Below are 57,671 nucleotides of genomic sequence, written 5' to 3'. Positions count from 1 at the left end.
TTTTTGCCAAGCCTGTGTTCCTATTGGTTGCAAAGCCCCTGAGCCTGCCAGCCGGGTTTCCCGTTCCGAAACAGATACTGCAGATAGAATTTCATGAACGCAGTCTAAGCCGCTTGATAATCTGGTCCCCCAGAACCGGGTCGCTGCGCCTTCCCTGCCGCCCTGGCGAAGGCCAGCAAAGCCAGTCGTATCAGGCCCGGACAGGCTGCGCAGCGAACAGAGCCTGCCCTCGGGGCAGCATCACCTCGCGGCGAGCAACGCGCCACCCGCAAGAGCGCGCAAGCTGGTGCACATCCTCTGCAAGAATGTGAAAAGGCGCGCGATTATGATGCGTCACAACACCATCGGCCTGCCGATATGGTGTCATCAGCGCAACGGGATTGGGCGCAAGGAACACCGTAAAAAGGAAGCAGTCCAACCGTTCGAACCGACGCAGATTGGTCAGTGCAAGTTTCAACTGCGCCAAGGGCAAATGCGGAAACACTGCAAAGGCAATCGCATGGGTGATCTGGTCCGGAATGCCGGGAAATTCAAACCGGGCATCTTCGATCAGTTGAACAGGGTCCAGTCGCGCCGGGTCCGCCAGTTCCGCGCGCCATCCTGCCAGCATGATCGCGCGCGAAGCGTCAGTGGCCCAGTAATGGCCCGGTGCCAAATATGGAACAGCTTTGCACCCCAACCGCAGCGCCCCGGCCCCGATATCGAGAAGGTGATGATGCGGCAAAAGCCCCACCTCTCGAAGGATGCTCATCTCGATCCGCCCAGTTTCTTCCCAGCGCCCACCGACAATGGCTCGGTGCCGCCCGGCAGCGATCGCCGCGTCATAGAAGCCGACCTTTTCATAAGGGTTCGTTGACAAGAGCGGCGCTTTTTTTTGGTGGGTTGCAGGACATGTGACCGACTGTCCTTGATCGCTGACCTGACCCAGAGTCAAGGTCGATTATCACTTTCCTATGCGACTGGCTGTGCCCCAAGACGCGCGCAGAGTCAGCGGCATGCCACGGAAAAAGTCATGAAGGCGGCCAAGGTGCCGGGTGTTTTCGGCATCCGGCTTGTCGCTTCATTATATACCACATTGAATCATATTTTGTTTTCTGGTTTTCTCCGCTGGCCCTGCGCAAGGATTACTGGTGGACAGCCCCTTTTCAACCGCACTCAACCTGATCGCTACCGGCGACGCAGTCCTGATGCAGATCATCGGGCTGTCGCTGCGCGTAACGTTAAGCGCAGTGCTGATTGCCTGCCTTGTCGGCCTGCCGCTTGGGGCAGCGCTTGCACTTTCACGCTTTCCCGGGCGCGGGGTGGTGATTGTGACCTTCAACGCGCTTATGGGCTTGCCGCCTGTGGTGGCGGGGCTGATCGTCTATCTGATGCTGTCGCGCTCTGGGCCATTGGGGGCGCTTGCGCTGCTGTTCACGCCCACAGCCATGATCATAGCACAGACGCTGCTGATCCTGCCCATAGTCGTGTCACTGACACGTTCCGTAGTCGAGGATCTGTGGGACGAGTATCGGGATCAGCTTCGCAGCCTTGGGGCGGGGCGGCTTCGATCTGTGCCCACGCTTCTGTGGGATGGTCGGGTCAGTTTGCTGACTGGCGTGCTGGCAGGCTTTGGTCGCGCCAGCGCCGAGGTCGGGGCGGTCTTGATCGTAGGGGGAAATATTGCCGGCCATACGCGCACCATGACCACGGCCATCACGCTGGAAACCAGCCGGGGCAATCTGGGGCTGGCAGTGGCGTTGGGGATCATCTTGCTGTCACTCACACTGGCGCTGAACGCGGCCGCATGGGGGGCTGGACAATGGGCGCGGGGGCGGCTGGGATGATTGCCGCGCGAACACCGCCCGCGTCGATCCTGCCGCTGAAACTGGATCAGGTTGGCTATGCCGTCGCAGGCAAACCGCTGCTGGCCGATCTGTCGCTGCATATCGAAGCCGGGCGCAGGTTGATCGTCATGGGGGCAAACGGCGCGGGCAAAAGCCTGTTTCTGCGCCTGTGTCACGGGCTGCTCGACCCGACCTCGGGGCGCAGGCTTTGGGCGGATGGGTCATTGCGGGCAGGCGCGCAGGCAATGGTGTTCCAGCGCCCGGTCCTGCTGCGCCGGTCGGTGGCAGCTAATATGGACTACCCGCTGGCGCTGAAGGGCATGGCCAGCTCTGAACGTCGTGAAAAAGTGGCGCATACCCTGGACCGCTTTGGTCTGCGCGCGCTGGCCGACCGCCCCGCGCGTTTGCTGTCAGGCGGCGAGCAACAGCGCCTGGCCTTGGCCCGCGCCTGGGCGATGGACACGCAAGTTCTGTTTCTGGACGAACCGACCTCAGCGCTTGATCCATCAGCCACACGCATCATCGAAGATATGATCGCGCAATTCTCGGAAGACGGAATTACCATCGTCATGTCAACGCATGACCTTGGACAAGCACGCCGCCTTGCGCAGGATGTGGCCTTCCTTCACCGTGGACGGCTGATCGAACATCGGAGCGCGCTCGAATTTTTCGCCGGGCCTGCCGCGCCTGAGGCGCGCGCCTTTCTTGCGGGCGATCTGATTTGGTAATCATCCGGCGGCGCGAAACGGAACATATCTACAGCGTAACACTGTCTATTGCTTAGGGGCTTGCCCTGTCGGGTGCGCTGCCCACCAGCGGGCAGGGTTTCATCCCTATCGCCTCGGCCACCTCTACCCGGACTTCGCGATCTTTCGGGCATATTTTGCCAATCATCACCGCTAAGACCGGCACAACGGTGCGTGTGCCACTTCAGCGCACCAGCCAGAACCACGCTATTCGATTGGCCGGTCATGCAAGAGTATCTCAAGGCGCTGCCGGACCACAGCGATATACAAGCGTATAGCCCAGATCCGCGCCTGACCCTGCGCGGAATACCTCATCACATGGACCGAATGCCGTGCTCAACGGCTCCAAACTCTCTGGAACGATCTGCAATTCATCGTCGTAGACAGACGAATAAATCACCCAAATCCTGTCACCCGTGGCCGCGCTTTGCGCCTGTGTGGACAGGCCCTCGGGGACAAGCGTCATCTTTGCCAAAAATTCCGGGGCAACGAAGGGCAAAGTGATCCCGGTCGCCACTGACATCAGGACAAGCGCTTCATTTCCTCTGGTTTCAGTCTCTATCATGGCGGTTGCACGCCGCAGATGACTTTTTTCCTGAGAAAGGGCCGCATGTAGCGCGCTATATCCCATGCCGGCAACAAGCAGCGTTGCAAGGCCGACCCTGATCGTGTCAGCGCCCGGCCTGCCAAGGGCTGCGCGCATGAAAAAGCTGCCAAGCACGGCCAATCCCGCAGCGATCACAATGCCCAAGACGGGCTGAACAAAGGCAAAATTCTGTGTGTAGATAATGGGATAAAGGCCCAGCGCACTAAGCCCAGCAATCCCGCCCAGAAATGCCGCGCAAGACCATGCGACGAAGGGTATCCGGCGCGCGCTTGCCACAAACCCGATTGCCAGCAAAATGGTACAAATAACCGCGACGATGCGTTGCGCGTGATACCCGCTCGATAGACGGTACCACGGATCAAACATACCGAACATGATCGACATGAAACCAAGCGGGCCGATCCCCTCACCATGCCGAAGGAAAGGCAGTGCAAGGTAAGCACTGGACTCTTGCGCCGCCCAAGCCGAGACATTTCCGGTGGTCAGGAATGAGGTAACAGTGAAATGCCACAGCAGCGCAAGAAGCGTCAAACCCAGCATCACAAACACCGGAGAGTGACCGACGACTGTTAGCGGCCTTTTCCATCGGGCTGCGGCAGCAAGGCCCGCAGTCATACCGGCAATCAGCAAGGGCGCACTGAATGAGAACAGGATCGCAAAACCACCTGCACCCGCAAGCAGTGCAAGATCTGGACGCCGCCCCCCGCGTTGCGCGGCGCGGATCGTTGCATAGAGCAACAGGCTTGTCGCCATGAGATCGTATGAATGCTGCTTGATCTCTAGTCCATAGCGCACCCCGAATGGCGACAGAAACACCAGCGCCAGCGCAATTGGCGCAAGCGTGGCAGCATTCAATCGCAACAGCGCCAGAAGCATGAAAACCATAGCCCCAAGGCTTCCTGCGATGCTTAGCAAACGCAGACCATGATATTGTTGCTCCCCGAAAAGCCTCGATATAGCGCTTGCTGCAAGCAGGTATCCCGGTGGCGCCGCCTGTGCATGTTCCGGCAAGGGCCTGAAGGCATCGGATAAGCAGTCCAATGGCAAGTTCGCCATCAGCATCGCCTCGTCCAGCCAGATTTCCGGGTCATGCAAAAACGCAATGACACGCGATGCCACGATCAGTGCGACCACACTACCAAGGAGCCAGACAGAATGCAGCGACGGTTTTAACGTCGGCACTACGATAGTATCTGTCGACACGCGGCGACTCCTGAAAAAATGCTGCCTCTGTGTCAAACAATCAGCGCGTCAGGGCATTTGTTCCCAAAGTCCCGACGAAGTTTGACGATTGCCCCAGCCCCAAGACCAGATAGCTGACACCCTGCGCTCATTCACAAAGGGCAAAGTGCACCGGCTGACACAAGATGCTTGGCTAGGGCTTCGAGGGTGTTGCGGTCGATGGGGATACGGAGCAAGCGCGGACCTCAGCCCGCCGAAAGGTGTTCAAGTCCACAGTCTGCATTCCGTTCCGACAGTGCTGCGGGCGGCAGCTTATTGCGCGCGGCCCATCCCAGCTTTGGCACGCGGCGCATCCATGCGCCCTTCGCCTGTGCTGCTGCGAATTTCCAGAACGGGTTCCAGCAATATCTGATCAGCGGTCGGAAGGTTTTCGATCCGCGCCAGAAGCATGCGCGCAGCCGCTTCGCCAATCTCTCGCCGTGGGGGAACAACTGTGGACAGGTCCGCCACATTTTCAGATGTGAAATCCAGCCCCCCGAAACCAATCATCCTGATCTGATCCGGCACTTTGATGCCACGCCGACCCGCCTCCATGAAGACGCCCAGCGCAAGAATGTCATTTGAAAACACGATCCCATCCAGCGCGGGCCGTTTGCGCAACAACTCAGCAAAGGCAGCCACCGCCGCGGAAGCGGTCTGCGCGTCGCATAGGGCAATTTCTGGCGGCTGGAGGCCAGAGTGAGAGTTCAGCACATCACAATAGCCCTGAGCACGCTGGGCAGCGCGCGAATCTTTGTCCAGTCGTGCACCAATAAAGGCAATATCGCGGCATCCCCGGTCTATCAGATGGCGGGCCTGCGCCCGGCCCACGTCACTATGCGAAAACCCAACCATCATATCGATGGGTTGCGGCCCGATTTCCCACATCTCGACCACCGGAATGCTGGACGCCTCCAGCATCTGGCGTGTCGCGCGGTTATGGCCAAGGCCGGTCAGGACAATCGCAGATGGCGACCACGACAAAAAGGTGCGCACCAGTTCCTCTTCGCGCGCGGTGTCGTAATTCGTGTGGCCGATCAGCAACTGATAGCCCTTGAGCATAAGTGCGGATTCAAGCGCGCTGACAGTTTCGGCAAAAAAGGAATTGACCAGCGATGGCACAATGACACCAACCACATGCGTCCGAGCTGCGGCCAGTGACCCCGCCATCCGGTTGGGCACATAGCGCAAGCTGTCGATCGTACGCTGAATCCGGCCGCGCAATTCGGGGGAAACGGCATCTGGCGTGCGCAGATACAGCGAAACGGTCGAGGGCGACACCTCTGCAACGCGCGCCACATCTGTCATGGTTGTCCGTCGGGTGTTACGGCGCTGCCGCTGGATCGTCATGGCCGCGCATCCTTTTCTGATATGATCGCATCAACGAATGTCGACCGTTTGAACATGCACATCCCGCTATTCATTTTGCAACCTCTTGACAAAAAGCCCCCACGGCTCCCTTTTCGTTGCGCCTCAAATAACATCTGCAAACCAAGAACTTCTATCAGCTGTTCTTTTTTCAGTGAAAGAGGGCGCGATCAATGCCCTGACTGATCGCGCCCCAAAGTGTCTTCATGCGGCAGTCAGATCACTGCATGGCAGAGGCGCGGTCACTTTCCACTATCTCTTCAGACCGGGCGACAGCGGCCTCGAACGCTTCGAGGAATTCCTGACCGGCATCACCGAACCGCTCCAGATACCACTCGCGGATCGGCTCTGCATGGCTGCGGAACTGCTCCATGGCTTCCTCTGTCGGCGCGATGATCTCATTGCCCGCTTCCAGCCATTTGGCATAAGCATCAAGCTCTTTGCGGGGCTGGATCCCGAACTGGATCGTGGACATCAGCGCGCCGCCATCAAGCACGACCTGCTGCTGTTCCGGCGTCAGCGACCGGAAAGTTGCGTTATCAATAAACCACATCGACGCCATATAGGCATGACCGTCGAGTGTGATGTAGTTCAACTGCTCCTGAAAGTTCATATTGGCGATGTCACTGATTGAGTTCTTGGTGCCATCGACAACCCCGGTCTGAAGCGCCGTGTAAACTTCAAGCCACGGAATAGGCGTCGGAGAGCCACCCATGGAGCGGACAAGGCGCTGCTGAATCTCCGACTCGATGGTGCGGAAACGGACACCGGCCACATCGTCAGGAGTGTGGATCGGCTTGTCACGCGTCGCAAAATTGCGCCAGCCGCCGGTCTGGGTCATAGCCAGAAGCATGATGTCATTGTTTGACGAGTCCAGAATCTGACGGCGCATGAAATTCGTGAATTCCTGATCTTGCAGCGTCAGCTGTGCAACCCGGTCCGAACTCAGCGCATAGGGAATATCCATGCCCTGCACCGCCGGATAGATTGCCGAAGCGCCCCCTGCAGTTGCAGTATACATATTCACCACACCGGCCCGCATGGATTCAAAACACTCATTTGCCGAACCACAAAGCTGTGCACCGACAAAAATGTTCACGGTCACTTCGCCCCCCGTGCGGGCCTCGACGAAATTCTTGAACACCAACGCAGCATCATATTCCTGATCATCTTCATTGGCCAGGAACACAAGGTTAAGTTCCGTCGCGTCCAGCGCCTGCGGGGCAAATGCCCCCGCCAGTGCAACTGCACCTGCCAACAGCGCCGTGCGCGTGCCGGTCAGGGCTTTGTTCAGGTCCAACATATCAGTCTCCTCCCTTTCTGGATTGGTTCGTCAGACATACCCAAGCTGGCGTGGCAACCACATGACCAGTTCGGGAAACAACACGAGCGCCACGACCACCGCGACCTCGAACAGGAAATAAGGGATCAGGTCCCAGGAAATGCGCTCGATCCGCTCGCCCGAAATGCCAGACACCACGAACAGCACCAGCCCAAGCGGCGGCGTAATCAACCCGATGATCAGGGTGATGCACATGACGACAGCGAAATGGATCGGATGGATGCCCACGCCGATCAGCACAGGCGCAAGAATCGGCGCAAGGATCAGGATGGCTGGCCCTGCATCCATGATGGTGCCTATGGCCAAGAGGAAGAGCACCACCACCAGAAACAGCATCAGCGGGTCTGTTGTGATGTTCAGGATGAAACCAGACACAAGCTGCGGCGTGCCCTTCAGGCTGACAAGCGAGGCAAAGGACACCGCCGCGCCGACCAGCAACAAGATGATCGCGGATTTCAGCGCAGCTTTGCTGAACACCTCGAACAGTTGCGGCAGGCTGATTTCACGGGTGATGAACACCCCAAGAATCAGCGCATAGAACGCCGCAACAGCCGCGCCCTCGGTTGGGGTGAAAATACCGCCGACAATCCCGCCAATCAGGATGATAGGTGTAAGCAGCGGCAGAAAGGCTGACTTGCCAGTCTTCCATGTCTCGGACCAGTCCGCGCGCGGGGCCGGGTCAGGGAAACTGCGGAAACGCGCGACCACCGCCACAACAACCATCAGGCCAAAGCCGATAATCAGGCCGGGAATGATGCTGGCCGCGAACATAGCCGCGACCGATACATTCATGATGAATGCATAAAGGATCATCAGCCCCGACGGCGGGATGATCGACGCAAGAACAGCCGAAGCCGCCGTGATCGCAGCCGAAAAAGACTTTGTGTATCCGGCCTGATGCATCCCCGGAATCATGACGCCACCCAGCGCCGAAGCATCGGCCACAGCAGAGCCCGACCCACCCGCCAGCATGATCGAAGATGACACCGACACCTGCCCCAGCCCTGCCTTACGATGAGCCACGAAAGTTTCTGCAAATTTCACGATCCGGCTGGTGACACCGCCCGCGGTCATCAACTCGCCCGCCAGAATGAAAAACGGCAGCGCCATCAGCGGGAAACTGTCCATGCCCGCAAACAGGCGCTGCACCAGCAAGTTCAGAAAGCGCGTGTTATCCTCAATGATCAGCGTCAGGCCGGGGGCCAGTAACATGACAAACACAATCGGCGTGCCGATAATCAGAAGGCCAAGGAAAATCCAGATATACAGAAATGCCATGACCTTAGCCCCCCGCCGCTGTGGACGAACCAAAGACATTTACCTTGTACCGGCCCGGGTAGAAGATATTGGCGACCAACCGCAACAGGCGCTCGAATGACACCAGCGCCACGAGCGCAAAGCCCACGGGCATGATCGCGTAGACATATCCAAGCGGCAATTGCAGCGCGAGGGTGAAGCTGGAAGATGCGCGCGACATCAACCCCCAGCCAAGCCAGATCGCGCCGCACAGCATCACAAAAACCGCTAGCTCTATCAGCAACCCGAAATAGCGCATGATCGGATGATCCTGAATTGCAGCTATGAAGATATCGAGGCTGACATTCATCCCGTAGCGATGCGCAGTCGGGAAATACAGAAAGGCCATCCAGACCATCATCGTGCGCGACAATTCCTCGGTCCAGCCGAAGCTGTCATTCAGCACATAGCGATAGAAAACATGGACGATCACCACGCCAAGCATCGCAAACAGCAACCCCGTGGCGAGGTATCCCGCAATCCGTGTCGTCGTCCTGTTCACGACATCCATAAACCGGATCAATGCATCCATGCAGCCCACCCCCCACATATCGCCACGGCATTGCCTCCTACAATTTCGTAGCGCTACGATTATGGGTAACATCTGCCCTGATTCCTGTCAACAATCTCATAAATCTAGTTTTTTTATATATTTATCAGTTTATTATCATTACTTTGGATCAAAATACCTCTCGTAAAAACATGGAATATCGAAACTCCCTTGCAGCGCTTTTATTTAAATGACACAGTAAGGAGAGGAGAGTTTGCAACACAGATGTCACGCATCACCACATCAGGGAGGGGCCAGTGACCAGACGCGATATTTCGCAACTTCGCAGCCAGCGCTGGTATGCGTCGGGCGATATGCGCGGCTTCGCGCACCGACAGCGCACGCAGCAAATGGGCATGCGGCGCGAAGAATTCATGGGCAAGCCTGTCATTGGCATCCTGAACACATGGTCCGACATGAGCCCCTGCCACGCCCATCTGCGCGACCGCGCCGAGGCGGTGAAGCGCGCTGTCTGGGCGTCTGGCGGCTATCCGGTGGAACTGCCAGCCCTGTCGCTGGGCGAGGTGATGGTCAAGCCAACCACCATGCTTTACCGCAATTTTCTGGCGATGGAGGCAGAGGAGCTTTTGCGCTCGCACCCCATTGACGGCGCGGTTCTGATGGGCGGCTGTGACAAGACAACCCCCGGCCTGCTGATGGGCGCAATCTCGATGAATATCCCGGCGATTTTCTGCCCCGCTGGCCCCATGCTAAACGGGCGCTGGAAAGGCAAGACGTTGGGCGCGGGCACACATACACGCGCCTATTGGGACAAGCTGCGTTCGGGCGAAATAAGTCAGGATGACTGGGTCGATCTTGAAAGCCGCATGACGCGGTCATTCGGCACCTGCAACACGATGGGGACCGCTTCGACCATGACCTCGATCGTGGATGCGATGGGGCTTACCCTGCCCGGCGCATCTTCGATTCCGGCGGCGGATTCGGGCCATACACGCATGGCATCGGCCTGTGGCAGCCGAATCGTCGAGATGGTCTGGGAGAATCTGCGCCCGTCCGATGTGCTGAACCACGCCTCGTTCACGAATGCCGCGCGGGTATTCATGGCGCTTGGCGGGTCAACCAATGCCGCTGTGCATCTGGTGGCACTGGCACGGCGCGCGGGCATTGAGTTTGGACTGCCCGATCTGGATCGCGCCGCCGACGAAGTGCCCGTTCTGGTCAATATCTTCCCCGCCGGTGACCGGCTGATGGAGGATTTTTTCTTTGCCGGTGGCCTGCCTGCATTGGTGCTGCGCCTCTCTGGTCATCTGGACATGACAGCACGCACGGTCACAGGCACGCTGGCGCAGATGATCGAGGGGGTGGAATGCCACGATGACGATGTTATTCGCCCGCTAGACAATCCGGTTGCAAAGGCCGCCGCGCTTGCAGTGCTGAAGGGCAATCTTGCGCCCAGCGGCGCAGTGATCAAACCCAGCGCGGCCAGCGCAGGGCTGATGCGCCACAAGGGGCGCGCCGTGGTGTTTGATACCCATGCAGACCTTGTGGCCCGCATCGACGACCCAGCGCTGGGGATCACGGCGGATTCGGTGCTGGTGCTGCGCAATGCTGGCCCCAAGGGCGCGCCGGGAATGCCCGAATGGGGCGCGTTGCCCATCCCGAAATACCTGCTGGAACAGGGTGTCCGCGATATGCTGCGCATCTCTGACGCGCGGATGAGCGGCACGCATTACGGCACCTGTGTTTTGCATGTCGCACCTGAAAGCGCAGTGGGCGGCCCCTTGGCGCTGGTGCGTGACGGTGACGAAATAGAACTGGATGTCGCGGCAAAACGGCTGGAATTGCTGGTCCCCGAAACAGAGCTTGAGGCCCGCCGCGCCGCATGGTCCCCACCCGCGCCGCGCAGCCTGCGCGGCTATACTGCCCTGTTCTGCGAACATGTAACCCAGGCAGATCAGGGCTGCGACTTCGAGATCCTGCTCGGTGGCCCGGACGAGCCAGAGCCGGAAATCTTCTGAGCAACAAGGAAAAGACGCGATGCAAACCGAAGAGAACCGCTTCAAGGCATGGATGCAGTCCAAGGGCGCAACCCCGCCGCTGGGAAGCTGGATCATGTCTGCCAGCCCCATTATTGCCGAGGCAATGGGCCATGCCGGGTATGACTGGCTGCTGGTCGATATGGAACATTCGCCCATTGATCTGTCGCAGGCCACCGCGATCATGCAGGCCCTGTCCGGCGCCCCGTCCGAAGTGGTGCTGCGCGTGCCGTGGAACGACCCGGTCATGGTCAAGCGGGTGATGGATGCGGGCGCGCGTTCGATCATGTTCCCTTTCATCCAGTCGGTGGACGAAGCGCGCGCCGCTGTGGCCGCAACGCGCTACCCGCCACAAGGCACGCGCGGGGTGGCCGCCATGCACCGCGCCAGCCGATTTGGAACTGCACCCGATTATCTGGCCCGCGCCAACGATCAGATCGCCGTCATCTTGCAACTGGAAACCCCCGAAGCTGTAGCCCTGATGCCAGAGATTGCAGAACTTGACGGCGTGGATGCGGTCTTTATCGGGCCGGGCGATCTGTCTGGCGGCATGGGCCTGCTGGGGCAGATCGGACATACCGACGTGCAGGCCGCCTTGCGCAGTGCTGCACAGGCCGCAAAAACGGCAGGGCTGGCTTGCGGCATTGTCGGTGCCGATCCGGCCAGCGTGCGCAGTTATATCGACATGGGCTTCAGCTATGTGGCCATTGCCTCGGACCTTGGTTTGCTGATGGGGGCTGCGAAATCCGCAGCGTCAGCAGTACGCGGGCAGGGTGAAAAGCAAAACTCCGGCGGCGTGTATTAAGGGGGCGATATGAGCTTCGAAACTGTATTTCCTGCACAGGCGGCCCTTGGCGAATGCCCGCTATGGTGCGGGCAGACCCAACGCTTGTGGTGGGTCGATATCGAGGCGCCCGCCATCCATTGCCTTGACCCGGCGACCGGGCAGAATGACACAATCCCGATGGATGAGAATGTCGGATGCATCGCCTTGCGCGCGGGGGGCGGTTTTATTGCTGGTCTGCGTTCAGGTCTGTGGCTGCTTGACGCTGACGGGCGCAAGGAAAAACTGATCGCAAATCCGCAAACCGACACATCCATCAGCCGGTTCAACGATGGGCGCGCTGACCCTTGGGGGCGGTTCTGGGCAGGCACGATATACGAGCCGCGCGACCGCCCGGACGCGGCCCTGTACCGGGTTGGCCCTGATCTGGACTGCGCCCGCATGGCCGGTGACATCAAGGTGTCCAACGGCGTCGCCTTCTCACCCGACCGGCGCTGGATGTATCATTCCGACACACCTGCGCATGTCATCTATCGCTACCCGCTGGACCCCGACACAGGGCAGATTGGCCCGCGCGAGATCTTCCATCAATTCCCCTTTGGACATGGCCGCCCCGATGGTGCGGCGGTGGATCGTGACGGTTTTTACTGGTCGGCGCTGTATGAAGGGGGGCGCGTGGTGCGCCTGTCTCCAGATGGAGACATTGTCGCAGAATACCCGGTGCCTGCACGCTGCCCGACCATGTGCGCCTTCGGCGGGCCGGACCTGCGCACGCTTTTCGTGACAACAGCACGGCATGGGCGCAGCAAACAGGAACTGAAAGACTGGCCCCAATCCGGTAATCTGTTTGCAATGCAAGTTGAAGCGACAGGCCAGCCTGAGCCTAGATTTGCGGGGTGATCCATGAGCCAAGCGCAATCCGCCATTTACCCTTCGCTCAATGGCGCCAGCGTCCTGATTACAGGCGGCGCAACCGGCCTTGGCGCGGATTTCGTGCGCGCTTTCGCAGCGCAGGGCGCGCGCGTGGGTTTTGTCGATATCGACGCACAGGCAGGCGCGGCGCTGGCGTCTGAATTGGGACCGCAGACAGCATTTGTGGCGGCGGACCTACGCGATCTGGACAGCCTACCCCAAACCATCGCTACCTTGGCCGAACGCCTTGGCCCTTTCACCGTGCTGGTCAATAATGCCGCCCGTGATGAGCGCCATGACTTCGCCACCCTGACCCCTGATTACTGGCGCGACTGTCTGGCCACGAACCTGTCGCATCATGTCTTTGCCGCGCAGGCTGTGGCCGATGGCATGGCGCAGGCCGGTGGCGGCAGCATTATCAATATGGGGTCAATCAGCTGGATGCGCGGTCGGCCCGGGATGCTGGGCTACACCACATCAAAAGGGGCGATCAACGGGATGACACGCTCGCTGGCCGCCGAACTGGGGCCGCAGGGCATTCGGGTCAATTCAGTCGTGCCCGGTGCGATCCTGACCGAGCGGCAGGCGCGGCTTTGGCTGACGCCCGAAAAAAACGCAGAGTTTTTGGAACAGCAGGCCCTCAAGTTCCGACTGGAACCGCATCATGTGACGCCTATGGTGCTGTTCCTCGCCTCTGAGGCCAGCATAGGCTGTACGGGGCAGAATTTCATTGTCGATGCCGGGCTGACGCTGAACTGACCCGGCAAAAACCGAAAGGACGAGATAGGATGGAACCCATCCGATACGGAATCATCGGCTCTGGCATGATGGGCCAGGAACATATGCGCAATATCGCCCTGCTGGAGGGGACGACCATCACCGCCATCAGCGACCCTGACGCAGGTATGCGCGCGCAAGCCCTTGCGCTTGCAGGGCCGGATACACAGGCTTTCACCGATCATCGCGCACTATTGGCGGCGGATATATGCGACGCCTATGTGCTGGCAGCGCCAAACGACCTGCATGCCGGACTGATGCGCGACCTTCTGGCCACGGACAAACCCATCTTGTGCGAAAAACCACTGGCCACGACATCGGCCGACTGCCGCGCTCTGATGCAGGCCGCAGAAGGGCGCCGCAGCCCTGTCTGGGTTGCGATGGAATATCGCTATATGCCCCCGGTCGAAAGGTTGCGTGCGGCCTTGGTCGAAGGGGCCGCAGGCACCCCGCGCATGGTCTCGATTCGTGAACACCGCTTTCCCTTTCTGGAAAAAGTCGGCGACTGGAACCGCTTTAACGCCCGCACAGGTGGCACGATGGTCGAGAAATGTTGCCATTTCTTTGACCTGATGCGCCTGCTGCTAGGGTCTGACCCGATCCGCGTCTATGCCAGCGGGGGGGCCGATGTGAACCATCGCAATGAACGTTATGAGGGGCGCATGCCGGATATTGTTGATAACGGTTTTGTCACGGTTGATTTCGCCAATGGCAGCCGCGCGATGCTGGAACTGTGCATGTTCGCCGAAGGGTCGCACTGGCAAGAGGTCGTCTCGGTCACAGGTGACAAGGCGCGGCTGGATGCCTGTGTACCCGGCCCCGCGCGGTTCGCGCCTGACGGCAAGGAACGTCATTCCGAATTCGTCATCTCTGACCGTGCCACCAAGCGCGAGCACCGCGAAGTTGTCGAAGTGGACGAACGCATCCTGCGCGCAGGCGATCATCATGGGTCAACCTATTATCAGCACGCGCGGTTTCTGGACCTGATCCGCAGCGGCACGGGCCAGCCAGAAGTCAGCCTTGAAGATGGCTACTGGTCCGTACTTGTGGGCGAGGCGGCAGAGCATTCGATCCGCACGCATCAGGTGATTGATCTGCGCGATTTCGGCAGCGCCGCCGTTTCCGCCGCGTGAAAGGGGCAGAGATGACAGATATCGTGATCCCGGAATTCATGGACGCACCCGCTACGGACGGGGTGCACCGAGATTTCAGCGTCACCTGTGACCCTTTGCTGGTGGACCATGCCACCCGCTTGCGCTGAGGCGGACGCCTGTGTGGCGGGTGAATGGACGGGGCGCGAGGGATCGCATCACGGACTCAACAACTATCTGCCTATGCGTGTGACCGGGCCATATGTAGCCAAGTTCAGCCACCTGATGAGGCGAAGCAATGCCTGAGATATTCGGACATCTGCCAGACGGGCGGGCAGTGGAACGCGTGACGCTGCAAAATGGCGTCCTTCGTCTCAATCTGCTGACACTTGGGGCCATTGTGCAGGACATGCGGCTGCACGGGGTGGACCATCCACTGGTGTTGGGGGCCGATAGCTTGGCCCCTTATCTGGGTTCAATGCAGTATTTCGGCGCAATGGTCGGGCGCTATGCCAACCGGATTGCTCAAGGCGTCTTTGCGCTTGATGGCCAGAAATATCACCTGTCCAGAAACGCATTGGGCCGCCATTGCCTGCATGGCGGCCAGCAAGGCAGCGCGGCACGTCTCTGGTCGATTGCAGACCTTCAAGCCGACCGTGCTGTGTTCAAGCTGACACTGCCAGATGGCGAGATGGGCTTTCCCGGCACCTTGAACGTACTGCTTTGCATTGCTTTGCGCGCCTCTGCGCTGGAATTTGATATCCGCGCGACCTGTGACCGGGACACGGTCTGCAACTTCTCGCATCATGGATTCTTTATCCTAGATGACAGCGGTTCGCTGGCGCACCACCGTTTGCAGATAGATGCAAACTCCTACCTGCCGGTCGATGATGACCAGATCCCGACCGGCGAAATCGCACCGGTCGCAGGCAGCAGGCTTGACTTCCGCGCCCCGCGAAATCTTGACGGAGCAGCGCTCGATCACAATTTCTGCCTGTCAAACACCCGCACGGCGATGCGACCTGTTGCCAGACTGGACTCTGCCCTGTCGGGGCTTGGCTTGCAGATGGAAACGACAGAACCGGGCTTACAGGTCTACACGGCAAACCATCTGCCGAAGCCAGATGCGCGCGGATTGGGCGGGCGTCATTATGGGCGTCACGCGGGCATTGCTCTGGAGGCGCAGGTCTGGCCGGACGCGCCAAATCAGCCAAGCTTCCCGTCACCCGTCTTGCGGCCCGGGGACACTTATCACCAAAAGACACGATATGTCTTTTCCCGCCCCTGAGGGTGTTTTGCGCGTATCGCTTTTGCGCATCCCAGACCCCGTTCCGGCTGCATCCTCAATGGCCCGCGACATGGCGGTCTGACAAAGCGGCCAGATGCAAGTCGCAGGACAGGAATTACCAGTTGGGGCAGACAGCGTCCGACATGTCGTCGCGCCATTCACAGCCGATATATTCGCAATCTGTCCCCCTGACGAACTCGCGGATGCGCGCATCTTGATGGGGCGGCCCCCTATGACCGCAAGCGGCGACCTGAACATGGCCGATCTGGTCCTTGTAGCGCAGATATGTCGCGCTAAGGTCAGTTTCAGTCGCGTCGATGTGAAAGCTGTCAAACATGATCTTGACGTTATCCGCCCCAACCTGTGACACGACCTGCGCAGCGTCATGGATCGTGCCAAGCGCATAACCTGCGACCGCCACGGGGGCCAGCGGCTCGATCAGCAATAGCCTGTCTGTCTGGTCAGAAAACCGCTTCAGCGCCCGCGCCAGCACATCAAGCCGGTCGGGGGCATCTGTCCGTCCGGACAAGACATGTATAGCACGCGCATTCAGGCGTTCAGCGACAGCAAGTGCGGCCTCAAAATCAGCCTGCGCGGTGGCTTCCTGCCCCGGAATCGCAGCGCAACCCATCGTCTGCGCCATGCGCGTGTTCAGCCCCAGCAACAGCAATCCGGTTTGCACCAGTCGGTCCTCGATCAAGCCAAGATCGTTTCTCAGGGCTTCATCATGAAACTCGATCGCACCAAACCCTTGACACGCGGCCTGCAAAATCCGTTCGGGAAAAGGTAAAGCGGGCCATAGAAAGCCGGTATTTGCGCTAAAAACTTTCACCTGCCCTGCCCCCTCAAACGCCACGCGCCCAAAGCCGCCGCAGACATCCGGCTAAAACGATGGGGCCCAGCAATCCATGCACCGCAACTGGCGGAATTTCAATCCAACCGCCGGAATAGGCGGCACAATGGGCAGGTGCCATGGCTATCGGCAAGATGTGAGGATGGCTGCGCTTGTTCCGACCTGTAGGTATTGTTATGAAAATACTCATGCGAGCGGATTGCAAAAATGAGCCCTATATTCTGACCCAAGACAGGCTTCCCCCCAAACACCATGCCGCAAACCGGGCGTTGTCAGGGGATGGTGCGTGTAAAAGCGACCTCATGCACCGTGTAACACCCTCCCGGCACAGGCAAAACTGGACAAATGGCAGTGCGGCCGTATCTGGGGATATATCGCTTTCAGCCGTTGCGGAGTGTAGATGAGACGCGAATTCCCTGCATTGCGCCCTCTGATCAAATGGTTGCCCCGCCCCACATTACCGGCGCTCATTCTGGCAACCTTGTTCTTTGTCGTGTCGCTGACACCCGGTCTGGTGCCACGGGATACACCAGCGCAAGCCATCCTGAGCGGCGTCAGTCTGGCCGTTGGTCACGCAATCGGGCTGATCCTGTCAGCAATCTGGCGCAAGCTTGAATTCCCCCCTTTGCCCAAACATGTGCAGATGCGGCTGCGTGTCGGGGTTGGGATAGTGTGCCTGCTGGTCATTTCATTCGCGCTTTGGCAGGCGTCAGAGTGGCAGAACGGTTTGCGCGCATTGATGGAGATGCCGCCGGTCGATACCGTGCGCCCATTGTCCATAGCCGCAGGCGCTGGCGCATTGTTCGTTTTTCTGGTCTGGCTTGCACGTCTGTCCTGGTTCGTCGTGCGCAAGACCTCCGACGCGCTGGCCCGCGTGTTGCCTGGGCCACAGGCTTTTCTGGTGGCATTGACCCTGACCGCACTTTTGTTCTGGAATATCGGCAATGGCGTGCTTGTACGGGCTGTATTCACCACAATCGACCGCGTCTATGCCGGGCTGGACGGTGCCTTTGAAGAGGCAAGCCCCCGCCCTGAGGACCCGCTGAAAACCGGGGCACCCGGTTCCTTGCTGGAATGGGAAGACCTTGGCCGCACAGGGCGCGCCATGATCGCCGCCAGCCCCGACCGCTCCCAGATCGCGGCCGCGACGGGTCGTCCCGCCCTTGAACCCCTGCGCGTCTATGTCGGCCTGAACTCTGCTGCGACGCCAGAGGCACGCGCCACGCTGGCGCTGGCCGAACTCAAACGCATCGGGGCGTTTTCCCGCAGCACGCTTGTCATCGCGACGCCAACAGGGACAGGCACAGTGAATACATTCGGCCAACAAGCGCTGGAATATGTCACACAAGGCGATGTAGCGACGGTGTCAGTGCAATATTCCTATGTGGCAAGCTGGCTGGCCCTGTTGACCGACCCTGAATACGGGGTCGAGACGGCCCGCGCCGTATTTGCCGAAGTCTATGACCATTGGCGCTCGCTCCCGAGAGAGGCGCGGCCCGCGCTTTACCTCAATGGCCTCAGCCTTGGTGCGCTGAACTCTGAGTTAAGCCATGACCTGCATCAGGTTGTCGGTGACCCATATGATGGCGCCCTCTGGGTTGGGCCGCCGTTCAACAGCCCGACCTGGTCCGAGGTAACGCGCGCCCGCAACCCCGATACACCCGCCTGGTTGCCCACCTATCGTGATGGCAGGGCAGTGCGCTTCATGAACCAGTCGGGGCGCACCTCTGCCACGACGGCAGCATGGGGGAACTACCGGGTGCTGTATCTGCAATATCCGAGTGATGCGGTCACGTTTTTTGACCCGCGCGCCGCGTGGCGGCGCCCTGACTGGATGGCCGGACCGCGCGCACCAGACGTGTCGCCCGACCTGCGATGGCTGCCAGCTGTTTCGTTCCTGCAACTTTCAGTTGATATGATGACCGCGATCAAACCCCCTCGGGGTTATGGTCACAGATACAGTTTTGACAGCTATGTGCGCGCTTGGGCGATGTTGCTTGACCGGCCCGAATGGTCAGATGATGCCATCGACGCCCTGATCACGCGGGTCACACAATCAGGTTAACCCAGACCCTGTAATCCCGGGATGCCCCGCACAGAAAATGTCACAAATCACGCATTTTAAGGGGTTTTTGGCAAAAAATGGCTCATTCCGCCCCATAGGACAGCCCAAAACTGGTCAATTTTTGTTCACTTGCTAAGTTACCTGCCTCGTGAAGGGATTTATCGCATGTCGCTGAACACCCTTCGAAACACGGGGCTGCCGGGGGGTAGAGATATGAGCGCGTCACATTCGCACCGAGGCGAGAGAGATACCCGCATCGACGCGGTGCGGGCGGTAATCCTGACAGTTGTCATCATCATGAACATGATGACGCTATCGGGCCTTGCCTATCTCAGCCCTGACGCACGCGCAGAACTGCTTGCGCCGGTGGATCAATGGGCATGGGATTTTCTGGCAATCTTCCTTGATGGCAAGGCGCTTGCTGCGTTTTCTTTCATGTTCGGGCTAAGCTTCAGCATGATCCTGTCACGTGCCGGGCCAGAAAACGGGGCCTCTTCCGCGCAGATCATCCGCAGGTTTCTGGTCCTTGGGGCAATCGGGTTGTTCAACGCGGTGTTTCTGTTCTGGGCAGATATTCTGATGACCTATGCCGCGTTGGGCCTGTTGCTGCCGCTGGCGGCGCGCCTTCCGCAGCGCATCATCATCGGCGCGGGGACAGCCCTGATCCTTGCGGGGCCCGTCGCGCTGGCGCTTAGCGGCATTGACCCGCCTGCTCCCGTGCCCGAAGGGCGCGACGACAGTCTGCAAGCCTTCGCCTCCTCCAACTATGCAGATACGATCACGCAAAACCTGAACATGGTGACCGGGGCCGCAGACACCGTGAAGGGCACATTGGTTTTGCGCTTCTTCATGTTGTCGGGCTTGTTCTTGCTGGGCCTTGCCGTTGGGCGCAGCACACTTACCGCGCGCTTCGAGGGGCTGCGCGCACCCATGTTCAAGTTGGGCGCATTATCTGTGGTTATTGGCCTTGCGGCCGGGGCGACGCTGCGCCTGACAGAGTCGCCTGAAGGGGTCTGGTTTCTGCTCTATCTTGAAACTCCCGTTATGGCGTTGGGATACCTGATGCTTCTGACAGCGGCCCTGCATGGCAAAAGAGAGGGAAAGCTGCACAGCCTTCTTGCGCCTTTGGGACGCATGAGCCTGACAGGGTATCTTGGTGCCTCGATCCTTGGGCAACTTCTGTTTTACGGGTGGGGTTTTCAGTTGATCGGGCAGGCTGGCACCATTTCCGTGATGGCGATCGCGCTTGCAGTGACTGCAGCGCTTGTCGGTTTCGCGCATCTGTGGTTTCGCCATTTTGTATATGGGCCTTGGGAATGGCTGTGGCGCAGCCTGACACATCTGTCGCCGCAGCCGATTGTCGGGCGTGGGGCCGCAAGCTGACGGGCCAATGCCCGCCAGTTGCCAGCAGTCAATGCGGCGCAAATCCCGCCACCCAATGAACAAGAAGGCGTGCAGCGTCGGGCAACGGACCGGCTATACGCGTCGGCCTGCGGCCTTTGCTCCGCGCGGGCGCTCGTTGAACGACAGAAAAGTCCCGCACTGCTGAGCTTGCTCACTCATGGCGGGACTTTGCATCAGGCGCGCAGCACTAGCTTTTCAACACCCTGTAAATCGCCGGGATCACCAGAACCGTAAGCAATGTCGATGTCAGCAAGCCGAACAGAAGCGACAGTGCAAGGCCCTGAAAGATCGGATCAGGCAGAATGATGGCGGCCCCGAACATCGCGGCAAGGGCTGTCAACAGGATCGGTTTGAACCGCACTGCGCCTGCTTCCAGCAATATCTCGACCTGAGTTTTGCCTTCTGTATCGGCGTGGCGGATGAAATCCACCAGCAGGATCGAATTGCGCACAATAATACCCGCAAGGGCAATAAAGCCGATCATCGACGTTGCCGAGAATGGCGCGCCCCATAACCAATGCCCGCCCATAATGCCCAGAAAGGTCAGAGGCACAGGTGTCAGCACGACCAGAGGCAGCCGGAAAGACCCGAATTGCGCCACCACAAGAACGTATATCCCCAGCAGCGCAACACCAAAGGCCGCGCCCATGTCGCGGAACGTGACCCAAGTCACTTCCCACTCGCCATCCCACAGGATCGTGGGGCGGCTTTCATCAGTGGGTTGCCCGTTCAGACGGATGTCGGGCGGAACGCCCTCACCCCAGTCCATTGCATCAAGGGCATTTCCCACAGCCAGAATACCGTAAAGCGGTGCCTCGAATTCGCCGGCCAGTTCCGCCATCACCATCTCTGCCGCGCGCCCGTTGCGCCGGTAGATCATGGGTGAGGCGGTTTCCTCTTCCAGCCGGACGACATCGCCCAACTCGACCACCCCGCGCGCGCCGGGCAGCAGGTTCGCAGGGACCGGAGTGCTCAGGAACCGTTCGTCCAGCACGAGGTCACTGCGGTCGCGGGCCAATGCAATCGGTAGGGGCTGGCGGCTATTGCCACGGTGCGAATACCCAACCACGGTAGAGCCATTCAGCGTGGCAATCGTGTCGAAAACATCTGTCTCGGTCACACCGAAGAACTCCAGATCATCGGGTGAAATGACAAGCCGCATGCGCCGTGCAGGTTCGGGGAAAGTGTCATCGACATCCACAATATAAGGCACGCTTTCAAAAGCTTCGCGTACTTTCTCGGCAGTGGCGCGGCGGGTTTCGGCATCCGGGCCATAGATTTCGGCCAGCAGCGTGGCCATGACCGGCGGGCCGGGGGGCGGCTCTACTGTGCGGATGCGAGTCCCTTGCGGCAGATCAAGACCATCCAGCCGCTCGCGCAACTCCAGCGCGATGTCATGGCTGGCACGGCTGCGCGCACCAAGATTGATCTGCACATCGCCCATATGCGGCTCTGCCCGCAGGAAGTAATGCCGCACCAGCCCGTTGAAGTTGAACGGCGCGGCAGTGCCTGCATAGGTCTGGACCGTCTCAACCTCTGGCAAGTCCAGCGCAACACGTGCCACGGCCTGCGCGACAGCGTCGGTTTCCTCCAACGATGCGCCGGGGGGCAGGTCAAACACCACTGCCAGTTCTGCCTTGTCGTCAAATGGCAGCAGTTTCACGGTCACATGGCCTGTATAAAGCAGGCCAAGAGAGCCGAAAGACACAATCGTTGCCACGATCAGGAACAGGCCCGACCGCGCCTTGGTTTTCAGGACCGGGCGCGCGACCGCCGTAAAGGCGCGGCCCAGCAGGCCACCCGTTTCCGCATGATCCCCGGCATGAAGCGGCGCATTGCCTGCAATCTTGATCATCAGCCACGGCGTAACCATGACCGCGATAAAGAAAGACAGGATCATCGCCGCCGAGGCCACGACCGGAATCGGACTCATGTAAGGGCCCATCATGCCGGACACGAACAGCATGGGCAGAAGTGCGGCCACCACAGTCAGGGTGGCGATGATGGTCGGGTTGCCCACTTCGGCCACACCGTCAATCGCCCGCTGAATGCGGCTGCGCCCCTCGCCCTTGTCCTTCATACCCCAGTGGCGGGCGATATTCTCGATCACGACAATGGCATCGTCCACCAGAATCCCGATGGAAAAGATCAACGCAAACAGCGACACGCGGTTCAGGGTATAGCCCATGATCCAGGCTGCAAACAGCGTCAGCAGGATCGTGACGGGAATCACAATCGCCACCACAAGGCTTTCGCGCCAGCCAATGGCCAACAGCACCAGCAGGATGATTGACAGGGTTGCCAGAAACAGCTTGATCAGCAGCGTATTTGCCTTGTCCTGTGCAGTCGCGCCATAATCACGCGTGATTTCATAGGCAACACTGTCAGGGATCAGGCTGCCATCCAGCGCGGCCGCGCGGTCCAGCAGGGCATCGGCCACAGTCACGGCATTTGCCCCGCCGCGCTTGGCGAAAGCCAGTGTGACAGCGGGCACGCGCTCAACACTGCCATCCTCGGCACGGCTGACATGGCCGACAAGGCGTTCGGACGTATCTTCGACAAAACCGACATCCGCCACATCGGCAACATAAACGGGCCGCTCATCCCGGGTTGTCAGCAACAGGCCCGCAATTTCCGCAGGCGCCGTCAGGCTTTGACCCGCGACCAGTTCGACCTGCGCGCCGTTATCGCGTAGCAAACCTGCATTCAGCGTCCTGTTCGCACCCTGTATCTTGTGGGTGAGTTGTTGCAATGTGACGCCATACAGCGCCAGCCGTTCCGGGTCCGGCGCGATGCGCAGCGCCTCTGACGCTTCACCCACGATATAGGACAGGCCGACATCCGGCACCTTGGCCATCTCGGCGCGCAACTCCCTTGCGATCCGGGCAAGCGCATTTGCACTCACATCCTGCCCCGGCTTGCCTGTCAGGGTCAGCGTGACAATCGCAACATCATCAATCCCGCGCCCGATAATCAGCGGTTCCGGAATACCCACCGGGATGCGGTCCATATTGGCCCGCACCTTGTCATGCACCCGCAGGATGGCAGCATCCGTTGAGGTGCCCACTTCAAACCGCGCAGTGACCATCGCGCGGTCATCCATTGTCTGGGAATAGACATGCTCGACATCATCAATGGCGCGCACAATGCCTTCCATCGGCTCTGTCACCAGCTTGATGGCGTCTTCTGCCTTCAGGCCCGGAGCCTGCAACAGGATATTGACCATCGGCACCGAGATTTGCGGCTCTTCCTCGCGCGGGACAAGGGCCAGCGCGATCAGCCCCATCGCCAGCGCAGCCAGCATGATCAGCGGGGTCAGCGGAGAGGTGATGAAACTGCGAGTCAGTTGACCGGCAATTCCAAGGCGTTGCGACTCGGCACTCATGGCAGCACCACAGCTTCACCGGCACGCAACCCGCTGAGGATTTCGATATAGCCGGACCCGTCCACCACGTGGCGTTGCCCCGGAACGACCACACGTTCTGCACTGTCCACTGTCACAAAATCCAGCCCGAAACGCTGGGCAAGTGCTGCTTCCGGCACGGCAATAACGTCGCGCGTGTCAATTGGCAGGCGCACAAGAACGCGCGCATCAACAAAGGCATCATCCAGTGCGGGCACCTCAACATCGGCAATGACACGGCCATTCTCGATCTGCGGGTAAAGCTTGGCCAATCGCCCCTCTACTTCGCCCTGCGCCGCGTCGATACGAATTGTGTCGCCTTCGGACATCAGGCCAGCATGACGTTCCGGCACTGCCAGACGCAAGAAGAAACCGCCGCCGCCAATAGTAGCAACCGCCTCACCCGGCATGACAACTGCACCAGTGGCCACCGGAACCGTCAGCACCCGGCCCGAGATCGGCGCAAGCACACGGCCTTCGGTCGCCTGTTGCTCAACCAGCCTGCGTTCGGCTTGAGTGGCGGCAATCTGATTGCGCAGAACTTCTGCCTGTGTGCGCAAGGCATCCAACCGCTGCGCGGTCGTCACCCCGCGCGCGAGCAATTCCTCGCCGCGGACCAACTCGCTCTCGGCATTTCCAAGCTGCGACCCTGTTGCCTGAAGCTGGGCGTCAAGCGCGCTGATCTGGAAATCCAGCTTTTCATCGACAATCTCGCCCAAGATCTGCCCAGCCGTGACCAGATCGCCCTCGCTGACAGACAGGCTGACAAGTGTGCCGCCGATACGCGCGCGGGCCGGTATGAGGTTTTGTGCCTCGACACGCCCATAAATCGCCTTCCATTCGGTGACGGGCACCGGGGCAACATCATATAGGGTTTGTGCGGCAAGCGGTGCTGTAAAAAAGAAGAAAATCGCAGCTATCCATCGGGTCATCTTCTGGGCCTCCTTGGCCGCTTTTCAATACGCATTCAATATAATGAATGTTTTGTCGAATAAAAGAGGCAAATTGTGCCGCATGTTCCATCTCTGACGAATAACACACACTGCGCCCGGCCTTTTCGCCATGACAGGACCACGCGCAAGATGCATCTTTTTCAGAAGAATACTCGAAACATATGAGCATTTTGCTGAGAACCTTGCTATATTGACAGCCCAGAGCAAACGGGGGGACATGATGAAACATCTATCTTGGTTACTGGTGTGCAGTGTTTGCCTGCCAACCCTGGCTTTCAGCGATACCGACCAACAGCGGATGGGGGGGCATGGTCTGGCATTGCCAGCCACATTCAGCGGAACGCTGCCATGCGCAGATTGCCCCGGCATAGAGTATCATCTGGATATCTGGGACGGGCAGCAGGGCTATGCGCTGCGGCGTAGCTATCTTGAACGTGACCTTGTCATCGATGAAGTCGGGCGCTGGCATGTCGATCCGGCCCGAAATGCGCTGATTCTCGAAGGGACAGGGAATGCGCGCTCTGAATGGCAGATCACACCCAATCAGGAAATCAGACTGCTCGACCAAGAGGGCCAACCGATAGAGTCAGACCTGCCCTACACGCTGGTTTCCGGCCCGCTTGCGCCAACAGATTTGCGCCTGACAGTTACGGGCCTGATGACCTATTTCGCCGATGCGGCGCTGTTCACCGAATGCCTGACCGGCCAGCGCTTTCCCATTGCGATGGAAGAAGATTACCTCGCCCTTGAACGCGCCTATCTGGCAGCCGAAATCGTGCCCGGTGCCCCCTTGCTGGCGCATCTCGATGCCGAGATTTCCATGCGTCCCCAGATGGAAGGTGCGGACCGGATGACTGTCACTGTCACACAATTTCACCATATAACACCCGATGCAGGTTGCCCCGACCACCGCATGCCAGCAGAGTTTGAGAACACATATTGGGGGCTGACACATCTGCAAGGCGTGGAACAGGACCAAAGTAATGAACGACAAGAACCCTATCTGTTGATCTTGGAAGAGGGCACGCGGTTCGGCGGAACGATCGGCTGCAACAGGCTTATGGGTCAGGTCACCCGCGAAGGTGCCAGCGTTGAATTCGGCCCAACAGCCAGCACGATGATGGCCTGTCCTGACGACCTCGCCGAGAAAGAGGCCGCATTCGCAAACGCCCTGAGCATGACGCGCGGTCTTGACCTTATGGACCAAAGCCTGCGGCTGCTGGATGAAACAGGTGTGGAACTGGCGCGGTTCAATGCGCTGTACACGCGCTACTGATCCGGGCGCGCTGCCCTAGTGTTGTTGCGCGGCATGTGCCGCCGCCAAGGCGTCGATGCGGGCATCGGTCCAGTGGGGCAGGTCCAGCAGCATGGCCCAGGCACGGGCATAACTGGCGAAATCATAGCTATGCCCAAACCCCGGCGGCGGCTTGACCGCCGTCATGATATCCACCCCAAGCTGCAGAACTGTCACGATAGGCAGCCAATGAAACCCCGGCGACACATCCGGCCCACGCGGAACGGCCATCCATGCTGGCCTGCGCCATGTGGCACGCGGATCGAAAAACACCACTGCATCACTGGCATGTTGTAAGTACAGAATCCGAAACCTGCCCCAATCCGCGCTGGCGTCCGAGGTCAGGCCGGTCTGGTTCATGAATCGCACCGCACTGCCATCACGGAAACTTGGCAGCCAGGCTGGCGATCCGGGGTTGCGGGTGCGCGTGACCTCGCGCCATGTCGGGCTGCTGAAGGGCGGGCCAACCCAGAGCGCGCCATTGAAAGGATCACCGACAACCTGATGCAGGTCATGGCTCAGATCAGAATTCAGCGACCCGAGGCTAAGACCGTTCAGATACAGCGCCGGGCGCGTATCGGCGGGCAAGGTGCGCCAATGCTCATACACCGCCGCGAAAACAGCACGCGCGGCTTCAACGCCGTATTCAGGCGCGGTCAAAAGTGCAATCCAACTGGCCAGATATGAATATTGCACCGAGACTGTCGCCACATCGCCGCCCAGCAGATATTCCAGCGCCTGCTGTCCGGCAGGGTCTACCCAGCCAGTGCCGGTCGGTGTGGCAATGACCAGCGTGCTGCGGGAAAACGCATCAATGCGCAGCATTTCTTCCAGCGCGAGGCGCGCGCGCGCCTCTGGGTCGGGGGCCGAATTCAGGCCCACATAGACGCGCAGGGGTTCCAGCGCCTCACCCCCTGTCAGCGTGGTGATCTGTGTCTGATCAGGGCTGGCCGCCACCATCGCGCGCCCCATCCGGCCAAGGCTTTCCCAATCGACCAGCGACCCGGGCGCACCCGTTTTGCGCGGGTCTTGTGGTTGCGGGCTGGCCTCCTCGAACCGACCATCAAGCCCTGCATAGATGGCATCCGCCGCATTCAACGCCCCCCGCACAATGACGCCGTTGCCAATGTTCCAGAACACGATCGCCGTCAGCAGGATTGACACCAGCAAGGCTTGCGGGCCGGGCAGCACCCGCGCAAAACGACCCGCAAGCCGTTTGACCAGCCACCGGGCCAGACGCACCAGCCACAGCAAAACCAGAAACACAGCCACTGCGCCGCCCGCAATCGAAAACGGCCGCGCTGTCTCTACCGGGGGCATCGCTAGCAAAACGCGCAGGCCATTTTGCCAATCTGATGAAAGCCAAAGCGTCACCGCCACGATAAACAGGCAGACCGCCGCAAGCCCGATGCGCAACCGCATTGCCACATCGGGGCCAAATGCCGGCAATTGCAGCCGATGCCAGACTGATGCGAACAACAGCGCCACCGCATAGCCCGCTGCCAGACTGAACCCGCTGAGGATCGCCTGTACTTCTGTATCACGCGGAACAAGGCTTGGGGTCAAAGACGCGACAAAGAACAGGGTCGCAATGGGCCATGCGGGCAAGACAGGGCGGGGCAAAACTCTGGACAGATATCCGTGCATGAAAGAACCTTCATCGAGCGATTGCAAAAAACTGTTGGAAAAACACGCTTACCATGCACGATTGCCGTAAGGGTGAGAATACCCTCATCAAGCAATCTTATCGCCAGAAATGGAACGAAGCGGCGTTCGCGTCGCGCCGCAGCCCCGCATCAATCGGCTGGCTGAAATGCAAACGCGCTCGCTGGTTCGAAAAGTTCCGAAACCTCACCCGACAAAACGCGCTCCATATCCGTGCCAAGATCCAGTTTGCGGATGTCGGCCCCCTCTGTCAGGTCCAGCGAATCCAGATCGACCCAGAATACACTTGGAGAGATCACGGATTCCACATAATAGCGCTTGTCCTTGTGGTCGGCGACAACACGCCAGCGGGTTGTGGACAGATTGGGCTGATCGGCGATTGAAATACCCCAGGGAACCGAAGTTTGCCGGATCACACTGAAAACCGATGCAGCCGCGATGCGCGGATCCGCGCTCTGGATAACCGAATTTATGTAGAAGTTTGCGCGGACAAACCGGTCAGATGCCCGCACGGTCCCGGGCATGAATTCGCGCGGGTTCACCGCATTCCAGTATTCCAGCACGGCAAGCTGGCGATCGAAGGTCGGCTCGTTGGTCATCACCTGATAGCTGCGATCATGCCAGATGATCATGTCACCATCGACAAATTCTATAATCGCACTGTCCCCGGTCGCATCTGAAATCGAGACATGGACCGTTGCCTCACGCCCCGGCGGGCCAACCGGCACTTCACCGCCTGCGACCTGCACGGGATTCTCGCGCAGGTCCCCCACGGCCTCGGCCACAGTTGCGAACCGATCCAGAAGGTATTGTGGAAAGACAGACAAGGAAATACGCGGCGTCTCGCCGTCATCTTCAGGGTAGCTTGCCTCGACCTCCCAAAGAAGATTCACGACAAGCCCGGCCTCATTCATGCCATCAGCGGTCGCGATATCGTAACCCGTGGTGACAAGACTGCCATATTCCGCCACCCATTCCACCGAACGTTCGCCCGCCGCTCCATGCCGCGCAACCCCGCGCGGCATGGCCCACAGATTGCTGACCATCGGTAGTTTCCAGTCCATGCTGCGCCCTGTGAGGATACGATCATCCGGGCCAAGATAGACAGCGCGGGTGCACGCCTCGGCGATATCACTCGCAAACAGGGCCGCGGCACAAAGCAGTGTTGATAGATATTTCCCCAGAAAGCGCACAACTTATCCTCCCTTGTGTTATATTATAACCAATACTACACAGCCGGTGGCTTTCCCGCAATGTTCAGAAGCGCAAGGTCGCCCCGATGATCGGCCCGCTCATGCGCATGTCAAACCGTGTGCCGCTGCGGCGATAATCGACATGCAGGTGCCGGTAACCCACTGACAAAAAAGCATTCTCGCGCAGCTGGTAATTCACAGTACCCAAGAGCTGCGCCGTGACTCTGGACCCGACACCAAAGCCGCCCACATCAGCGTAAAGCAAGCTGGACCAACCCGGCGCGATCTGGAAGTTGGCCCGCGCTGCGATGATCGGATCGGTGAAGTTCACACTGCGGGATGCAGACAAACCAGCGAGTGGCACATCAACTTCTGCCCTCACACGCCAATGCCGCACACCACCCAGAATAGCAAAAGTCGCATCCGGGGTTTGCGCCACGCGGTAACCCGCTAGCGCCGTGACAGAGGTCTGGCGCAGTTTTCCCTTGGCATCCACTCCCGGAGGCACTGTCCCTTCACGTGACGAAGACGACGTGCTGAGATCGCCCATGAACACAAGATTGCCGTGCCGCGCATAGGCAGAGATGAAAAACGCGGCATCCAGATCCTTGATCAGGTCGGAAAAGGATTTGCTGATAGAAACGGTTCCAGCGCCAGATCGCGGCCTGATATCGCCCCCCACGCCCGTTGCCCAGACATAGGGCGTGATCTGATATACCGTGTCAGGGCCGGTTTGTGCCTGCGCCGCACCGGCCAGAGAGGTCAGGCCGAATACCGCCGCTAGAAGAATCTTGAATTTGTGCATTTTCATTTTCTGTCCTGTCGTGTCTTAAAGTTCATCTTTGACAATACGGCCGTCTTTCATGATCAGGTTGATCCGCCCCTGCGGGTCATCCAGCCAGTCCAGCCCGGCAGATGGATCAGCATCGACCACCAGCAAATCAGCCAACGCCCCTTCCGCGATCACGCCCAATGCACCGTCATAGGGCGCCCGCGCGCCAGACAGGGCAAGCAATTGCCCCGCCGCGCCAGTGGCCTTGTTCAACGCCTCCAATGGTGACATGAAGCGTGCGAATTTCGCCAGTTGCCGCCCCTGACTGGAGGTGCCCGCCGGGTTGAACAGAATGTCGGTGCCAAAAGCAAGCGGCACATCATGCGTTTTCGCCAGTTCAAACGCGCGCACGGTTCCTTCGGCCACTTCAAGCTGTTTTGCCTGCTGGATCGGATCGGATTTCGGGTTTGAATCCTCGTCAGCAAGAAAGGGTTGCAGCGACCACCAGACACCTTCACCTGCCATGATCTGCACAGTCTCCTCGTCGGCGAGCTGCCCATGCTCGATGGATTTCACCCCAGCGGCCACAGCGCGCCGAATCCCGCCCGGCGTATAGACATGCGCGCAGACATAAGTGCCCCAATCTTCCGCCGCCTCGACCGCGGCGCGCATTTCGCGCTCGGTATACTGGGTTGTATCCAGCGGGTCATACAGCGATGAAACGCCGCCCCCTGCCATGATCTTGATCTGGCTTGCGCCCTTCATCAACTGCTCGCGCGTGGCGCGCAGCACCATATCGGCCCCGTCGGCAATCAGCGCCACGCCCTGCCGCTCGATATTGCTGGGCGGGGTGTCGGGGAAGCGCGGTAATTCAGACCGCAGCCGGAAATCGCCATGGCCCGAAGTTTGCGAAATCATGGCCCCGGACGGAAAGATCCGTGGGCCAGCAACAACACCGCGATCAATCGCCATCTGCAAGCCAAAGGCCGGCCCGCCCACATCGCGCACAGTGGTAAAGCCACGTTGCAGCGTTGCCCCGGCTTCGCGCCCGGCCATCAGGTGAATAAAGCCCACATCCTGCGTCATCGCTGCCAGTTGCGACACGGCCACAAGCGTAGAATGCCAATGCGCGTCAATCAGCCCCGGAATGACGGATTTACCACCGCAATCAATGACCTCTGCATCTTCCGGAATATCGTCCAGCCCAGGCAAGCCCACTATCCGGTTGCCGCTGATCAGAATGTTGCGCCCCTCTTGCATCGACAATGTAACGCCGTCGAAGTAGCGCAAATTGGTCAACAATTTCGGGCGTCCTGCAGATTGCGCGCGCAATTCTGTCGGGGCAAGCCCGAACCCCGCGAACATGCCCACCACGGCCGCCATCCCGCCAATCATCTGTCGGCGCGATATATCCGCCTCTACCCGGGCATATGCTGCAAGCGTTTGGGGGGCACCGCACAAGCAAGGGTCAATCCCTGCGGCGCGTGCTGTTTGAGGGTCCGAACAGACAACGCACATATCAAAATCCTCGCTGCTAAGTGGCGATCAGGTAAAAAAATGGGGATTACGCAACACGCTAAGGCAATTAAACAACGCGAATTGCCTTGCAATAACGATAGCGTTCCATAAAAGCATACCCATAGGCAAGGTTTTTTTATTGCGTAGATTAAATTAGTTTTGTTCGTAAAATGACCTGAAGGCCGCCCTAGTTAAACAAATATTCTATATGCAACGCTTGCCTTCGCCCCGCCCTTGGCTGGCACCATTCGGCATTCCCTGTCACCGTTTCGACCGGATGGCTAAGGTTCACACGTCCTGCGCCAGGGCCCGAATCCGCTCCCAGACATCACCTGCCAGTGGGCTTACCGTGTCGTTGAGACGTGCGGCAATCAGCGTCATCGTGATTGATGGCAGGGTCGAGCTTAGATTGACCAGCCGACCGCCCGCGATTTCGGCGCGCGCAAGCGGCTCTGGAATCCATGCGACGGCGAACCCCGTTCGTGCGAACTCCAATGCCGCAAGGGTCAGCGCGGTTTCAAGTCGGGGCCGGACGCGACCAAGACGGGTAAGCCGCGGAAACACGAACCTGCGTTGCACTTGCCCCAAAAAGACATCAGCCGGATAGGCGATAACCGGCAACTCGCCCTTTTCATACGATTGGTTCAGCGCCTGAAGATGGTCGCTTGCATAGACAGGGATCAACGCTTCTGTCCCGATCTGGACAATCTCCAGAAAATCGGAACCGGGGATTTCCTGCGCACCAGCAACATCGTGGATAAAGGCAATATCCGCGCGGCGCGTCATAATCTGAGCCAGACAATCATCGCGATTCGCGGACCGCAGACGCGTATCAATATCAAGATCGGCAAAGCGCCCGATAATCTCGGGGGTTGAGGTTGCCGCAATCGCATGTTGCGATGCAATGACAATCCGTCTGCGGCGCGTTCCTTCGGTATCGCGCAAGGCCCCGGTCAAATCGCGCAGCCCGGCAGACAACTCGCGCATACGATCAAGCTGATCATTAACATGCGCCGAAAGACGCGCTGGCCGCGCGCTCCTGTCAAACAGCGCCACCCCCAACGCCAATTCTATCTGACGGATCCGGCGCGAGAAAGCGGGCTGCGAGACATTTCGCTTTTCGCAGGCCGCCTGAAACGAACCATGCTCTGCCACAGCGAGAATATCATCTATCCATTCAAGGCGCATTCCACCCCCAAATATGCGTTTTATGCATATTAATTGAATATATTGGCATTTGAATAGCCATAAATTCAGTGTTCTACATATTACTAGAAGCGATATAGGAATAACATCATGCATCTCGCGCGGTTTCCAAGATACAGGCTTGGCCATTTCCCGACACCACTGGAACGCCTAGACCGGCTGAGCGAGGCGCTTGGCGGGCCGGAAATCTGGATCAAGCGGGATGATTGCACGGGCCTTGCCTCGGGCGGGAACAAGACCCGCAAGCTGGAATTTCTTGTTGCCGATGCGCTGGCCAAGGGGGCCGATACACTCGTTACGCAAGGGGCCACACAATCGAACCATGTACGCCAGACAGCGGCTGCGGCCTGCCGTGCCGGTCTGCAATGCCACGCGCTGCTGGAACGGCGGGTGACGAACCAGGGCGCCGACTATGAAACGGCCGGAAATGTCTTGCTGGACGTGATGATGGAATGCAGTTTCGATTTCCGCCCTGAAGGGCTGGACATGAATGCCGAAGCCGAGGCGTTGGCCGAAAAGCTGCGCGCACAAGGGCGCAAGCCCTATGTGATCCCGGGTGGCGGTTCAAATCCGGTTGGCGCATTGGGATATGCTGCCTGCGCGGAAGAACTGGTTGCCCAAGCCGATGCTGCCAGCCTGCGCATCGACCATATTGTACATGCAACCGGCAGCGCCGGCACACAGGCAGGACTTCTGGCGGGGCTTTTCGCCATGAATGCGCCGATCCCCGTGACCGGATATTCCGTGCGCGCACCCAAGACAAAGCAGATCGACAATGTACACGCACTGGCCGTGCGCACGGCTGAATTGATCGGCGCGCGCGGCACCCTGCCGCGCGAGATGGTCGTTGCTTATGACGAACAGGTCGGGCCAGGATACGGCCAACCCACCGACGAAATGGTCGAGGCAATGCTCTTGCTGGCGCGGCTGGAGGGGATCCTGCTGGACCCGGTTTATTCGGGCAAGGGCTTTGCCGGGCTGGTCGCGATGATCCGCGCAGGCGCATTCAGGAAAACCGATCGTGTGGTGTTCCTGCACACAGGCGGATCCGTGGCGCTATTCGCCTATGGCCATCTGTTCAATAACCAGAAGGCTGCCTGAGCGGCCCGAAACAAAAATGTTCAACAACGGAGATCGACATGTCGACACAGACAAAGCTGCTTGCATTTTCTCTGATGGGCGCACTTCTGGCCAGCACTGCGCAGGCTGAGACAATCCGCCTCTCAACCTATGTCAATGAAACAGACATCCGCTATCAGGGCTTTGCCAAATTCGCGGAACTGGTGGCCGAAAAGACAGATGGCCGTATCACTGTCGATATCTTCCCCTCTTCGACATTGCATGGCTGGTCGGATGGTGTTGACGCCCTTCAGGGCGGCGTGGCGGACATAAGCTGGATTTCAGCAGATACGCGCCTGCCCTGCTACCGCGTGACGTCACTCTATCCGGCTGCAATTGATCTGGAAGATCAGATCGGGCTTGATGCTGCCTACGCAGAGCTGATCGCGCCAGAAGCTGCCGAAGTCGGGCTGATCCCGATCATCAACTCGAATTATTCCTATGATCAGGAATGGTGGTTTCAGGGTCCGATCGACAGCCTGAGCAATCTTGACGGAATGCTTGTGCGCTCCATCGGTCCGCTGGTCAGCATGATGATCGAGACATGGGGCGGCCAGCCTGTCTTTATCGCGCCGGGCGAGGTGTTCCAGTCTGCCGAACGCGGTGTGGTCAACGGCATCAATATGGGTGTGGCGACCTACAGTTCATGGCAACTGTGGAATGTCATGCCGTATATGGTGAATGCCAGCCTGTTTTACGGCAATATCCAGTACATGATGAATCTTGACCGCTTCAACAGCCTGTCAGAGGAAGATCAGACAGCACTGTTGGAAGCTGGGGCCGAAACCGAAGCTTGGTTGCAGCCGCTGTATGAAGACTGGATTGATGGGCAGGTCGGCAATGCGGTCATGAAAGGCGGTGGCGCGGCGGTCTCGATCTCGCGCGATGAGCGGAATGCGATGATTTCCGAAATCGCGGCGCAATGGACCGAGGAAGTTGATGCCGCTTGCGGACCGGAACTGGCCGACCAGGTCCGGGCGCTGTTTGCGCAACACCAGCTCTGAGGCATAATCCTGAAATCCGCCAGCCCCCACCAGCACAGAGGTTCTCATGCTCAGACTAATTGATAGAGCGGCGAAAACTGTTGAATGGCTGGTCGTGGGGCTGGCCGCTATCGGGTCGCTGATCATCGTCGTCCAGATGCTCTGGATCAGCTATGGCGTATTCATGCGCTATGCCATCGGTCGCCCTGACCGCATGGTGACCGAGGCAACCGCGCTGCTGCTATTTCCAGTCGCGCTGCTGGGTCTGGCCTATGCCATGCGCGAGGATTCCTATCCGCGCGTTACCTTGCTGACCGACACATTCAAGCCGGGCCTGCAAAAACTCGTTCTGCTGTTCAACGGGTTGATCATGCTTCTGATCGGCGTCTTCTTTTCGATCACCACCACCTACGCAACATTGCGCGCCTTTAACTCTGGCGCGTCATCCGAGATTCTGAACTGGCCGCGTTACATGTTCTGGGGTGTCGCCGCAGCGTCGCTGATCGTCTTCACTGTCTACGCTGCGTTGCGTCTGTTGCAGATTGCCCTGCGCCCACCCCCCGCCACACAAAAGGAGGCCGATGATGGAATGGTATGAGGTCGCCCTTGGCCTGATGGGCCTGTTGATCTTGCTGATTGCACTCGGCCTGCCGATCCCCTTTGCGCTGGCGGCGGCTTCCCTGCCCTTCCTGTGGCAGATCCAGACCTTCAACACCTCGCTGGTCTCTGCGCAACTGAAGCTATGGGGCGTCTGGATCAATTATATTCTGCTTGCTGTGCCGCTGTTCGTCTTCCTTGGTGAACTGATCAGCCGGTCCAATATCGGGGCAAACCTGTATATGTTCCTGCATCGCGGCGTGCCGATCAGGGGGTCGGCGGCCTATGGGTCGATCGGGGCCTGTGCGGGGTTCGGGGCCGTTTCGGGGTCTTCCATGGTCGGATCGCTGACCATCGGTGGCGTGGCATTGCCTGAGATGCTGCGTCTGGGCTATGGGCGGCAACTGGCCAGCGGCGTGCTTGCCGCAGGCGGAACGCTAAGCGTCCTGCTGCCCCCCAGCCTGATCCTGTTGTTCTATGGCATCGTCACCGACCAGTCGATCGGACAGCTTTTCATGGCAGGGGTCATTCCCGGTCTGATGCTTGCCTCGCTCTTTGTGATCGTGGTGCTGATCTGGGCCAGACTGCGCCCCCAGGACGTGCCCGACCGCGATATGGGGCCACGTTTGCGGCTGATCCAGATTGCTGTTTCACTAGGCCCGATCATTGTCATCGGTGGCGTGATTACCGTGTCGATCTATGGCGGCATTGCCACCCCGACCGAAGCTGCCGCAATTGCCGCGCTGGTCACTGTGGCGCTTGCTGTGGGTGTAGGCGGGCTGCGTTGGACGGGCTTTGTGGAGGCGCTGATGGCAACCATGCGCACGATGGGGTATCTGGGCCTGCTGCTATCAGCAGGCGTGCTGTTTGGGTTTGTGCTGAACTACTACCGGGTTCCGCAGCAATTCACCGCGCTATTTCTGTCGTTCGAACTGTCACCCTATATGGTGCTGGCGATGGTGATCCTGTTCTACATTGCGCTGGGCATGTTTCTGGAACCCGTCTCGATGACCTTCATCACGCTGCCAGTCATCATTCCACTAATTCTTGCAGCCGGGTTCGATCTGATCTGGTTCGGCATCATCTATACCATCACAATGGAAATTGCTGTCCTTACGCCACCTGTGGGCCTGAACCTGTATGTGATTTCAGGAATCAGCAGGGGCAAGGTATCAGTGCCAGATGTGATTGTCGGCGCGCTTCCCTTTATCGGTGCGCTGGTCATTCTTGTCGGGGTGATGATCATGTTCCCGCAAGCCGCCCTGTGGCTGCCCCAACAGGTACGCTAAACGATGACCCTACCCTATCTGCGCGCGGGCACCGGAAAACCACTGGTGCTGGTTCATGGCTATCTTGGCGCAAGCGCGCAATGGCAAGATCAGCTTGACGCTTTCGCGGGAACACATGATGTGATTGCCCCCGATCTGCCGGGGTTTGGTCAGGCCGCCGCCCATACAGGCCCCAGGCGCATAGCAGATTTTGCCGCAGCCGTCATGGCATGCATCGACGGGCTTGGGGTCGGGAATTTCACCCTGCTCGGGCATAGCATGGGCGGGATGATCGTGCAGGAAATTGCTGCACGTCACACAGACCGTATTGATGCCCTGTTGCTCTATGGCACCGGACCTCTGGGGCTAATGCCCGACCGGTTCGAACCCATCGAGACATCAATGGCGCGGCTGGAAGCCGATGGGGTTGAGGCGACCGCCGACCGGATCAGTGCAACATGGTTTCGCGATGGCAACGCTGCGCCGGGCTATGGCCCGACCCGAGGCTTTGCCCGCATGGCCCACCCCACAGCCGCGCATAACGCGCTGATCGCAATGCGCGACTGGGACGGTCGGGCCGCCCTGCCGCAGCTTTCGATGCCCTGCCGTATTTTATGGGGCGACCGCGACCGTTCTTATCGCTGGCCCCAGATCAACGCGTTGTGGAACGGAATTCCGGGTGCAGAACTTAGCGTCATTGCGGACGCAAGCCATGCGGCGCATATGGAAAAGCCCAAACTGTTCAATGCAATCGTGCAGGATTTTCTTGACCCCGCCTGACGGAACCAACCAACTCAAACGCCGTTGATCTGCCGTTCAGAAATGCGGGGGTGAATCCCTGTTATGTCGGTTTTCACCCCCGATACCTGCAACAACCAGCATGTGTGCCGCCGGAATCAAGCTACTGTGTTTTGTGATGCCCGCAGCGACCCCGTCCACACTCAGAAGCGCATCTCATATCCCAGCCGCAGGCCCAGTTTGGGCTTCTTGGACCAAGGGGATTGCGCCACAGACAGGTCTGCCCGTATTGCAGCCCCCCCCTCGAGACCGTGGACATACCCCATTGTCGCATAGCCCCGCGTGCGATTGACAAGGGATGGACCGGAAATCGAGAAATCTTCTAGCCCATTAATTCTGCTTGCCCCGGAAATATCTCCGATCGAACGGCGTAGGTCGTGGCTGACACCAAGCCCAACTTCAAGGCTGGACCGGTCAGATACCGCAAAGCGCATATCCGTCCCGAGTGTCAGCACCAGCGCCGTTTCACGATAGGAATCGAAGCTGAGCGGGAACGCAAGCGCACTCGATTCATTATAGCCAGAGCGTGTTGTGCGCGTGCCCGTCAGCCGCGCGAAGGGAACTGCAACCCCATTGCCCAGCGCAAACCCATAGCCCAACTCCGCGCTCATTGCCGCATTGCGCATCCGCGTGCGCCCTTCGCCGCGTTCAGTCCCGGGCAAAATATCCCGGCGCGTCACGTCGAACCGGCCAGTCCCGGCGCTTGCCGCGATCCGCCATGTCAGCCCCGTGCGGTCAATGTTCTCTCGGTAGCGCAGCCATGTGCCCGCCGTCAGGTAGCTGCCCCTCAGCGATACCGGGCTACGACTGTTGGTTTCGCGCGACAAGTCCAGAAAACCGCCCAGCGTATACCCGCCCCCCATAGCGACAGCGACCGATATATCCGCGCCAGCCGTCGTGGAAACACCGCTGGTGTCACGCAACGACCCACCGAAACGCAGCGCCATGCGGCCTTGCGGAACAAGCCCCGTGCCTTGTGTCGAGAGAACAGGCACGCGCGGGCTGATGCCTGGCCCCTCAATCGCCAGTTCGTCAGCAATCTGCCATTCTGCCAATTGGCTGTAAAACGCGCTGGATGCAGCCAAGGCCTGCGCTGTATTGAAAACAGATGCTGCCGTATTGAGATGGTCCAGCATCACGCCACTGCGCCAGATAAAGGCGCGGCTGGTAAAGCTTGGCCCTGCCCCGCCAGCGCTGGAGGGATGACTGTCTGCCTCTGCAAGGCCCGTAATCACAGACCCATCTGCACTGACCGCGCTTGCGTAACTCCAGCCCAGATTATCCGTGCGCAATGTGCCCAGATCAATCATGCCCTTGCCATCATCGCTCCAGCGGAATGCCCGTTCGTTGTGGTCATCCGTATCGGCCCGTCCAATGATGACACCGCCATCGGCACTGATAGCATGCGCATTGCTGCCACCTGTATTGTCATGGCGCAATGTGCCCAGATCGTACATGCCTTGCTCAAACGTCCAGCGAAACGCACGACCTGCGCCGTCATCGGTAGAGGAATGCCCTGCAATCACGGTCCCATCCGCACTGACCCCGGCCGCCCAGCTCCACCCGGTATTCGGCCCCTGCAAAGAGCCAAGATCCAGCATGCCGTTACCGTCATCCATCCAGCGGAAGGCGCGCTCAACGCCGCCATCAGCATCCGACTGACCGACCACCACCGCGCCATCGGCGCTGACCCCGAAGGCGTAGCTATTGCCAGACTTGCTGGTGCGCAATGTGCCCAGATCCTGCATGCCCTTGGCCTCTGTCCAGCGAAACGCACGATTTCCGGGATCATCCGTATTCGCCTGACCAATGATCGTCGTCCCGTCGGCGCTGACGCCCAAGGCATTGCTCCAGCCTGAACCACTGGCACGCAGCGTGCCCAGATCAAGCATCCCGTTGCCGTCATCCATCCAGCGAAAGGCGCGCGAGCTGTGGTCGCTCGTTTCGGCCTGCCCGGCAATCACGGATCCATCGGCGCTGACTGACGATGCCCAACTCCACCCTGTGTCCGCCCCCTTGAGAGAGCCAAGATCAAGCATGCCATTGCCATCATTCATCCAGCGAAACGCACGGCCAACATGCAAGTCATCTGTTGCCGCCTGCCCCACAATGACCGACCCATCGGCGCTGACAGCAACCGCGTCAGCCGCGCCAAGATTGTCCTTGTTCAACGTGCCCAAATCCAGCATGCCAGAACCGCTGTTGATCCAGCGAAACGCGCGATACGTGCCATCGCGGTTGAAATCGACCTTGCCGATAATGGTGCTACCATCCGCACTGATCGAGAAATGATATTTCTGGTCAAAGTCAGGATCGGAATGCGTATCCGGCCAGCCCAGCGCGCACATCTGCTTGTCTGGTATGGGGTCTGTCGGACAGACGGAATAGCTGTTCCCATGCGCCAATGCCATCCCCGGCAGCGCGGTAGAGCCGACCAGCAAAAAGAATGCGGAAATCTTCTGCTTCAAAAGTTTGGTTGTGTCAGTGTTTTTCATGGCCGTCACCTTCAGGTAAATCGACGCGAAGTTGTGTTTTCGTAACGAGATTTCCCATTGAGTTTCTCCTCCCCAAATCGGCCACTTAACCAAGTTCTTCACGTAATGTTCCCGCCACCCGGATTTCTGCGGGTTGGGAAGATGCGTTTGCCTTGGCCCGAACCAGTGGGGCCGAACGATGGGAGGGGGACATGGTCGATAGGAATGCCGCGTTGCTAGCGACATCTGTTCAGATCAAGAAAACCGAGCTGCTCCACGAAAAGGATTATCGACTCAAACTATTGATAATATGCAACAAAAACTGCCACAGACACGCGCCCCTCCGATGCAGGAACGGTGAACCCATGCGTGAAGCGGCGTTGCTGATACCTGAGCGTGACAGCCGTCAAGGCAGATCACCCCTTGGCCTGCACCACTGGCCAGACACCCCTTGAAAACTTGAAAAAAGCCTGTCCAAAAATCTTCGCAATCCGCAAAAACCGGGCAGGATTTGCAGTGTTATCGTGATCTGGCTCGGCGCGAGGAAAGCAGCAGATTTGTCTCAGATGCCATAACCCCGTCAAGCGCGCGGATCTGGCTAAGCACCTTGTCCAGTTCCGCCAAAGACTGGGCAGAGATTTCGACAATCAGGTCCCAGCGGCCATTGGTGGAATGCACTGCCGTAACCTGCGCCAGACCCGACAGGCGCGCCATGATCCGTTCGGCGCCGCGCCCCTCAATCCCGATCATCATCAATCCGCGCACGGGTGCATCGGCCACGTCGCCCCGCGTGATGGCGGTAAATCCCAGAATTTCGCCCTCTTGCTGCAAGCGCGCAAGCCGCGCGCGCACGGTGGCACGGCTGACCCCAAGTCGATCCGCCAGCGCCATGACGGAGGCGCGGCCATCGCGCCGCAATTCTGCAATCAAACGTTGGTCGATAATGTCCATATTGGCAAACCAAGTTAGCACTATGGGCAGATTAGCGACCTGAATGTCATAATGTCCAGTTGAAAGCTTCGCTTTTCGGGCGTCACATTGCCTGAATTGCAGGAGATGAAGATGAATCCGCCCACGATAATCGGTGCCCCGGTAGATAGCGGCCAGCGACAGCCCGGCTGCCTGATGGGGCCTGCGGCATACCGTGTCGCGGGCCTGCACCAGATGCTGTCGGACCTTGGCCACCCGGCACAGGAGCGCGGCGATCTGGCCTTGCCCGAAACCCTGCCCGCTTGCGCGCCGCGCAATCCCGCGCTTGATCAACTGCCCGCAACCCTTGGCTGGACTGCATTGATCCGCGAAAAGGTCGAGGCAGAACTCGGTCGCGGACGGCTGCCCATCATACTGGGCGGTGATCATGCACTTGCGTTGGGGTCGGTCGCGGGTGCTGCCGCCCATGCTGCGGCACTCGGTCGGCCCCTGTTTCTGTTGTGGCTGGACGCGCATAGCGATTTTCACACCCCGGAAAGCACCCAATCCGGCAATCTGCATGGCACCCCGGTTGCCTATGCGGCCGGGCGTGACGGGTTTGCCCCCTTCCCCCCATTTCCCGCGCCCATACCGCCCGAACGCATCTGCCTTTTCGGCATTCGCAGTGTCGACCCGGCAGAACGCCTTGCACTGGCAGAATATGACATCGCCATAACCGATATGCGCGCGCTGGATGAACAGGGTATTGCCGCCCCCCTGCGCGCATTTCTGGACCGGGTGCGCGTAGCAAACGGTATGTTGCATGTCAGTCTGGATGTAGATTTTCTGGACCCCACAATCGCCCCTGCCGTCGGCACCACAGTTCCCGGCGGCGCAACCGTCCGCGAGGCGCATCTGGTCTGCGAGATGATCCATGAAACCGGGCTGATGACCTCGCTTGATCTGGTCGAACTGAATCCGGCACTGGATGAACGCAGCCGCACCGCGCGGCTTATGATTGATCTGCTGGGCAGTCTGATGGGCCGCAAGGTCTTTGACCGTCCCACCCGTAGTTTCACCTGAAGGAACCTGTCATGTCCCTGCCCTCTCGCCACGCGCTTGTCCCCTTTGTCAGTGTCGACCACATGATGCGCCTTGTGCTGCATGTCGGCATTGAACGCATGATGCTTGAACTGGCCGACGCCATTGAGGCCGATTTTCGCCGCTGGCCCGATTTTGACAAAACGCCGCGCGTGGCCAGCCATTCCGATATTGGCGTGATTGAATTGATGCCAACCTCGGACGGGCAGCAATACGGGTTCAAATATGTCAACGGCCACCCGTCGAACACGCGGCAAGGGTTGCAAACAGTTACCGCCTTTGGCGTGCTGGCCGATGTCGCAACGGGCTATCCGGTGCTGCTGTCAGAGATGACAATATTGACCGCCCTGCGCACGGCTGCAACCAGCGCCATGGCGGCAAAATGGCTGGCCCCGCGCGATGCGCGCGTGATGGCCATGATCGGCAATGGCGCGCAGGCCGAATTTCAGGCACTGGCCATGAAGGCCGTCTGCGGCATTGAAGAGGTGCGGCTTTACGATACCGACCCGGCCGCAACGCGAAAATGTGCGGCCAATCTGGCCGGGCGGGGCCTGCGCATCGTGTCTTGCACGACCGCCGAGGATGCGATCCTCGGCGCGCAGATCATCACCACCTGCACCGCCGACAAGCAATATGCCACGATCCTGACCGACAACATGGTCGGCGGCGGCGTGCATATAAACGCCGTCGGTGGCGACTGCCCCGGCAAGACAGAGTTGCACCGCGACATTCTGTTGCGCGCGGGCATCTTTGTCGAATACCCGCCCCAGACCCGGATCGAAGGCGAGATTCAGCAGCTTGCGCCAGATCACCCGGTCACCGAATTATGGCAGGTCATCACAGGCCAGACGCAAGGCCGCACAGATGCGGCGCAAGTCACGCTATTTGATAGTGTCGGTTTCGCGATCGAGGATTTCAGCGCCCTGCGCCATATCCACCAGCGCCTACAGGGAGCGCAATTCTTCCAAGACCTCGATATGATCGCCGACCCGGATGACCCACGCGACCTGTTCGGCATGATCTGTCGCGCAGATCTCCATTCCAGCGTGGCGTAAGCTTGCCTTTCGCGCTGTGCGCCCAGCCAGCGCGGCACGGTCAATCATGCGTATGGGTCAATTCCGGCACATCATGCGCCCCCGCTGATCCGCGACCCGACAAGGACGGGTTTTCCATGAAGAAGCGGTGGCAGTTGAACAAACGCCGCTCCTCGCCTTCGGCAGGCAGCGTGCGCAGGGCCGGGCCGTCGGGCTGGATAATCCAGCTTTGCGCCTCATCCGCCAGATTGGCCGCCATGATCTGCCCCACGATCTGCGCCTTGACGGTCGGGTTCAAAATCTCGACCAGCGTTTCCACGCGTCGCACCAGATTGCGCCCCATCCAGTCAGCAGAAGACATGAACACCCGCGCCTGATCCGAGGGCAGCGATGCGCCATTGCCGAAACACACAATACGCGAATGTTCCAGAAACCGGCCCACGACAGATTTGATGCGGATATTCTCGGACAAGCCCTTGATTCCGGGGCGAATGCCGCAAATGCCACGCACCACAAGGCTGATCTTCACCCCGGCCTGAGATGCGGCGTAAAGCGCGTCAATCACATCGGGGTCGATGATCGAATTCATCTTGGCCCAGATTTCCGCAGGCCGACCGTTGCGCGCGGCCTCGGCCTCGGCCTCGATCATCTGCAAAAGCGACGGCTTCAGCGTCAGTGGTGAAATAGCCAGATTTTCAAGGGTGGCCGGTTCTGCATAACCCGACAGGTAATTGAACACCCGCGTTGCATCGCGCCCAAGCGCGGCATCGCAGGTGAAAAGCGAAAGATCCGTATAGATGCGCGCCGTGATGGGGTGATAATTGCCTGTGCCCCAATGGGTATAGGTCACCAGCCGATCGCCTTCGCGCCTGACGACCGTGCTGATCTTGGCGTGGGTCTTGTAGTTCACGAACCCATAGACGACATGCGCGCCCGCGCGCTCCAGCCTGCGGGACTGGCGAATATTCGCGGCCTCGTCAAAGCGGGCCTTCAACTCGACCAGCGCGGTGACGGATTTGCCCGCCTCTGCCGCCTCGCAGAGCGCGGCCACAATGGGGCTGTCGCGCGAGGTGCGATACAGTGTCTGGCGGATGGCCAGCACATCGGGGTCGCGCGCGGCCTGTTCCAGAAACCGCACCACCATGTCGAATGTCTCATACGGGTGGTGCAGCAACATGTCCTTCTGGCGGATCGCGGCGAACATATCGCCATGGTGGTCCTGCACGCGTTCAGGCACGCGCGGGGTAAAACTGGGCCAAAGCAGATCGGCACGTTCATCCAACACCAGTTCTTTCAAGGTCGAAATCCCCATGATCCCGTCAACCTCGATCACATCGGCTTCGGGGACGCGCAGTTCTTCCATCACCACATCGCGCAGGTCCGGCGGCGCACCGACCGAGATTTTCATGCGCACCACTTCACCGCGACGCCGCCGCTTCAGCGCCACCTCGAATTCGCGCACAAGGTCTTCGGCTTCTTCCTCAACCTCCAGATCACTGTCGCGCAGCACCGAAAACGCGCATGACCCCAGAAGGGTGTAGCCGGGAAACAGGCTACCCATCTCGGCCAGAATAAGCTCTTCCATCGGCAGCAGCCGGATCGGATTTGAACTAACACGCACAAAGCGGTCAATCTGGCTGGGGATCGGAACCAGCGCATCCAGCTTGCGCCCGCGCTTGTCCTGCAATTCCAGCGCCAGCGAAAACCCGGCATTGGGAATGAAAGGGAAAGGATGCGCAGGGTCAATCGCAAGTGGCGAGAGCACCGGGAACACATTGTTCAGGAAATAGGCGTTCAGAAACTCGCGGTCAGTTTCCGTCAGATCGCGATGGGTCAGAATGACAATACCCGCCTCTGCCAGCATCGGACGCAGAACCGACCAGATTTCCTGCTGGTACTCCATCAACCGCCGCGCATCTTCATGTATCAACACAAGCTGTTCTGCGGGGCTGCGCCCGTCATCAGAGGGCGAGCTGTTGCCCGCACGCGCCAATTCGCGCAGACCAGCCACGCGCACAGTGTAGAATTCGTCCAGATTGGTGGCGGAAATTGACAGGAAACGCACCCGTTCCAGCAGCGGCACACGCGGGTTCATCGCCTCTTCCAGCACGCGCCAGTTAAACGCCAACCATGACAATTCGCGGTTGAAAAAACGCTCGGGGCTGCGCGGGTCGAAATCTTGCAACTCCAGCGGTTCTGCAAAAGGCGAATTCAGAAAATCCGCAGAAGCCCCATGCAGAGCCTGATCGGGTTCTGTCGCCTGAAACGTCTCAGATATTAGGATATTGCGCTTGTCGGACATGGCTGTTTTCATCACCGGGGCAAATGGATTAAGCGGTTCGCGTTGGGCATGTTATCGGCGCGCCCGCAAGACAGGGGTGCCGGCCGCATACAAGGTCAGTCGTCCCGCTTCGGCATCAAGAAAGAACTGGTCAACGCGGGGCAAGACGGTATTGAAGTGCTGTTCTTGTTCGCCCAGCCCTTCAGGGCAGGCAAGCCGCGTGCTGGCAAGACGCCCGAAAGACAAGATCCCGCCATGCCGCCGGTACCCGCCAATCAGCCGGTTGCAGCCGACCGATGCGCTCATCCGTCCATCAGGGTAGAAAACCAACTCTGTCCGCGAAGGAAATAGCGTGGGGCGGTCCTCTATCGCACTGATGCTCCAGACACCTTGGGTGATGTCCTGCTCTGGCCGGATCAGGCGGCATTCTGACAATTCGGACCCGTCGATCCGCAGCACCGCAGATGCGTCCCTCATGTGGATCGTGGTCGCCGGGTTATCCGCATCGGCGAATAACGCGCCAGAGGCCGCGACCTGTGGCAGCAAGGTAATGATCTGCTCGTTCAGCCGGATACGCACAGATTCCGGCATGAAGCCAATCTCGACCAACTGGTTGCCGCAATACAGCAATCCGGCAAATCCCATCGGCGGGATACGCATGGCACGCAGTGCCCCCAGATCAGCCGGGTCCGCGCCCGCCTCTATCGCAACGGGCTCGCTTAGCCAGATCACATCCTCCGGGCCGCGCAAGCCCACACGCAGAACCAGATCAGTATCGACCGGGGCCTCAAGGGCAAAGCTGAACGGGCTTTGGCGGCCCTCTGTCACCTCGCGCGACGCGGCAATGGCCGTGTCCATCGCATCGACAAGATCAACCAGCAACACAGTATCATCGGGCAGGGCCATGCGTTCCAGAACAGTGACCTGCCCTGAAACAACACGCGTTTCCGAGGCAGAGGCCGACACGGCAAACACCGGCAGGACAAGACAGACAAAAGCAGAAATCCAGCGCGGCAAGGCAACCTCCGAAATCAAAAAGGGATGATTTCAGCTTAAGAGCGCGCCAGATACGACACAAGCCGGAAATCCCGCTGATCATTTAATCGAGATCAAATGACGATTGCATGACATCAGCTGCCAACGCGCGCGAGATCGGCTTTTTGCGCGCCAGCGCCTCGGCATCCAGAAGCGCAACAATCGCCTGCGCGCCTGCCAGCGAACGCTCCATCCGGGGTAGAAGAAACGGGATCAGGTTGTCGGGAATACGCACCTGACGATCAGCAAACAGCTTGGTCAACACAGCGGCAAGCAAGGTGTCATCAGGGGGCGCAAGGCTGACATGCGCGCAAGCTTGCAGTCGAGAGGCAAGGTCCGGCAGGCGGATACCCCAATCCCGCACAGGTGCGCGCGCCGCCAGCAGCAACCGCCCTTTGCGTTCGGCCAGCATGTTATGCAGATGAAACAGGGCTGTCTGCGCTTCAGGCGTGCGTGCAACGCTGGCGGCATCGTCTATGGCAACTGCCCCGGCCTGTGCCAGCACCGCCAGATCTGCCTGCACAAGGTCATCGCCGCTCAGAAGCTGCGCGCCCGCCTCATCGGCCCAGATATGCAGCAGATGCGTCTTGCCCGCCCCCTCCGGCCCGCACAGAACCAACTTGCCCGCGGGCCATTCAGGCTGACCCAGCATCGCCAACGCATGGGCATTGCAGGGGGCCGGCACGAAACTGTCGCGCGAATGGCGCGCAGGCAGGTCCAGCGGCATATGTATCTGGGTCGGACGCGGCATCAGAGGCGGTCATCCTCATTTAGGGGCTGTGCTGGCCCCGGCGCCTGATACAAGCTGCTGGCAAGGTATTGCGACAAGCCAAACCGCACCAACACCCCGACAGACGCAGCCAGCGGGACCGCGATCAACATGCCCGTAAAGCCGAACAGCATTCCAAAGGCAGAGATTGCGAATAACAGCCAGACCGGATGCAGCCGCACCGAATTGCCCACGATGCGCGGCACAAGAATATTGCCCTCCAGTATCTGGCCGATTGCAAAGATGACAACCACCGCCCCGATACTGCCCGGCGCACCCCAGAACTGCCACAGCGCAACGCCGATGGCCAGCACGCCGCCGATGATGGCCCCGATATAGGGCACAAACGAAATCAACCCCGCGACAACACCGATGGCCAACCCGAATTGCAGCCCCACCAGCCCCAGCGCGGTCGCGTAATAGGCCGCAAGGATAAGGCAGACTGTCACCTGCCCCCGCACGAACCCGGCGATAGAGCGGTCAATCTGGCCCGCCAGATCCCGGATCACAGGGGCATGCTGGCGCGGCAAAAGGTCATCTGCACCTTTGACCACGCGCGGCCAGTCCAGCAACAGGTAGAATGCAACAACCGGAGTAATCACCATAAAGATCAACACGCTGACCACACCCGAAACAGAGCGCCACACCCCCTGCGCCAGCGCGGCACCGCGTTCCCGTATCGTCTCGCCCATCGCAACCAGCGAGTTTTGCAGCGCCTCTTCCACGCCCTGCATGTTGGGAAAACGTGCCGTCACGAATTGCTGAAGCCGTTCCAGCAGGTCAGGCGCGGTTTGCGTGAATTGCACAGCCTGTGCAATGACCGAAGGAATAACCAGCAACCCCGCCAGAATGACGATACCTATCATCGCCAGCATCAGCACAGTCACCGACAGCGCACGCGGCAACCCTGCAAGGGTCAGTTTCGTGACCAGCGGATTAAGGAAATAGGCAATCGCGGCCCCTGTCACAAAAGGCAAAAGTACATCGCCCAGCACCCAGAGCACCGCAGCGAAGCCCAGCGCAGCCACAGCCCAGTAGCGCCATTGCAGATCAGACGACATCGCCATGATAAGACCTTGTTGCCTTTTTCCTGCTATCGCGCGTCAAGGCCGGGCTGGCAAGGCACAACTTCCCCAAAAGCTCAGGGTTTCATATGCCTTGCGCGCGCGCCACGTTCGATAGCAGCCGCGTGCAGCCGGTCAATCCGCAATTCGAAACGGATTTCCTCCAGCAGTCGCAATTCCTGTTGCGCCAGCTTCCCATCAGCGGCCGCCACATCGCAGGCCAGCGCATAGGCGGTTTCAAACAGCTTTTCAGGCAGGCTTTCACGGATCAAACCGAACAGCGCATCTAGCCCGTCATCCTCTTCAAACAGGTCGAACACGGTCTGCGCCACTGTCTTGATGCGATCCGCGTCATATTCGGCAAAGATCGGCAGATGATTGACCAGCGCCTGAATGGCGACAAGTTCGGCCGTGTGAAAATGCAGATCAGCCGCCGAAACCGCGATCATCACGGCAACAAGGCTATCTTGCGGGGAAAGCGGCTGCGGGTGCGGGGCCATGTTCTGTCCTTTGAGTGTAATGCGACATAGATTATTGACGCGGGGGCGTTGGGGCAATAGGAAGCGGGGTCGATATTTACCCCCCACAGAGAAGTGACCACGCCATGTCCCAAATGCGCGACGCAGCACAGAATTCCAAAGCCTGGCCCTTTGAAGAGGCCAGAAAACTGGTTGCGCGTTACAAGGGCAAGGCCCCCGAAAAGGGATATGTCCTGTTTGAAACGGGCTATGGTCCGTCCGGCCTGCCCCATATCGGCACCTTTGGGGAGGTAGCGCGCACCACCATGATCCGCCGCGCCTTTGCCGAAATCAGCGATATTCCCACCCGCCTGATCTGTTTCTCGGATGATCTGGACGGAATGCGCAAGGTTCCCGACAATGTGCCCGACCCGGTTGCACTGCGCGAACATCTGCAAAAGCCGTTGACATCGGTGCCCGATCCGTTTGGCACACATGCCAGCTTCGGCGACCATAACAACGCCATGCTGCGCCGGTTTCTGGACACGTTCGGGTTCGAGTATGAATTCATCAGCGCGACTGAATTCTACAAATCCGGCCAGTTTGATGACGTGCTTTTGCGCGCTGCCGAACGCTATGATGATGTGATGGCCGTCATGCTGAAAAGCCTGCGCGAGGAACGCCAGCAGACCTATTCCATCTTCCTGCCCATTCACCCCGAAACGGGTCGCGTCCTTTACGTGCCGATGAAGCATGTGGACGGCAAGAATGGCACCATCACGTTTGATGATGAGGACGGACGCGAATGGACGCTGTCGGTCACGGGTGGCAATGTGAAACTGCAATGGAAGCCCGATTTCGGCGCCCGCTGGGCCGCGCTGGATGTCGATTTCGAGATGTATGGCAAGGATCACTCGACCAATACCGCGATTTATGACCGTATCTGCGAAATTCTGGGCGGCAAGAAGCCCGAGCATTATGTCTATGAGTTGTTTCTGGATGAAAACGGCGAAAAGATCAGCAAATCCAAGGGCAATGGCCTGACCATCGACGAATGGCTGACCTATGCCAGCACGGAATCGCTGTCCTATTACATGTTCCTCAAGCCGCGCACGGCCAAGCGCCTGTCATGGGATGTGATCCCCAAGGCGGTGGACGAATATCACCAGCAATTGCGCGCCTATCCCAACCAAACGCCCGACCAGCAGGCCGCGAACCCGGTCTGGCATATTCACGGCGGCAAGCCGCCCGCGTCGGGCATGGTGGTCAGCTTTTCGCTGCTGCTCAATCTTGCCTCGGTCGCGCGGGCACAGGACAAGGCCGCACTTTGGGGCTTTATCCGCCAGTATGCGCCCGAAGCCGCGCCCGAAACCCACCCCGATCTGGATCAGGCGGCAGGGTTTGCGGTGCGCTATTTCCACGACTTCGTGGCGCCGACCCTGTCGTTCCGCGCCCCCAGCGCGAGCGAACGCGCCGCGCTGGAAGACCTTGCCACCGCTTTGCGTGAAGTGGCCGCCACCGGGCAAGTGCCCGCAGCCTATGCAGATACGCTCGACAAGCTGGATGACGAAGCGTTCATGACCATCGTGCGCGACACCGGCAAAGCGCATGGGTTTGAGTCGCTGCGCGACTGGTTCAAGGTGCTTTATGAGGTGCTGCTCGGCTCCTCTCAGGGGCCGCGCTGGGGCAGCTTCATCGCGCTCTATGGCGCGGCGGAAACCGTCGCGCTGATCGACAAGGGGCTGGCGGGCGAATTGGGCGGCTGATTTCATGACGCCTATGGGCAGCGGGCTGCGCCCCTGCCCGTAGGTGCCGAAGTGATCCAGTCACCGCAGACATGCGTAACATTCCCATAAGGAGATGTGAGCATGCGCCAGACCCTTCTTGCCCTGACCCTGTCCTTGTCCCTCGGGACGGCTGCGTTTTCGCAGGACAACCCCATAGCAACCACCATCACCGACCAGATCGCGGCCTTGCAGGCCGACGATTTCGACACCGCCTTCAGCTATGCCAGCCCAAATATAAAGCGGCTGTTCGGCACACCGGAACGCTTTGGGCAAATGGTGCGTGACGGCTACCCGATGGTGCATCGCCCCGCCGAAGTCACAATGCTGGACCAAAGTCAGAGGGATGGCCGTATCCTGCAACGTGTCATGATACGCGACCAGTCCGGCCGGGTGCATATGCTGGCCTATCAGATGATCGAGACAGATCAGGGCTGGCAGATCAACGGCGTCCAGTTGCTGCGCGCCCCCGAAGTCGGGGTGTAAGCGCAGCGTACGCCCAGATTATCGGGGTTTAACGGCTATTTTGTAAATCTTGTCTGATCCGGCTGACCGCCAGCACCTGCCACAGTGCCGCGCTGACGATCATCCGTTTGGCTTGGATCGAATGACAAGAGGATTTCCACAATGAACATGGCCGTGACCCAGGGGCTGGCGATCATGCCTCCGCCCTTTTCTGCCGGACTGGATGTCTGGTCACAATCGACAGGGCGTCCGGGGACGAACACCTATGATACAGCCGCTTTCGCGGTGTTCGTGCCGGGTGACCCCGATTTCGGCGGCTGTCTGGAAATCCAGAAAGTCTTTGCCACAACCCGCTTGCGCTGGATGGGCGAAGTGCCGATTCAACCCGGGCGCTATCTGCGCATCCGCGCCCGCATAAAGGTCACGGGCGGGGTCATGCCCGATGTTTCCGTTGCAGCATGGGCTGGCGACACCACGGGCACCGAGATTGGCGGCATCACCACTACCGGGCCGGTCACAACCCTGACGCAATATGGCGAGGTGGTGGAGGTGTCGGCCATCGTCGGCACAGGCGCGCGCCCGGGGGTCGATATGGTCTGGCCGATCAATGTTGCCTTTGCCCATTTCGGGCTTGATCTGACCGGCCCGACCGGGGGCATCGTGCGGATTGATGACCTAATCATCGAAGATGTCACCAGCGCCTATATCGCTGATATTCTGGGCGTTGTGGATGTGCGCGATTTTGGCGCACTCGGCGACGGGACGAGCGATGACCGGCCTGCCTTTTCCGCCGCAATCGCAGTTGCGGGGTCACGATCACTTCTGGTGCCAGAAGGGGATTACTTCATCGGCTCTGACCTGACGATCCCCTTGCCTGTCACCTTCCGCGGAACCCTCACAATGCCTGAAAACGCGGTGCTGATCCTGCACCGGAATTTCGATCTGCCCGGCTATTCGGCAGCTTTCGGCAATGACGAGGCAGGGTTTTGCAAAGGCCTGCAAGCCTTGTTCCACACCAATGCGCATACCACATTCGACATGATGGGCCGGCGGGTCCAGCTGTCCGCGCCGGTCGATGTCTTTGCGCTGGCAGGTATAGACAACACATCCTCGCGCCGCATCCTTGCGAACGGGCAGCTTGATGCGGTGGACAGCGCCAACTGGGACACGGTCGCAGTCACGCGCACAGCCAACTACACTGTCGCAAACGCCACGCGGCTCAGTGATATCAGCAATATCGCCGGGGTTCCGGTAGGATCACGGCTTAGCGGTGTTGGCGTGGGCCGCGAAGTCTATGTGCGGGCGCGCAACACAGGGGCAAACCACGTCACGCTCAGCCAGCCGCTTCATGGTGGCTCTGGCACGCAGCAATTCACCTTCGAGCGCTATCAATACATGCTGGATTTCTCCGGCTTCTCGGGGTTGCGCAATTTTGAAGTGCACAATATCGAATTTCGCTGCCGGGGGCGCTGTTCGGCGGTCATGCTGCCCGAAGACGGGCGAATCATGCGCTTCATGAATTGCGATTTCGACCGCCCCCGCGACCGGGCCATCACCTCGATCGGGCAAGGGTGTCAGGGCATGTGGATCGACCATTGCCAGTTCCGCAGCTCTCAACAACCGCTCGACGCGCAGGATCGCACCGCGATTGCCTTCAACGCCAATGGAAATGATAACAAGATCCGCAACAACCGCGTCGTCCTCTGGGCGCATTTCGGGGTTATGAACGGGTCTGGCCACATCATATCCGGCAATCATTTCTTCGCAGGCGACACGCAACCCCAAGGCATAAGACAAGCCGGGTTGGTGTTGACCAACAAGAACACAAAAACCACTTTCAGTGGAAACTATATCGACAACTGCTTTCTGGAGTTGACCAACGAACATGATGCCGAACCAGCCCATACGACGGGGTTTTCCTTTGGTGGGCTGACGGTCGAGGGCAATATCTTCTACGCCATCGATGTTGCGCCGTGGTTCAGCTTCATTGTCATGAAGCCCTATGGGCCGGGGCATTTCCTGCAAGGGCTGATGGTGTCGGGCAATGTGTTCCGCACAACGGGCGCACGGATCGACCGGGCAGACAAGGTGGATACCTCTTTTGCCTCGCTCAACTATGGGCGCTTTCGCAATGTGGTGTTTCAAAACAACGCCTATAACGGGATCGACTATCCAACCGAAAGCCCGACCATCATTCTGCATGACCAGAATACCGATGCGACAAGCTGGACAATCAGCACAGGCGACAAGCTGCCCTTTGGCGGCTGGGCGCGCACTGTCTCGTCGGTGGTGATGGAAACCCCGCCGCGCGACAGCAACAATACGATCCGCCACGACATGCCCTATGTGACTGTGCAGGAAGGCGTCAACAACGACCAGGTGCGCTTGCGATGGCCAGAAGCAACGCGCGGGCGCGCAGTCGTGACCGTCCGGGTTGACCGACCGCTCTAGATATCTGCTAAGGCCACAGTTTCAGGCGCGCGATCAGGCCCGATAGATTGCCTGCGCGCGCCTGTTCCATGTGGCGTTTTTTAACCATGCGTTCGATTTCGCGCACAATGCGCGCGCGCTCTGCGTCAAAACGCGACGAGTCGAGATCAAAATAAGGCAGGCCTTCTGCCGCGCAGTAGCGCTTGATATCCGTGCTGCGCCGGATCAGCCGACGCGCAAAACGCAACATTTCTTCATCGGATTTACGTTGCTTTGTCCAGCAGGTGTTTTCGGCACGATAGGCCAGCAGATCGCGTTGTTTGGCCTGCGGGGTGTCGAACGAATAGCCGATTGCAAAAAACGCAATGCCGCGCCGGTCTGCCCAGACAGGCAATTCGCAAGGCGCATCCATCAGCCCCGTCCCCTCAATCAGCACCCCCTTCGGGAACTGAAGCAAAATTCGCCGGAACACATATTTTGCGATCCTGCGCTTCTCGGATTCAGGGGCGTCCAGATAGGTCTGATTTCGGATCTCGTCCGTCCTGAGATGGTAATACCCGCCGCGCAGCGAGACGCGCCGCGCCACCTTTGTCTTGCCGCACCGGACTGCGCCACTGATCAGGATTGACGGCAAATCCGGCAAGGGCGCTGCGGAAACCTTGGTAAAAAGTGCGGTCAGGTAAGCATCAATTTCCGCCTTGAGCGGGGTGGCTGACTGGGTGTTTTCAGTGCCAACTGTCATCTTGTTCCATTGCGGTAGCGTGGCATTTACTGGTTATGTCTTGATACTATGCGCGCGACTTTGCGCGGTCTGCCAACAGGTTTCAAGCCTACAGATTGCAAGGCACCGGCGCGCGCGTAGCAATTTGGAACCGGCCCCCCTGCACCGGACAATATTTACCCCCGACGGCCCTGACCGTTCAGAAACGGCAGCGCTTCGCGGCACCGAACCGCAAGCGGCCGCGATCATGCGAATCAGTTTCTGTCGCTATATGCAGAAATATTTTGCATATATTTCGCGAACCAATTTATATATGACCCTCCACCTCTTGGGGGACGCGTCGGGTGCGGTCCAGTAATTTGGAGTCATGGGACACTAGGGAAAAGCCCCTGTTTTTACACGGACTCTGCAGTGCGGCGAAAATATGTTGACACAATTTACCGCAAACTTGTGAATGAATTTACAAGAAAAACCTTTCTTTAAAAAAAGTTACACATTTCTTGACGAATGCGTTATAGAGGATGCGGGGAAGTATGACGTTGCGTAACAATCGACGTCACAAAAGCACCGGGGCGGGCCGAAATGGCCCCTACCCCGTTACCGGAGGAGTATTTATGCCTGATATCTACCCGGCATCCGACGAATTCGTCGCGAATGCGCATGTCGATAGCGCCAAATATGAAGAAATGTATGCCGCATCAATTTCTGACCCGGATACGTTCTGGGGCGAGCACGGCAAGCGCATCGACTGGATCAAGCCGTTTACCAAGGTCAAGAACGCCACTTTTGAGCTTGGCAAGGTAGATATCAAGTGGTTCGAGGACGGCACGCTGAACGTGTCTGCCAATTGCATCGACCGTCACATTGCCAAGCGCGGCGACCAGACCGCGATCATCTGGGAACCCGATGATCCCAAAACGCCATCGCAGCACATCACCTATCGCGAGCTTCTGGAAAACACCAGCCGCATGGCCAATGTGCTCAAGGCGCAAGGTATCGAGAAGGGTGATCGCGTCATCATCTATCTGCCCATGATCCCCGAAGCGGCCTATGCCATGCTGGCTTGCGCGCGGATCGGCGCAATTCATTCCATCGTCTTCGCGGGCTTTTCGCCAGATGCACTGGCAGACCGGATCAACGGAAGCGGGGCAAAAGCCGTCATCACGGCCGACAGCGCGCCACGCGGTGGCCGCCGCACGCCGCTGAAAACCAACACGGACAAAGCGCTTCAGCATTGCTCGGACAAGGTGAAATGCCTTGTAGTCAAGCATACGGGCGACCAGACCACTTGGGTCAGCGGGCGCGATATTGATCTGCGCGCCGAAATGGCCAGTGCCAGCACCGATTGCCCCCCGACCGAAGTTGGTGCCGAAGACCCGCTGTTCATTCTGTATACATCAGGATCGACCGGCAAGCCCAAGGGCGTTGTGCATACATCGGGCGGGTATCTGGTTTATGCGTCCATGACGCAGCAGATGACCTTTGACTATCATGATGGCGATGTCTTCTGGTGCACCGCCGATGTTGGCTGGGTTACCGGCCACAGCTATATCGTCTATGGCCCGCTGGCCAATGGCGCAACAACGCTGATGTTCGAAGGCGTGCCGACCTATCCCGATGCGGGCCGGTTCTGGGAAGTCTGCGCCAAGCACAAGGTCAACCAGTTCTACACCGCCCCCACCGCCATTCGCGCGCTGATGGGTCAGGGCACCGAATGGGTCGAAAAGCACGATCTGTCCTCGCTGAAGCTGCTCGGCTCGGTCGGTGAGCCGATCAACCCCGAGGCATGGAACTGGTATAACACCCATGTCGGCAAGGGCCGGTGCCCGATTGTCGATACCTTCTGGCAGACCGAAACCGGCGGCCATATGATCACATCGTTGCCCGGCGCGATCCCGAACAAGCCCGGTTCAGCCACCAAGCCGTTCTTTGGTGTCCAGCCGGAGGTTCTGGATGCCGCAACCGCCGAGGTGCAGACCAGAACCGCCGCCGAAGGTGTGCTGTGCATCAAGGATAGCTGGCCGGGACAGATGCGCACGCTTTGGGGCGATCACGCCCGCTTTGAGGAAGCGTATTTCAGCCAGTACAAGGGCTATTACTTCACCGGCGACGGTTGCCGCCGCGACGAGGATGGCTATTACTGGATCACGGGCCGCGTGGATGACGTGATCAACGTATCCGGCCACCGCATGGGCACCGCCGAGGTTGAATCCGCCCTTGTCGCGCATGAAGCTGTGGCAGAGGCCGCCGTGGTGGGCTACCCGCATGACATCAAGGGGCAGGGGATTTACGCCTATGTCACGCTGATGAATGGTGTGGAGCCGACGGATGATCTGCGCAAGGAACTGGTCAAATGGGTGCGCGCCGAGATTGGCCCGATTGCCTCGCCTGACCTGATCCAGTGGGCACCGGGCCTGCCCAAGACCCGCTCGGGCAAGATCATGCGCCGTATTCTGCGCAAGATCGCTGAAAATGATTATGGTGCGTTGGGCGATATCTCAACGCTGGCAGAACCTGCGGTGGTCGATGATCTGATCGAAAACCGCATGAACAGGGCTTGAAAAGGATGGCTGAAACAATGACACAAACTGCTGTTCTGATCTTGCTGGGCCCTCCGGGTGCGGGCAAAGGCACGCAAGCTCGCATGCTGGAAGAGAAATTCGGCCTTGTCCAACTGTCAACCGGCGATCTGTTGCGCGCGGCTGTTGCCGCCGGCACCGAGGCCGGCCAACAGGCCAAGGCCGTGATGGATGCCGGCGGACTGGTCAGCGATGACATCGTGCTTGCGATCCTCAAGGACCGCATGGCAGAGCCTGACACGCGCAACGGCGTGATCCTGGATGGCTTTCCACGCACGGCCAAACAGGCTGCGGCGCTTGATGCCCTGCTGGAGGAGCAGGGCTTGCAGCTTGGCGCGGCCATTTCGCTGGACGTGGATGATGCCGCGATGGTCGAGCGTGTTTCCGGTCGTTACACCTGCGCCAACTGCGGCGAAGGCTATCACGACAGCTTCAAGAAACCCGCCGTGGCCGGTGTCTGCGACAAATGTGGCAGCACCGAATTCAAGCGTCGGGCGGACGATAATGCTGAAACCGTGGGGTCGCGGCTTGCGGCATATCACGAACAGACAGCACCGCTGATCACATATTACGAAGGCAAGGGCGCGCTGAAACGCGTCGATGCCATGGGCGAGATTGACCGCATTGCGGCTGATCTGGCTGCGATCGTCAAGACAGTGACAGCTTAAGAACCCGGGCAACCGGTTTGGTGCCGCAAGGCGCCCCAATGCAGACGCTTCGAGGAGCGGCGCGTCTGCAAATACTGTCGCTGTGCCTGCGTAGGGAATAGCGAGCGAGAGAGAGGAAGCCTGCCCCATAACGGGGCGGCACAGGAGGAAACTGGGAGACGTCACATGTCAGATAAATCGACAGACGCCTACTGGAAGGCCAACATTCGCATCATCACCATCTGCATGGTGATCTGGGCGCTTGTATCCTTCGGGTTTGGCATCGTTCTACGCCCGCTGATCGCGGGCATTCCGGTCGGAGGTACCGATCTGGGGTTCTGGTTCGCACAGCAAGGGTCCATGCTGACCTTCATCGCGCTGGTCTTTTATTATCGCTGGTACATGAACAAACTCGATGCCGAGTTTGGCGTGGAAGAGTAAGGGGCGGCTGAGACATGGATCAATTTGTAATTAATCTTATCTTCGTCGGCGGCTCTTTCGCACTCTATATCGGGATCGCGATCTGGGCGCGTGCTGGCTCTACGGCTGACTTCTACGCGGCGTCGCGTGGCGTTAACCCGGTTGTCAACGGTGCGGCGACTGCCGCTGACTGGATGTCGGCGGCCAGCTTCATCTCGATGGCCGGTCTTATTGCGGCTGTTGGGTACGGCAACTCGACCTTCCTGATGGGCTGGACCGGCGGCTATGTTATTTTGGCGCTGCTTCTGGCACCTTATCTGCGCAAGTTCGGGCGCTTCACTGTGCCAGACTTCATTGGTGACCGTTTCTACAGCCAGACCGCGCGTCTGGTGGCGGTGATCTCGCTTCTGGTCATGTCGATCACTTACGTTATCGGTCAGATGACCGGTGCTGCGGTGGCATTCTCGCGCTTTCTGGAAGTGGACAGCACCACAGGTCTGTTCATCGCATCGGCAGTTGTGTTCTGCTACGCGGTTCTGGGCGGCATGAAGGGCATCACCTACACGCAGCTTGCACAATACTGCGTGCTGATCGTTGCCTACAC

At 59.2% G+C, this 57,671-nt stretch carries 47 protein-coding genes (1 of these 47 cut by a window edge); 25 read left to right on the top strand and 22 right to left on the bottom strand.

Annotated features, from left to right (window positions below; translation table 11 throughout):
- Positions 1–190: 190 nt before the first annotated feature.
- Positions 191–859 carry a class I SAM-dependent methyltransferase gene (locus EV660_RS01365; protein ID WP_071481716.1) on the bottom strand — a complete coding sequence of 223 codons (669 nt, stop codon included), beginning with the start codon at positions 857–859 and terminating at the stop codon, positions 191–193.
- A gap of 271 nt (positions 860–1,130) precedes the next feature.
- Here EV660_RS01365 and EV660_RS01360 point away from each other — a divergent pair, with 271 nt between their 5' ends.
- Complete coding sequence (locus EV660_RS01360; RefSeq protein WP_232727314.1) at positions 1,131–1,826, top strand: ABC transporter permease; 696 nt, start codon at positions 1,131–1,133, stop codon at positions 1,824–1,826.
- Positions 1,787–2,554, top strand: a complete 768-nt coding sequence (locus EV660_RS01355) for an ATP-binding cassette domain-containing protein (protein ID WP_084635029.1) — start codon at positions 1,787–1,789, stop codon at positions 2,552–2,554. The genes EV660_RS01360 and EV660_RS01355 overlap by 40 nt, the downstream gene beginning before the upstream one ends.
- Before the next feature lie 256 nt (positions 2,555–2,810).
- Here EV660_RS01355 and EV660_RS01350 read toward each other — a convergent pair whose 3' ends face one another.
- The 5 genes from EV660_RS01350 to EV660_RS01330 form a co-directional block, all read right to left on the bottom strand.
- Complete coding sequence (locus EV660_RS01350; RefSeq protein WP_134013859.1) at positions 2,811–4,382, bottom strand: glycosyltransferase family 39 protein; 1,572 nt, start codon at positions 4,380–4,382, stop codon at positions 2,811–2,813.
- Positions 4,383–4,673: 291 nt separating this feature from the next.
- Positions 4,674–5,750 (bottom strand): LacI family DNA-binding transcriptional regulator, encoded by a 1,077-nt coding sequence (locus EV660_RS01345; RefSeq protein ID WP_071481719.1) that lies wholly within the window; start codon positions 5,748–5,750, stop codon positions 4,674–4,676.
- A gap of 238 nt (positions 5,751–5,988) precedes the next feature.
- Positions 5,989–7,071, bottom strand: coding sequence for a TRAP transporter substrate-binding protein DctP (gene dctP / locus EV660_RS01340; protein ID WP_071481720.1), 1,083 nt, complete (start codon positions 7,069–7,071; stop codon positions 5,989–5,991).
- A gap of 30 nt (positions 7,072–7,101) precedes the next feature.
- Complete coding sequence (locus EV660_RS01335) at positions 7,102–8,388, bottom strand: TRAP transporter large permease (RefSeq protein WP_071481721.1); 1,287 nt, start codon at positions 8,386–8,388, stop codon at positions 7,102–7,104.
- A gap of 4 nt (positions 8,389–8,392) precedes the next feature.
- Positions 8,393–8,938: a TRAP transporter small permease gene (locus tag EV660_RS01330; RefSeq protein WP_071482332.1), complete on the bottom strand. Its 546-nt coding sequence runs from the start codon at positions 8,936–8,938 to the stop codon at positions 8,393–8,395.
- A 275-nt stretch (positions 8,939–9,213) separates the two neighbouring features.
- On the opposite strand from EV660_RS01330, the gene araD reads away from it, so the two are divergent.
- The 6 genes from araD (at position 9,214) to EV660_RS01300 (ending at position 15,805) form a co-directional block, all read left to right on the top strand.
- Positions 9,214–10,935: an L-arabinonate dehydratase gene (araD, locus tag EV660_RS01325; RefSeq protein ID WP_071481722.1), complete on the top strand. Its 1,722-nt coding sequence runs from the start codon at positions 9,214–9,216 to the stop codon at positions 10,933–10,935.
- Between the two features lie 19 nt (positions 10,936–10,954).
- Positions 10,955–11,758 carry an HpcH/HpaI aldolase family protein gene (locus EV660_RS01320; RefSeq protein WP_071481723.1) on the top strand — a complete coding sequence of 268 codons (804 nt, stop codon included), beginning with the start codon at positions 10,955–10,957 and terminating at the stop codon, positions 11,756–11,758.
- Positions 11,759–11,767: 9 nt separating this feature from the next.
- Complete coding sequence (locus EV660_RS01315) at positions 11,768–12,637, top strand: SMP-30/gluconolactonase/LRE family protein (protein ID WP_071481724.1); 870 nt, start codon at positions 11,768–11,770, stop codon at positions 12,635–12,637.
- Between the two features lie 3 nt (positions 12,638–12,640).
- Positions 12,641–13,408, top strand: coding sequence for an SDR family NAD(P)-dependent oxidoreductase (locus EV660_RS01310; protein WP_071481725.1), 768 nt, complete (start codon positions 12,641–12,643; stop codon positions 13,406–13,408).
- 29 nt (positions 13,409–13,437) lie between these two features.
- A complete protein-coding gene (locus EV660_RS01305) occupies positions 13,438–14,559 on the top strand; it encodes a Gfo/Idh/MocA family protein (protein WP_071481726.1) in 1,122 nt (373 codons plus the stop codon).
- A 256-nt stretch (positions 14,560–14,815) separates the two neighbouring features.
- A complete protein-coding gene (locus tag EV660_RS01300; protein ID WP_071481727.1) occupies positions 14,816–15,805 on the top strand; it encodes an aldose epimerase family protein in 990 nt (329 codons plus the stop codon).
- 115 nt (positions 15,806–15,920) lie between these two features.
- Here EV660_RS01300 and EV660_RS01295 read toward each other — a convergent pair whose 3' ends face one another.
- The gene (locus tag EV660_RS01295; protein WP_071482333.1) at positions 15,921–16,637 is read right to left on the bottom strand and encodes a TIM barrel protein; all 717 of its coding nucleotides are present in this window, start codon (positions 16,635–16,637) and stop codon (positions 15,921–15,923) included.
- 421 nt (positions 16,638–17,058) lie between these two features.
- Between EV660_RS01295 and EV660_RS01290 the strand changes: the two genes are divergently transcribed.
- Positions 17,059–18,723 (top strand): alpha/beta hydrolase, encoded by a 1,665-nt coding sequence (locus EV660_RS01290; protein ID WP_084635034.1) that lies wholly within the window; start codon positions 17,059–17,061, stop codon positions 18,721–18,723.
- Positions 18,724–18,936: 213 nt separating this feature from the next.
- Positions 18,937–20,106, top strand: coding sequence for a DUF418 domain-containing protein (locus tag EV660_RS01285; protein WP_157798959.1), 1,170 nt, complete (start codon positions 18,937–18,939; stop codon positions 20,104–20,106).
- A gap of 208 nt (positions 20,107–20,314) precedes the next feature.
- Here the strand turns inward: EV660_RS01285 and EV660_RS01280 are convergent, their stop codons facing one another.
- Both EV660_RS01280 and EV660_RS01275 read right to left on the bottom strand, forming a co-directional pair.
- Complete coding sequence (locus EV660_RS01280; protein WP_071481729.1) at positions 20,315–23,512, bottom strand: efflux RND transporter permease subunit; 3,198 nt, start codon at positions 23,510–23,512, stop codon at positions 20,315–20,317.
- Positions 23,509–24,462, bottom strand: a complete 954-nt coding sequence (locus EV660_RS01275; protein WP_071481730.1) for an efflux RND transporter periplasmic adaptor subunit — start codon at positions 24,460–24,462, stop codon at positions 23,509–23,511. Before EV660_RS01275 ends, EV660_RS01280 begins: the two co-directional genes overlap by 4 nt.
- Before the next feature lie 241 nt (positions 24,463–24,703).
- Between EV660_RS01275 and EV660_RS01270 the strand changes: the two genes are divergently transcribed.
- Positions 24,704–25,759: an META domain-containing protein gene (locus EV660_RS01270; RefSeq protein ID WP_168800665.1), complete on the top strand. Its 1,056-nt coding sequence runs from the start codon at positions 24,704–24,706 to the stop codon at positions 25,757–25,759.
- 15 nt (positions 25,760–25,774) lie between these two features.
- Here EV660_RS01270 and EV660_RS01265 read toward each other — a convergent pair whose 3' ends face one another.
- The 5 genes from EV660_RS01265 to EV660_RS01245 form a co-directional block, all read right to left on the bottom strand.
- On the bottom strand, positions 25,775–27,424 hold the full coding sequence (locus EV660_RS01265; protein ID WP_071481732.1) for an alpha/beta hydrolase: 1,650 nt from the start codon (positions 27,422–27,424) through the stop codon (positions 25,775–25,777).
- A gap of 149 nt (positions 27,425–27,573) precedes the next feature.
- Positions 27,574–28,635, bottom strand: a complete 1,062-nt coding sequence (locus tag EV660_RS01260; protein ID WP_084635040.1) for a linear amide C-N hydrolase — start codon at positions 28,633–28,635, stop codon at positions 27,574–27,576.
- Positions 28,636–28,699: 64 nt separating this feature from the next.
- Positions 28,700–29,446 carry a porin family protein gene (locus EV660_RS01255; protein ID WP_232727315.1) on the bottom strand — a complete coding sequence of 249 codons (747 nt, stop codon included), beginning with the start codon at positions 29,444–29,446 and terminating at the stop codon, positions 28,700–28,702.
- A gap of 18 nt (positions 29,447–29,464) precedes the next feature.
- Positions 29,465–30,802: a metal-dependent hydrolase family protein gene (locus EV660_RS01250; protein WP_198510698.1), complete on the bottom strand. Its 1,338-nt coding sequence runs from the start codon at positions 30,800–30,802 to the stop codon at positions 29,465–29,467.
- A 411-nt stretch (positions 30,803–31,213) separates the two neighbouring features.
- A complete protein-coding gene (locus EV660_RS01245; RefSeq protein WP_071481734.1) occupies positions 31,214–32,113 on the bottom strand; it encodes a LysR family transcriptional regulator in 900 nt (299 codons plus the stop codon).
- 108 nt (positions 32,114–32,221) lie between these two features.
- Here EV660_RS01245 and cuyA point away from each other — a divergent pair, with 108 nt between their 5' ends.
- Genes cuyA through EV660_RS01220 form a run of 5 tightly spaced genes read left to right on the top strand, consistent with a single transcriptional unit; the run spans position 32,222 to position 36,878 of the window.
- Complete coding sequence (cuyA, locus tag EV660_RS01240) at positions 32,222–33,232, top strand: D-cysteate sulfo-lyase (protein WP_071481735.1); 1,011 nt, start codon at positions 32,222–32,224, stop codon at positions 33,230–33,232.
- 38 nt (positions 33,233–33,270) lie between these two features.
- The gene (dctP, locus tag EV660_RS01235) at positions 33,271–34,254 is read left to right on the top strand and encodes a TRAP transporter substrate-binding protein DctP (RefSeq protein WP_071481736.1); all 984 of its coding nucleotides are present in this window, start codon (positions 33,271–33,273) and stop codon (positions 34,252–34,254) included.
- 46 nt (positions 34,255–34,300) lie between these two features.
- Positions 34,301–34,831: a TRAP transporter small permease gene (locus EV660_RS01230; RefSeq protein ID WP_071481737.1), complete on the top strand. Its 531-nt coding sequence runs from the start codon at positions 34,301–34,303 to the stop codon at positions 34,829–34,831.
- Positions 34,815–36,119, top strand: coding sequence for a TRAP transporter large permease (locus EV660_RS01225; protein ID WP_246028970.1), 1,305 nt, complete (start codon positions 34,815–34,817; stop codon positions 36,117–36,119). The genes EV660_RS01230 and EV660_RS01225 overlap by 17 nt, the downstream gene beginning before the upstream one ends.
- A gap of 3 nt (positions 36,120–36,122) precedes the next feature.
- Positions 36,123–36,878, top strand: coding sequence for an alpha/beta fold hydrolase (locus tag EV660_RS01220; protein ID WP_071481739.1), 756 nt, complete (start codon positions 36,123–36,125; stop codon positions 36,876–36,878).
- 161 nt (positions 36,879–37,039) lie between these two features.
- On the opposite strand, the gene EV660_RS01215 is transcribed toward EV660_RS01220, so the two are convergent.
- The gene (locus EV660_RS01215) at positions 37,040–39,391 is read right to left on the bottom strand and encodes an HAF repeat-containing protein (protein WP_071481740.1); all 2,352 of its coding nucleotides are present in this window, start codon (positions 39,389–39,391) and stop codon (positions 37,040–37,042) included.
- 498 nt (positions 39,392–39,889) lie between these two features.
- Entirely contained in the window at positions 39,890–40,321 is a 432-nt protein-coding gene (locus EV660_RS01210) for an Lrp/AsnC family transcriptional regulator (protein WP_071481741.1), read from the bottom strand.
- 111 nt (positions 40,322–40,432) lie between these two features.
- On the opposite strand from EV660_RS01210, the gene rocF reads away from it, so the two are divergent.
- Both rocF and EV660_RS01200 read left to right on the top strand, forming a co-directional pair.
- The gene (gene rocF / locus EV660_RS01205; RefSeq protein WP_071482337.1) at positions 40,433–41,362 is read left to right on the top strand and encodes an arginase; all 930 of its coding nucleotides are present in this window, start codon (positions 40,433–40,435) and stop codon (positions 41,360–41,362) included.
- A gap of 11 nt (positions 41,363–41,373) precedes the next feature.
- Positions 41,374–42,435, top strand: coding sequence for an ornithine cyclodeaminase (locus tag EV660_RS01200; RefSeq protein WP_071481742.1), 1,062 nt, complete (start codon positions 41,374–41,376; stop codon positions 42,433–42,435).
- Between the two features lie 40 nt (positions 42,436–42,475).
- On the opposite strand, the gene EV660_RS01195 is transcribed toward EV660_RS01200, so the two are convergent.
- The 5 genes from EV660_RS01195 to EV660_RS01175 all read right to left on the bottom strand — a co-directional run bounded on the left by EV660_RS01195 (position 42,476) and on the right by EV660_RS01175 (position 48,063).
- Positions 42,476–44,728 (bottom strand): RNA degradosome polyphosphate kinase, encoded by a 2,253-nt coding sequence (locus EV660_RS01195; RefSeq protein WP_232727316.1) that lies wholly within the window; start codon positions 44,726–44,728, stop codon positions 42,476–42,478.
- A gap of 39 nt (positions 44,729–44,767) precedes the next feature.
- Positions 44,768–45,712, bottom strand: coding sequence for an META domain-containing protein (locus tag EV660_RS01190; protein WP_134013861.1), 945 nt, complete (start codon positions 45,710–45,712; stop codon positions 44,768–44,770).
- Between the two features lie 82 nt (positions 45,713–45,794).
- Positions 45,795–46,481 carry a DnaA/Hda family protein gene (locus EV660_RS01185; RefSeq protein ID WP_232727317.1) on the bottom strand — a complete coding sequence of 229 codons (687 nt, stop codon included), beginning with the start codon at positions 46,479–46,481 and terminating at the stop codon, positions 45,795–45,797.
- Positions 46,481–47,566: an AI-2E family transporter gene (locus EV660_RS01180; protein ID WP_071481744.1), complete on the bottom strand. Its 1,086-nt coding sequence runs from the start codon at positions 47,564–47,566 to the stop codon at positions 46,481–46,483. Before EV660_RS01180 ends, EV660_RS01185 begins: the two co-directional genes overlap by 1 nt.
- Positions 47,567–47,640: 74 nt before the next feature.
- The gene (locus EV660_RS01175) at positions 47,641–48,063 is read right to left on the bottom strand and encodes a tellurite resistance TerB family protein (protein WP_071481745.1); all 423 of its coding nucleotides are present in this window, start codon (positions 48,061–48,063) and stop codon (positions 47,641–47,643) included.
- Between the two features lie 104 nt (positions 48,064–48,167).
- Here EV660_RS01175 and EV660_RS01170 point away from each other — a divergent pair, with 104 nt between their 5' ends.
- The 3 genes from EV660_RS01170 to EV660_RS01160 all read left to right on the top strand — a co-directional run bounded on the left by EV660_RS01170 (position 48,168) and on the right by EV660_RS01160 (position 52,721).
- Positions 48,168–49,787, top strand: a complete 1,620-nt coding sequence (locus EV660_RS01170) for a lysine--tRNA ligase (protein ID WP_071481746.1) — start codon at positions 48,168–48,170, stop codon at positions 49,785–49,787.
- Between the two features lie 102 nt (positions 49,788–49,889).
- Positions 49,890–50,291 carry a DUF4864 domain-containing protein gene (locus EV660_RS01165; RefSeq protein ID WP_071481747.1) on the top strand — a complete coding sequence of 134 codons (402 nt, stop codon included), beginning with the start codon at positions 49,890–49,892 and terminating at the stop codon, positions 50,289–50,291.
- A 141-nt stretch (positions 50,292–50,432) separates the two neighbouring features.
- Positions 50,433–52,721, top strand: a complete 2,289-nt coding sequence (locus EV660_RS01160) for a glycosyl hydrolase family 28-related protein (protein WP_071481748.1) — start codon at positions 50,433–50,435, stop codon at positions 52,719–52,721.
- Positions 52,722–52,728: 7 nt separating this feature from the next.
- On the opposite strand, the gene EV660_RS01155 is transcribed toward EV660_RS01160, so the two are convergent.
- Positions 52,729–53,442, bottom strand: coding sequence for a hypothetical protein (locus EV660_RS01155; RefSeq protein ID WP_071481749.1), 714 nt, complete (start codon positions 53,440–53,442; stop codon positions 52,729–52,731).
- A 593-nt stretch (positions 53,443–54,035) separates the two neighbouring features.
- On the opposite strand from EV660_RS01155, the gene acs reads away from it, so the two are divergent.
- From acs to EV660_RS01135, 4 genes are all read left to right on the top strand, one after another.
- The gene (gene acs, locus EV660_RS01150; protein ID WP_071481751.1) at positions 54,036–55,982 is read left to right on the top strand and encodes an acetate--CoA ligase; all 1,947 of its coding nucleotides are present in this window, start codon (positions 54,036–54,038) and stop codon (positions 55,980–55,982) included.
- 17 nt (positions 55,983–55,999) lie between these two features.
- Positions 56,000–56,668, top strand: coding sequence for an adenylate kinase (locus EV660_RS01145; protein ID WP_184409732.1), 669 nt, complete (start codon positions 56,000–56,002; stop codon positions 56,666–56,668).
- Positions 56,669–56,833: 165 nt separating this feature from the next.
- Positions 56,834–57,088 (top strand): DUF4212 domain-containing protein, encoded by a 255-nt coding sequence (locus EV660_RS01140; protein WP_071481753.1) that lies wholly within the window; start codon positions 56,834–56,836, stop codon positions 57,086–57,088.
- 14 nt (positions 57,089–57,102) lie between these two features.
- Positions 57,103–57,671, top strand: partial view of a sodium:solute symporter family protein gene (locus tag EV660_RS01135; RefSeq protein WP_071481754.1) — the start only. 1,198 nt of this gene lie beyond the right edge of the window; 569 of the gene's 1,767 nt are visible here — the first part of the coding sequence; it begins with the start codon at positions 57,103–57,105; its stop codon lies beyond the right edge, outside the window.

The sequence above is a fragment of the Roseinatronobacter bogoriensis DSM 18756 genome (assembly GCF_004366635.1).
In the GTDB taxonomy this organism is placed as follows: domain Bacteria; phylum Pseudomonadota; class Alphaproteobacteria; order Rhodobacterales; family Rhodobacteraceae; genus Roseinatronobacter; species Roseinatronobacter bogoriensis.
The sequence above is the reverse complement of the archived record's forward strand: the minus strand, read 5'-3'. Positions and strand labels throughout refer to the sequence as shown.

What these genes read in the sequence shown, in the direction of transcription:
- EV660_RS01165 (WP_071481747.1), top strand. Translation starts at nt 49,890, where the DNA reads ATGCGCCAGACCCTTCTTGCCCTGACCCTGTCCTTGTCCCTCGGGACG.
- EV660_RS01290 (WP_084635034.1), top strand. Translation starts at nt 17,059, where the DNA reads ATGAGACGCGAATTCCCTGCATTGCGCCCTCTGATCAAATGGTTGCCC.
- EV660_RS01355 (WP_084635029.1), top strand. Translation starts at nt 1,787, where the DNA reads ATGGGGGGCTGGACAATGGGCGCGGGGGCGGCTGGGATGATTGCCGCG.
- EV660_RS01175 (WP_071481745.1), bottom strand. Translation starts at nt 48,063, where the DNA reads ATGGCCCCGCACCCGCAGCCGCTTTCCCCGCAAGATAGCCTTGTTGCC.
- EV660_RS01280 (WP_071481729.1), bottom strand. Translation starts at nt 23,512, where the DNA reads ATGAGTGCCGAGTCGCAACGCCTTGGAATTGCCGGTCAACTGACTCGC.
- EV660_RS01305 (WP_071481726.1), top strand. Translation starts at nt 13,438, where the DNA reads ATGGAACCCATCCGATACGGAATCATCGGCTCTGGCATGATGGGCCAG.
- acs (WP_071481751.1), top strand. Translation starts at nt 54,036, where the DNA reads ATGCCTGATATCTACCCGGCATCCGACGAATTCGTCGCGAATGCGCAT.
- EV660_RS01275 (WP_071481730.1), bottom strand. Translation starts at nt 24,462, where the DNA reads ATGACCCGATGGATAGCTGCGATTTTCTTCTTTTTTACAGCACCGCTT.
- EV660_RS01185 (WP_232727317.1), bottom strand. Translation starts at nt 46,481, where the DNA reads ATGCCGCGTCCGACCCAGATACATATGCCGCTGGACCTGCCTGCGCGC.
- cuyA (WP_071481735.1), top strand. Translation starts at nt 32,222, where the DNA reads ATGCATCTCGCGCGGTTTCCAAGATACAGGCTTGGCCATTTCCCGACA.
- EV660_RS01245 (WP_071481734.1), bottom strand. Translation starts at nt 32,113, where the DNA reads ATGCGCCTTGAATGGATAGATGATATTCTCGCTGTGGCAGAGCATGGT.
- EV660_RS01200 (WP_071481742.1), top strand. Translation starts at nt 41,374, where the DNA reads ATGTCCCTGCCCTCTCGCCACGCGCTTGTCCCCTTTGTCAGTGTCGAC.
- EV660_RS01145 (WP_184409732.1), top strand. Translation starts at nt 56,000, where the DNA reads ATGACACAAACTGCTGTTCTGATCTTGCTGGGCCCTCCGGGTGCGGGC.
- EV660_RS01230 (WP_071481737.1), top strand. Translation starts at nt 34,301, where the DNA reads ATGCTCAGACTAATTGATAGAGCGGCGAAAACTGTTGAATGGCTGGTC.
- EV660_RS01255 (WP_232727315.1), bottom strand. Translation starts at nt 29,446, where the DNA reads ATGAAAATGCACAAATTCAAGATTCTTCTAGCGGCGGTATTCGGCCTG.
- EV660_RS01315 (WP_071481724.1), top strand. Translation starts at nt 11,768, where the DNA reads ATGAGCTTCGAAACTGTATTTCCTGCACAGGCGGCCCTTGGCGAATGC.
- EV660_RS01345 (WP_071481719.1), bottom strand. Translation starts at nt 5,750, where the DNA reads ATGACGATCCAGCGGCAGCGCCGTAACACCCGACGGACAACCATGACA.
- dctP (WP_071481736.1), top strand. Translation starts at nt 33,271, where the DNA reads ATGTCGACACAGACAAAGCTGCTTGCATTTTCTCTGATGGGCGCACTT.
- EV660_RS01330 (WP_071482332.1), bottom strand. Translation starts at nt 8,938, where the DNA reads ATGGATGCATTGATCCGGTTTATGGATGTCGTGAACAGGACGACGACA.
- dctP (WP_071481720.1), bottom strand. Translation starts at nt 7,071, where the DNA reads ATGTTGGACCTGAACAAAGCCCTGACCGGCACGCGCACGGCGCTGTTG.
- EV660_RS01210 (WP_071481741.1), bottom strand. Translation starts at nt 40,321, where the DNA reads ATGGACATTATCGACCAACGTTTGATTGCAGAATTGCGGCGCGATGGC.
- EV660_RS01270 (WP_168800665.1), top strand. Translation starts at nt 24,704, where the DNA reads ATGAAACATCTATCTTGGTTACTGGTGTGCAGTGTTTGCCTGCCAACC.
- EV660_RS01335 (WP_071481721.1), bottom strand. Translation starts at nt 8,388, where the DNA reads ATGGCATTTCTGTATATCTGGATTTTCCTTGGCCTTCTGATTATCGGC.
- EV660_RS01220 (WP_071481739.1), top strand. Translation starts at nt 36,123, where the DNA reads ATGACCCTACCCTATCTGCGCGCGGGCACCGGAAAACCACTGGTGCTG.
- EV660_RS01285 (WP_157798959.1), top strand. Translation starts at nt 18,937, where the DNA reads ATGAGCGCGTCACATTCGCACCGAGGCGAGAGAGATACCCGCATCGAC.
- EV660_RS01320 (WP_071481723.1), top strand. Translation starts at nt 10,955, where the DNA reads ATGCAAACCGAAGAGAACCGCTTCAAGGCATGGATGCAGTCCAAGGGC.
- EV660_RS01140 (WP_071481753.1), top strand. Translation starts at nt 56,834, where the DNA reads ATGTCAGATAAATCGACAGACGCCTACTGGAAGGCCAACATTCGCATC.
- EV660_RS01300 (WP_071481727.1), top strand. Translation starts at nt 14,816, where the DNA reads ATGCCTGAGATATTCGGACATCTGCCAGACGGGCGGGCAGTGGAACGC.
- EV660_RS01265 (WP_071481732.1), bottom strand. Translation starts at nt 27,424, where the DNA reads ATGCACGGATATCTGTCCAGAGTTTTGCCCCGCCCTGTCTTGCCCGCA.
- EV660_RS01310 (WP_071481725.1), top strand. Translation starts at nt 12,641, where the DNA reads ATGAGCCAAGCGCAATCCGCCATTTACCCTTCGCTCAATGGCGCCAGC.
- EV660_RS01170 (WP_071481746.1), top strand. Translation starts at nt 48,168, where the DNA reads ATGTCCCAAATGCGCGACGCAGCACAGAATTCCAAAGCCTGGCCCTTT.
- EV660_RS01250 (WP_198510698.1), bottom strand. Translation starts at nt 30,802, where the DNA reads ATGATTGGCGGGATGGCGGCCGTGGTGGGCATGTTCGCGGGGTTCGGG.
- rocF (WP_071482337.1), top strand. Translation starts at nt 40,433, where the DNA reads ATGAATCCGCCCACGATAATCGGTGCCCCGGTAGATAGCGGCCAGCGA.
- EV660_RS01195 (WP_232727316.1), bottom strand. Translation starts at nt 44,728, where the DNA reads ATGAAAACAGCCATGTCCGACAAGCGCAATATCCTAATATCTGAGACG.
- EV660_RS01180 (WP_071481744.1), bottom strand. Translation starts at nt 47,566, where the DNA reads ATGGCGATGTCGTCTGATCTGCAATGGCGCTACTGGGCTGTGGCTGCG.
- EV660_RS01155 (WP_071481749.1), bottom strand. Translation starts at nt 53,442, where the DNA reads ATGACAGTTGGCACTGAAAACACCCAGTCAGCCACCCCGCTCAAGGCG.
- EV660_RS01215 (WP_071481740.1), bottom strand. Translation starts at nt 39,391, where the DNA reads ATGAAAAACACTGACACAACCAAACTTTTGAAGCAGAAGATTTCCGCA.
- EV660_RS01225 (WP_246028970.1), top strand. Translation starts at nt 34,815, where the DNA reads ATGATGGAATGGTATGAGGTCGCCCTTGGCCTGATGGGCCTGTTGATC.
- EV660_RS01160 (WP_071481748.1), top strand. Translation starts at nt 50,433, where the DNA reads ATGAACATGGCCGTGACCCAGGGGCTGGCGATCATGCCTCCGCCCTTT.